This is a genomic window from Pedobacter nyackensis, from assembly GCF_900176505.1.
Taxonomy (GTDB): Bacteria; Bacteroidota; Bacteroidia; order Sphingobacteriales; family Sphingobacteriaceae; genus Pedobacter; species Pedobacter nyackensis.
The window spans coordinates 57,672-115,342 of sequence record NZ_FWYB01000007.1; the positions used below are offsets into that span (position 1 = coordinate 57,672).

Annotated in this window: 49 protein-coding genes (2 of these 49 cut by a window edge); 20 read left to right on the forward strand and 29 right to left on the reverse strand. The window is 40.0% G+C overall.

Going from position 1 to position 57,671, the window contains the following annotated elements:
* On the reverse strand, positions 1 to 517 hold the start of the coding sequence (locus B9A18_RS13870) for a DEAD/DEAH box helicase (protein ID WP_084289926.1). It extends 812 nt beyond the left edge of the window; only the first 517 of its 1,329 coding nucleotides appear in the window; it begins with the start codon at positions 515 to 517; its stop codon lies beyond the left edge, outside the window.
* Between the two features lie 250 nt (positions 518 to 767).
* On the opposite strand from B9A18_RS13870, the gene B9A18_RS13875 reads away from it, so the two are divergent.
* On the forward strand, positions 768 to 2,102 hold the full coding sequence (locus tag B9A18_RS13875) for a dihydroorotase (protein ID WP_084289927.1): 1,335 nt from the start codon (positions 768 to 770) through the stop codon (positions 2,100 to 2,102).
* Positions 2,102 to 3,175: a DUF3810 domain-containing protein gene (locus tag B9A18_RS13880; protein WP_084289928.1), complete on the forward strand. Its 1,074-nt coding sequence runs from the start codon at positions 2,102 to 2,104 to the stop codon at positions 3,173 to 3,175. The genes B9A18_RS13875 and B9A18_RS13880 overlap by 1 nt, the downstream gene beginning before the upstream one ends.
* Positions 3,176 to 3,184: 9 nt before the next feature.
* On the opposite strand, the gene B9A18_RS13885 is transcribed toward B9A18_RS13880, so the two are convergent.
* Together B9A18_RS13885 and B9A18_RS13890 are read right to left on the reverse strand one after the other, a co-directional pair.
* Positions 3,185 to 3,703 carry an RpnC/YadD family protein gene (locus B9A18_RS13885; RefSeq protein ID WP_144009503.1) on the reverse strand — a complete coding sequence of 173 codons (519 nt, stop codon included), beginning with the start codon at positions 3,701 to 3,703 and terminating at the stop codon, positions 3,185 to 3,187.
* 47 nt (positions 3,704 to 3,750) lie between these two features.
* Positions 3,751 to 4,128, reverse strand: coding sequence for a hypothetical protein (locus tag B9A18_RS13890; protein WP_084289930.1), 378 nt, complete (start codon positions 4,126 to 4,128; stop codon positions 3,751 to 3,753).
* Between the two features lie 281 nt (positions 4,129 to 4,409).
* Between B9A18_RS13890 and hscA the strand changes: the two genes are divergently transcribed.
* Both hscA and B9A18_RS13900 read left to right on the forward strand, forming a co-directional pair.
* On the forward strand, positions 4,410 to 6,266 hold the full coding sequence (hscA, locus tag B9A18_RS13895; protein WP_084289931.1) for a Fe-S protein assembly chaperone HscA: 1,857 nt from the start codon (positions 4,410 to 4,412) through the stop codon (positions 6,264 to 6,266).
* 39 nt (positions 6,267 to 6,305) lie between these two features.
* Positions 6,306 to 7,184, forward strand: coding sequence for a zinc dependent phospholipase C family protein (locus tag B9A18_RS13900; protein ID WP_084289932.1), 879 nt, complete (start codon positions 6,306 to 6,308; stop codon positions 7,182 to 7,184).
* Here B9A18_RS13900 and B9A18_RS13905 read toward each other — a convergent pair.
* The 7 genes from B9A18_RS13905 to B9A18_RS13935 all read right to left on the reverse strand — a co-directional run bounded on the left by B9A18_RS13905 (position 7,153) and on the right by B9A18_RS13935 (position 14,110).
* Positions 7,153 to 7,854 carry a DedA family protein gene (locus B9A18_RS13905; protein WP_084289933.1) on the reverse strand — a complete coding sequence of 234 codons (702 nt, stop codon included), beginning with the start codon at positions 7,852 to 7,854 and terminating at the stop codon, positions 7,153 to 7,155. The genes B9A18_RS13900 and B9A18_RS13905 overlap by 32 nt on opposite strands.
* A 103-nt stretch (positions 7,855 to 7,957) precedes the next feature.
* The gene (locus B9A18_RS13910) at positions 7,958 to 8,665 is read right to left on the reverse strand and encodes a DUF4397 domain-containing protein (protein ID WP_084289934.1); all 708 of its coding nucleotides are present in this window, start codon (positions 8,663 to 8,665) and stop codon (positions 7,958 to 7,960) included.
* Positions 8,666 to 8,745: 80 nt separating this feature from the next.
* Positions 8,746 to 9,870 carry a DNA polymerase III subunit beta gene (gene dnaN / locus B9A18_RS13915; RefSeq protein WP_084289935.1) on the reverse strand — a complete coding sequence of 375 codons (1,125 nt, stop codon included), beginning with the start codon at positions 9,868 to 9,870 and terminating at the stop codon, positions 8,746 to 8,748.
* Between the two features lie 35 nt (positions 9,871 to 9,905).
* Complete coding sequence (gldG, locus tag B9A18_RS13920; RefSeq protein WP_084289936.1) at positions 9,906 to 11,585, reverse strand: gliding motility-associated ABC transporter substrate-binding protein GldG; 1,680 nt, start codon at positions 11,583 to 11,585, stop codon at positions 9,906 to 9,908.
* Positions 11,579 to 12,307, reverse strand: a complete 729-nt coding sequence (gene gldF, locus B9A18_RS13925) for a gliding motility-associated ABC transporter permease subunit GldF (RefSeq protein ID WP_084289937.1) — start codon at positions 12,305 to 12,307, stop codon at positions 11,579 to 11,581. Before gldF ends, gldG begins: the two co-directional genes overlap by 7 nt.
* A 319-nt stretch (positions 12,308 to 12,626) precedes the next feature.
* Complete coding sequence (locus tag B9A18_RS13930; protein WP_084289938.1) at positions 12,627 to 13,145, reverse strand: outer membrane beta-barrel protein; 519 nt, start codon at positions 13,143 to 13,145, stop codon at positions 12,627 to 12,629.
* Between the two features lie 254 nt (positions 13,146 to 13,399).
* Positions 13,400 to 14,110, reverse strand: a complete 711-nt coding sequence (locus tag B9A18_RS13935) for an ATP-binding cassette domain-containing protein (RefSeq protein ID WP_084289939.1) — start codon at positions 14,108 to 14,110, stop codon at positions 13,400 to 13,402.
* Positions 14,111 to 14,271: 161 nt separating this feature from the next.
* Between B9A18_RS13935 and B9A18_RS13940 the strand changes: the two genes are divergently transcribed.
* A complete protein-coding gene (locus B9A18_RS13940) occupies positions 14,272 to 15,759 on the forward strand; it encodes a glycine--tRNA ligase (RefSeq protein ID WP_084289940.1) in 1,488 nt (495 codons plus the stop codon).
* 250 nt (positions 15,760 to 16,009) lie between these two features.
* On the opposite strand, the gene B9A18_RS13945 is transcribed toward B9A18_RS13940, so the two are convergent.
* The 10 genes from B9A18_RS13945 to B9A18_RS13990 form a co-directional block, all read right to left on the reverse strand.
* Entirely contained in the window at positions 16,010 to 17,557 is a 1,548-nt protein-coding gene (locus tag B9A18_RS13945) for a sulfatase family protein (protein WP_084289941.1), read from the reverse strand.
* 96 nt (positions 17,558 to 17,653) lie between these two features.
* Complete coding sequence (locus tag B9A18_RS13950; protein ID WP_084289942.1) at positions 17,654 to 19,609, reverse strand: beta-N-acetylhexosaminidase; 1,956 nt, start codon at positions 19,607 to 19,609, stop codon at positions 17,654 to 17,656.
* Between the two features lie 8 nt (positions 19,610 to 19,617).
* Positions 19,618 to 20,835 carry an AGE family epimerase/isomerase gene (locus B9A18_RS13955; protein ID WP_084289943.1) on the reverse strand — a complete coding sequence of 406 codons (1,218 nt, stop codon included), beginning with the start codon at positions 20,833 to 20,835 and terminating at the stop codon, positions 19,618 to 19,620.
* A gap of 16 nt (positions 20,836 to 20,851) precedes the next feature.
* On the reverse strand, positions 20,852 to 22,930 hold the full coding sequence (locus tag B9A18_RS13960) for a GDSL-type esterase/lipase family protein (RefSeq protein WP_084289944.1): 2,079 nt from the start codon (positions 22,928 to 22,930) through the stop codon (positions 20,852 to 20,854).
* Between the two features lie 21 nt (positions 22,931 to 22,951).
* Positions 22,952 to 24,523, reverse strand: coding sequence for a sialidase family protein (locus B9A18_RS13965; protein ID WP_084289945.1), 1,572 nt, complete (start codon positions 24,521 to 24,523; stop codon positions 22,952 to 22,954).
* A gap of 12 nt (positions 24,524 to 24,535) precedes the next feature.
* On the reverse strand, positions 24,536 to 25,789 hold the full coding sequence (locus B9A18_RS13970; RefSeq protein WP_084290105.1) for an MFS transporter: 1,254 nt from the start codon (positions 25,787 to 25,789) through the stop codon (positions 24,536 to 24,538).
* Positions 25,790 to 25,804: 15 nt separating this feature from the next.
* Positions 25,805 to 26,938, reverse strand: a complete 1,134-nt coding sequence (locus B9A18_RS13975) for a galactose oxidase (protein WP_235005326.1) — start codon at positions 26,936 to 26,938, stop codon at positions 25,805 to 25,807.
* 37 nt (positions 26,939 to 26,975) lie between these two features.
* Positions 26,976 to 27,914 (reverse strand): dihydrodipicolinate synthase family protein, encoded by a 939-nt coding sequence (locus tag B9A18_RS13980; RefSeq protein ID WP_084289947.1) that lies wholly within the window; start codon positions 27,912 to 27,914, stop codon positions 26,976 to 26,978.
* Positions 27,915 to 27,990: 76 nt separating this feature from the next.
* A complete protein-coding gene (locus B9A18_RS13985; protein WP_084289948.1) occupies positions 27,991 to 29,568 on the reverse strand; it encodes a RagB/SusD family nutrient uptake outer membrane protein in 1,578 nt (525 codons plus the stop codon).
* A gap of 23 nt (positions 29,569 to 29,591) precedes the next feature.
* Complete coding sequence (locus tag B9A18_RS13990) at positions 29,592 to 33,017, reverse strand: SusC/RagA family TonB-linked outer membrane protein (RefSeq protein ID WP_084289949.1); 3,426 nt, start codon at positions 33,015 to 33,017, stop codon at positions 29,592 to 29,594.
* Between the two features lie 184 nt (positions 33,018 to 33,201).
* Between B9A18_RS13990 and B9A18_RS13995 the strand changes: the two genes are divergently transcribed.
* Complete coding sequence (locus tag B9A18_RS13995; protein ID WP_235005327.1) at positions 33,202 to 33,903, forward strand: FadR/GntR family transcriptional regulator; 702 nt, start codon at positions 33,202 to 33,204, stop codon at positions 33,901 to 33,903.
* 76 nt (positions 33,904 to 33,979) lie between these two features.
* Here the strand turns inward: B9A18_RS13995 and B9A18_RS14000 are convergent, their stop codons facing one another.
* The 3 genes from B9A18_RS14000 to B9A18_RS14010 all read right to left on the reverse strand — a co-directional run bounded on the left by B9A18_RS14000 (position 33,980) and on the right by B9A18_RS14010 (position 36,460).
* Entirely contained in the window at positions 33,980 to 35,095 is a 1,116-nt protein-coding gene (locus tag B9A18_RS14000) for a porin (RefSeq protein ID WP_084289950.1), read from the reverse strand.
* A gap of 308 nt (positions 35,096 to 35,403) precedes the next feature.
* The gene (locus tag B9A18_RS14005; RefSeq protein WP_084289951.1) at positions 35,404 to 36,072 is read right to left on the reverse strand and encodes a ferredoxin reductase domain-containing protein; all 669 of its coding nucleotides are present in this window, start codon (positions 36,070 to 36,072) and stop codon (positions 35,404 to 35,406) included.
* Between the two features lie 4 nt (positions 36,073 to 36,076).
* A complete protein-coding gene (locus tag B9A18_RS14010; RefSeq protein WP_084289952.1) occupies positions 36,077 to 36,460 on the reverse strand; it encodes a hypothetical protein in 384 nt (127 codons plus the stop codon).
* 131 nt (positions 36,461 to 36,591) lie between these two features.
* Here B9A18_RS14010 and B9A18_RS14015 point away from each other — a divergent pair, with 131 nt between their 5' ends.
* From B9A18_RS14015 to B9A18_RS14050, 8 genes are all read left to right on the forward strand, one after another.
* Positions 36,592 to 37,212 carry a sigma-70 family RNA polymerase sigma factor gene (locus tag B9A18_RS14015; RefSeq protein ID WP_084289953.1) on the forward strand — a complete coding sequence of 207 codons (621 nt, stop codon included), beginning with the start codon at positions 36,592 to 36,594 and terminating at the stop codon, positions 37,210 to 37,212.
* A 23-nt stretch (positions 37,213 to 37,235) separates the two neighbouring features.
* Complete coding sequence (locus tag B9A18_RS14020; RefSeq protein WP_084289954.1) at positions 37,236 to 37,922, forward strand: CAP domain-containing protein; 687 nt, start codon at positions 37,236 to 37,238, stop codon at positions 37,920 to 37,922.
* 234 nt (positions 37,923 to 38,156) lie between these two features.
* Positions 38,157 to 39,710, forward strand: a complete 1,554-nt coding sequence (locus tag B9A18_RS14025; RefSeq protein ID WP_084289955.1) for an FMN-binding glutamate synthase family protein — start codon at positions 38,157 to 38,159, stop codon at positions 39,708 to 39,710.
* 54 nt (positions 39,711 to 39,764) lie between these two features.
* A complete protein-coding gene (locus B9A18_RS14030; RefSeq protein ID WP_084289956.1) occupies positions 39,765 to 41,693 on the forward strand; it encodes an LTA synthase family protein in 1,929 nt (642 codons plus the stop codon).
* 3 nt (positions 41,694 to 41,696) lie between these two features.
* Positions 41,697 to 42,182 carry a GtrA family protein gene (locus B9A18_RS14035; RefSeq protein WP_084289957.1) on the forward strand — a complete coding sequence of 162 codons (486 nt, stop codon included), beginning with the start codon at positions 41,697 to 41,699 and terminating at the stop codon, positions 42,180 to 42,182.
* An 84-nt stretch (positions 42,183 to 42,266) separates the two neighbouring features.
* Positions 42,267 to 44,051, forward strand: coding sequence for an aromatic amino acid hydroxylase (locus tag B9A18_RS14040; protein WP_084289958.1), 1,785 nt, complete (start codon positions 42,267 to 42,269; stop codon positions 44,049 to 44,051).
* 63 nt (positions 44,052 to 44,114) lie between these two features.
* Positions 44,115 to 44,816 carry an SDR family oxidoreductase gene (locus B9A18_RS14045; RefSeq protein ID WP_084289959.1) on the forward strand — a complete coding sequence of 234 codons (702 nt, stop codon included), beginning with the start codon at positions 44,115 to 44,117 and terminating at the stop codon, positions 44,814 to 44,816.
* Between the two features lie 3 nt (positions 44,817 to 44,819).
* Positions 44,820 to 45,356, forward strand: a complete 537-nt coding sequence (locus tag B9A18_RS14050) for a C40 family peptidase (protein ID WP_084289960.1) — start codon at positions 44,820 to 44,822, stop codon at positions 45,354 to 45,356.
* Positions 45,357 to 45,372: 16 nt separating this feature from the next.
* Here the strand turns inward: B9A18_RS14050 and B9A18_RS14055 are convergent, their stop codons facing one another.
* From B9A18_RS14055 to B9A18_RS14065, 3 genes are all read right to left on the reverse strand, one after another.
* A complete protein-coding gene (locus B9A18_RS14055) occupies positions 45,373 to 46,260 on the reverse strand; it encodes a flavin reductase family protein (protein ID WP_084289961.1) in 888 nt (295 codons plus the stop codon).
* 2 nt (positions 46,261 to 46,262) lie between these two features.
* Positions 46,263 to 47,258 carry a fumarylacetoacetate hydrolase family protein gene (locus tag B9A18_RS14060; RefSeq protein ID WP_084289962.1) on the reverse strand — a complete coding sequence of 332 codons (996 nt, stop codon included), beginning with the start codon at positions 47,256 to 47,258 and terminating at the stop codon, positions 46,263 to 46,265.
* Between the two features lie 78 nt (positions 47,259 to 47,336).
* The gene (locus tag B9A18_RS14065) at positions 47,337 to 48,671 is read right to left on the reverse strand and encodes an anaerobic C4-dicarboxylate transporter family protein (RefSeq protein WP_200816364.1); all 1,335 of its coding nucleotides are present in this window, start codon (positions 48,669 to 48,671) and stop codon (positions 47,337 to 47,339) included.
* A 381-nt stretch (positions 48,672 to 49,052) separates the two neighbouring features.
* On the opposite strand from B9A18_RS14065, the gene B9A18_RS14070 reads away from it, so the two are divergent.
* The 3 genes from B9A18_RS14070 (at position 49,053) to B9A18_RS14080 (ending at position 52,601) form a co-directional block, all read left to right on the forward strand.
* The gene (locus B9A18_RS14070; RefSeq protein WP_084289963.1) at positions 49,053 to 50,219 is read left to right on the forward strand and encodes a homogentisate 1,2-dioxygenase; all 1,167 of its coding nucleotides are present in this window, start codon (positions 49,053 to 49,055) and stop codon (positions 50,217 to 50,219) included.
* 207 nt (positions 50,220 to 50,426) lie between these two features.
* The gene (hppD, locus tag B9A18_RS14075) at positions 50,427 to 51,557 is read left to right on the forward strand and encodes a 4-hydroxyphenylpyruvate dioxygenase (protein ID WP_084289964.1); all 1,131 of its coding nucleotides are present in this window, start codon (positions 50,427 to 50,429) and stop codon (positions 51,555 to 51,557) included.
* 126 nt (positions 51,558 to 51,683) lie between these two features.
* Positions 51,684 to 52,601 (forward strand): YihY/virulence factor BrkB family protein, encoded by a 918-nt coding sequence (locus tag B9A18_RS14080; RefSeq protein ID WP_084289965.1) that lies wholly within the window; start codon positions 51,684 to 51,686, stop codon positions 52,599 to 52,601.
* A gap of 12 nt (positions 52,602 to 52,613) precedes the next feature.
* On the opposite strand, the gene B9A18_RS14085 is transcribed toward B9A18_RS14080, so the two are convergent.
* Complete coding sequence (locus tag B9A18_RS14085; protein WP_084289966.1) at positions 52,614 to 52,886, reverse strand: hypothetical protein; 273 nt, start codon at positions 52,884 to 52,886, stop codon at positions 52,614 to 52,616.
* A gap of 113 nt (positions 52,887 to 52,999) precedes the next feature.
* Positions 53,000 to 53,590, reverse strand: coding sequence for a porin family protein (locus tag B9A18_RS14090; protein ID WP_084289967.1), 591 nt, complete (start codon positions 53,588 to 53,590; stop codon positions 53,000 to 53,002).
* A 133-nt stretch (positions 53,591 to 53,723) separates the two neighbouring features.
* Between B9A18_RS14090 and B9A18_RS14095 the strand changes: the two genes are divergently transcribed.
* The 3 genes from B9A18_RS14095 (at position 53,724) to B9A18_RS14105 (ending at position 57,381) form a co-directional block, all read left to right on the forward strand.
* The gene (locus B9A18_RS14095; RefSeq protein WP_084289968.1) at positions 53,724 to 55,490 is read left to right on the forward strand and encodes a sensor histidine kinase; all 1,767 of its coding nucleotides are present in this window, start codon (positions 53,724 to 53,726) and stop codon (positions 55,488 to 55,490) included.
* A gap of 126 nt (positions 55,491 to 55,616) precedes the next feature.
* Complete coding sequence (locus tag B9A18_RS14100) at positions 55,617 to 56,390, forward strand: leucyl/phenylalanyl-tRNA--protein transferase (RefSeq protein ID WP_159452664.1); 774 nt, start codon at positions 55,617 to 55,619, stop codon at positions 56,388 to 56,390.
* Positions 56,391 to 56,436: 46 nt separating this feature from the next.
* On the forward strand, positions 56,437 to 57,381 hold the full coding sequence (locus B9A18_RS14105; RefSeq protein WP_084289970.1) for a tetratricopeptide repeat protein: 945 nt from the start codon (positions 56,437 to 56,439) through the stop codon (positions 57,379 to 57,381).
* Between the two features lie 10 nt (positions 57,382 to 57,391).
* Here B9A18_RS14105 and B9A18_RS14110 read toward each other — a convergent pair whose 3' ends face one another.
* Positions 57,392 to 57,671: the final stretch of a riboflavin synthase gene (locus tag B9A18_RS14110; protein ID WP_084289971.1), read on the reverse strand. The gene runs 308 nt beyond the window's last position; only the last 280 of its 588 coding nucleotides appear in the window; its start codon lies off the right edge, out of view; its stop codon occupies positions 57,392 to 57,394.

Consider the following 57,671-nt stretch of genomic DNA (forward strand, 5'->3'; position numbering starts at 1 on the left):
TTTCCAAAATTCTGTGTATAGAGCCAATAAAGCCCATATCCATCATTTTATCAGCCTCGTCAAGTACCAGAAACTTTATATATTGCGTATTGATATGTCCCGCTAAATAAATATCCAGGAACCTACCCGGTGTAGCGATGATGATATCTACCCCCGCCTTGATCTGCTCAATCTGAGTTTTGGGACCGATACCACCAAATACCACAACAGAACGTAAGTCGGTATAGGTGGAAAACATTTTCACATGCTCCTCAATTTGCATGGCCAATTCTCTTGTTGGCGCTAATATCAAAGCGCGTGGAGAATCTCCCTGGGCGTACTTTAATTGCATTAAAATAGGCAACACATAGGCTGCAGTTTTTCCCGTTCCCGTTTCAGCAATCCCAAAAATATCCTGACCGGATAAAACCGGTGCAATTGCCTTTTCCTGTATAGGGGTAGCAGTAGTAAATCCTGCATCCGCCACAGCATTTAATATTTGCCTGTTTAATTTAAAATCTTCAAAGCTTTTCGCCATTTTGCAAAAATAGACAAAATTTATTTAGTGTAACCGCCATGTAGTGATAGCCATGCTACAACCGCCACGTCATGCTGAATTTATTTTGCTTCGCAGCTACTTCGTGGCAGCGTCTCAAGAGCAATTGACCTTGCCAGTGCGAAATGCTAAAATAAACCGCGTAGCACTCTTGAAGACTAGTATAAATAAATACTACTGAAAAATTTAGGATGACCTAAATCGAAAAGAATATTTTATTTAAGTTTGAGCCATGAACACCATTCTGATAAAAGCAGCCTCAATAGTGAATGAGGGGCAAATTATTGTTGCCGACCTACTCATCAAAAACGGATTTATAGAAAAAATCGCCCCGAATATAGATGCTCCAGCCGATCAGGAGATCAATGCAGAAGGTTTACACCTTTTTCCGGGAATGATTGATGACCAGGTCCATTTCAGGGAGCCGGGATTAACTCATAAGGCTGATATTTTTTCAGAAAGCATGGCTGCCGTTGCAGGAGGTATCACCTCGTTCATGGAAATGCCTAACACTGTTCCCAATACCTTAACACAGGAATTACTGACCGATAAATATGCCATTGCTTCAGAAATGTCGCTGGCCAACTATTCCTTTTTCATGGGCGCATCCAACAGCAATCTGGATGAAGTACTTAAAACAGATCCTAAAAACGTTTGTGGTATTAAGGTATTCATGGGCTCATCGACCGGAAATATGCTGGTTGACAATGAAAAGGTTTTAGAGAACATCTTTAAAGAAGCACCAATGCTGGTAGCTACCCACTGCGAAGATGAGCAAACTATACAACGTAACCTTGCAGAATACAAAGAGAAATACGGTGAAAACATTACAATTGATATGCACCCGCTGATCCGTAGTGCCGAAGCATGCTATAAATCATCTTCAATGGCTGTAGAACTCGCAAAAAGATACCAGACACGTCTGCATATTTTACATATTTCTACTGCAAAAGAAGTTGCATTATTTGACAATGTGACTCCGCTTAAAGACAAAAGAATCACAGCTGAGGCCTGTGTGCATCACTTATGGTTCGATGACCGTGATTATGCTACCAAAGGAAACTGGATCAAATGGAACCCGGCTGTAAAAACTGAATCCGATAAAAATGGCATCCTTAAAGGCTTACTGGAAGGATATATCGACATCATCGCTACAGACCATGCACCACATACTATCGAGGAAAAAGAACAACCTTATTTACAGGCACCTTCGGGCGGACCACTGGTACAGCACGCCTTACCGGCCCTGTTCGAAATGTACCATCAGAACAAAATATCCTTGACCCAAATAGCTGAAAAGACTGCGCATAACGTAGCTACCTGTTTCGATATCGATAAAAGAGGTTTCGTAAGAGAAGGCTACTGGGCAGATCTGGTACTGGTAAATCTGAACGATCCTTTTAAAGTAACCCGAGCAAATGTACTTTACAAATGTGGCTGGTCGCCTTTCGAAGGACAAACATTCCAGGCCGAAGTAACCCATACTTTTGTATCAGGTAACCTTGCTTATCAAAAAGGAAGATTCACCACTCAGGAAACCGGAAAAAGATTATCCTTTAACCGCTAATGAATACCGCATACCCGCCAAAGTTGAGGCAGTTTACCCTGCTCTTTATCCTTTCGGCACTGGTGTATGCAATGGGTTTCAACAGCAAATGGGTTGAAGTTGTATATACTCAAGGTCTTTACCCGATAACATCGGTTGTACAACGGTTCATCAGTAGCCTTGTACCCTTTGCATTGGGCGATTTCCTTTACCTCCTGTTGATTCTTTATGTCATCAGGAGCTTGTACCTCTTCTATAAAAAACTAGTACAAAAAAGAATAAAGCGGAGCGACCTGCTTAACCTTACTTTGCAGGTCCTAAGCTTTTTCCTTATCCTTTATCTGGTTTTCAAATTACTTTGGGGACTAAATTATTCCCGTCGCCCTATAGCCATGCAACTGGGCATCAGCAATGAAAAATATACTACACCACAGCTGGTTTCGCTGGGTGAGTATTTTATTGGGCGACTGAACAACCTCCAACACGTTAAAAAGCATACTTATACCGTACCTCAATTGCAGGAAAAAGCCAAAGTGGCCTATGATGGTATGCAGCAGAAAAACACCTTCTTCACCTATAAAACGCCTGCAGTAAAATCCGTATTGAACAGTTGGGTCATCACTAAAATAGGCATTGAAGGATATTACAGCCCTCTTTCCGGTGAGGCTAATGTAAATATGCGCTTACCGCTTACTTCCCTCCCATTTGTAACCTGTCATGAAATTGCTCATCAGTTAGGCATTGCAAGAGAGGATGAAGCCAACCTTGTTGGTTATCTGGTAGCCAGCAACAGCAGCGATGCTTACTTCCAATATTCGGCAGTTTATGAAGTGTTTAAGAATATAATATTCGAAATCAGACTCAAATCACCAAATGATTACGAACGACTTTACAATACCATAAATGCGGTAACGATAAGTGATTTAAAGGCCGACAGAGACTTCTGGAAAAAGTACAACAGCAATATGTTTGCTTATATGGATGTGGCGTTCGACAGGTTCCTTAAACTCAACAGTCAGGCAAAAGGTACAGATAGCTATCAGGATATTGTGTTGTGGCTGTATAATATCCACAAAAAAGAACTCAATAATTAATACAGTAGGCTATAATGACTCGATTTCTTCTATAGAGAGGCCAGTGGCTTCAGCGATAATCTTAAGATCAACAGCTTTATTCTTGAAATTTAGGGCTATGGTCTTCTTTTCCTCCAAGGCTTTGGCGCGCTCTACTTGACGGCCTTTTTCAATTCCCTTTTCTATCCCCTCCCTTTCACGTCTTTCCAGTAATATCTCTTTGACTCCCATAGGTGTGGTCTTTCCTGTTAGTTTTCGAACTTCTTCTTCAAATTTAATCATCATTTCCGGTTTTTCAAAATTCACATAATACGCAAGAAAAGCCATAATTTTTTCATGCTTTACTCTATCCAGCTTTCTCTTGATTAGTTCACGTGTTAAATCAATCTTGACGCGTTTTAAATCTTCATCGTTAAGTTTCTTTGTTTTCAAAGCCATTAAAACCGTAAGCGCCACCACTGCAAACGGATTAGGATCTGCACGCAGCTTTTCTTCATCCTGATCCAAAAGCTTATAAGTATTAAATTCATAACTTAATCTCGTACCCAAATACTCCTCTTTGTATATTTTGGGATGATAAGTTTTAACATCATCTATTAAAATGGCGAACGCCGTAATGGAGACATTATGTTTATCCTTAGCTCTTCATGCCCTTTGCTGCCCTGTATTTCCACATGCACCAATATAAAGTTAGATCCGCCGCCTTTTAAGTGTACTTTCACTAGTTTATCAACAAATCGTACTCCAGCCGTATTCACTTCTGGCGGAAAGAGCCTGTTAAACTCCTTATCGAGAAAAACAAACTTCCTTTTAAGATTAAACACATCATCTGCATCTGGAAAAAAGAACCGCAAAAAATCATCAAAAACATCAGCTAAAATCCCCTTCCAGAGTTCATCATCCCTCCTTGCTGGTTTTTTCTTAGATTTCCGCTTTGGCTTTAGCGGTACCACCGCGATTGTCTCTTCTGTCATCTATTACTGATTTAGTTATCAAACCAAAAGTACAATGACCATCATCAACTAACCATACTCTACTGAAATTCAGCGTAATGCTCAGTATTCACCAGCGCAAACGGAACAAAATTTGGTTAAGCCTTCCCTAGCTATTTCCCTGACGAAATAGGATATGGTTACGCTTTCTTACGATTTTACATTAGTCCCATCAAATTTTTCTTCCCCATTACCTACAGAACAGCAAAACATTACAACCTTAAAACAAAATAAACCCGAAACATTCCTAAATTTGCCGGACTATGGCAAAGATATCCATTAACCTGGCTACAGGTTCATTACAAAAAGAAGAGATCATCGTTGGAATTGATTTAGGCACAACCAATAGTTTGGTAGCTTTCATCAATCCTGATAAAAACCCGCAGGTAATTAACGATACAGGAAAAGGCCTGCTTGTGCCTTCTGTAGTCCACTTTAACAAAATGGGCGATACCCTTGTAGGTAATGAAGCCAAAGAATTCTTGACTACAGACCCAGAAAACACTATATTTTCAGTAAAACGCTTATTGGGCCGCTCCTATAAAGATGTAGCCGGTCATCAGGATACGTTTTCTTATAAAATCATTGATGATGAGAATGACTCGCTGGTAAAGATCAAAGCTGGGGATAAGTTCTACACGCCAATTGAACTATCAGCTGAGATTTTAAAGGAATTGAAAGCCCGTGCGGAGCATGCCTTAAAAACACCGGTAAACAGAGCGGTAATTACTGTTCCTGCCTATTTTAACGATAGTCAGCGTCAGGCTACCAGAGATGCAGGTCGTTTAGCCGGATTAGATGTTTTAAGAATCGTTAACGAACCTACAGCTGCCAGTCTTGCTTACGGCTTGGGTCTTGACCCTACCCAGCAAAAAACAATCGCAGTATACGATTTAGGCGGTGGAACATTTGACGTATCTATCCTTTCTATTCAAAATGGCATATTCGAAGTGTTATCTACCAATGGAAATACCTTTTTAGGTGGTGATGATTTTGACCGTGCCATTGTACATTACTGGATAGAAAAAAACAACCTGAATAAAGCAGATCTGGATGCAAATCCAGGTTTAGTGCAGTCGATCAGGCTAAAAGCCGAAGAAGCGAAAAAAGCACTAACCTCTCAAAACCTGTTTAACGAACAGCTTGGTGAAATATGGTGTACTTTAGATAAACAAACATTTGAACAGCTGATTGCTGCTAAAGTTGAAGAAACCATTAATTCTTGTAAATCGGCATTGAACGATGCAAAATTAACGATTGCAGAAATTGATGAGGTGGTATTGGTTGGTGGATCTACCCGCACACCATATGTTAAAAAGCAGGTTGCCGATTTCTTTGGCCGCGTTCCTCACGATCAGATCAATCCGGATGAAGTGGTTGCCCTTGGTGCTGCCATCCAGGCTGATATCCTTGCGGGAAACCGTTCAGACATCCTGTTACTTGATGTAACACCACTTTCCCTGGGTATTGAAACTATGGGCGGATTAATGGATGTGATCATCCCTAGAAATGCCAAAGTGCCGACCAAAGCAGGTCGTCAGTATACCACTTCTATTGATGGACAGGTAAACATGAAGATCTCTGTTTTTCAGGGAGAGCGTGATCTGGTACAGGAAAACAGGAAACTTGCGGAATTTGATCTGAAAGGTATCCCAGCCATGCCGGCAGGCTTACCAAAGGTTGACATTAACTTTATCCTTAATGCAGATGGCATCCTTACTGTTCAGGCGGTTGAACTACGTTCAGGCGTAAAACAAGAAATCGACATTAAGCCTAGTTATGGTCTTACAGACGAAACCGTTGAGAAGATGTTGATAGATAGTATCACCCATGCTAAAAGCGACGTAGAACAGCGCATGCTGATTGAAGCCAGAAGTGAGGGTGAGCAATTGGTGTACACAGCCGAACGCTTTATTGAGAAACATGCAACATACCTGACACCAGAAGAAATTGCAGCAACAAAAACATACATCGAGGCGCTGAAAGCTGCTTTAGCTACAGCACAGAAAGATGAAATCCTTAAAAAGGCTGATGAATTAAACGAATTTACCCGTCCTTTTGCCGAAAGAGTAATGGATGTAGCTGTTTCTTCAGCTATGAAGGGAAAAAGTATCGAGTAATTTACCAGGCATTAGCCAAATCTACATAGACTTACAGTAATGAAACATCTGTTTATTACTGTAAGTCTGCTTACCATTACCTTGGTATGCAGTGCATGGGGCTTTTACGCCCATATGCGCATCAATCACCTGGCGGTATTTACGTTACCCGCAGGGATCAATCAATTTTATAAGAACAATATCAAATACATTTCCGATCATGCTGTGGATCCGGATAAGCGGAGGTATGCTGATACCACAGAAGCCGCAAGGCATTACCTGGATGTAGAAGTATACGAAGCCCATATTGACAGCATTCCCTTTAAATGGGATGATGCTGTAAAAAAATACGGAGCAGTTAAATTAAACAAGAATGGCATATTGCCCTGGCAAATTCAAAAGAGCTATTACAAGCTGGTAAATGCCTTTAAAGACAGAGATTCAGCTAAAATACTGATCTATTCGGCCTATTTAGGGCATTATATTGCTGATGCGCACGTACCACTCCATACTACCCAAAACCACAACGGACAACTAACCAATCAGCTTGGTATCCATGCCTTCTGGGAAAGCAGATTACCGGAGCTCTTTGCAAAACGTTATAATTACGTTGTAGGTACTGCTCGTTATATAGAAAATCCGCTAAGTGAAGCATGGAAAATAGTGAAGCACACGCACAAAATGGTAGATACGGTACTTAGTTTTGAAGCGAAGCTAAGCGCTCGATTTCCGGCTCATAAGAAGTATAGCTATTCGAAAAGAAACAACCAGGTTGGCCGGCAATATTCTCTGGCCTATTCAAAGGCCTATCATGACAAAATGGATAATATGGTAGAGCGCCAAATGCGCTCAGCCATATTAAGTATAGGATCGTTCTGGTATTCTGCGTGGATTGATGCCGGGCAGCCTAGCTCACCTTTTGCTCTTCCTCTTCAGTAAGGGCTTCATCAACTACCTCAACTACACTCTTCTTCTGAAATTTCGACTTTAAGGCCGCAAATACCGCAGGGAAGAAAGTAACAACAGCAATCACAACGATTACAATATCAAAGTTCTTTTTAACTATCGGAATTTGTCCCAATACATATCCGGCCAATAGTAAACTGGCAATCCATGCAACGCCACCAATGATGTTGAAGAAGGTAAACCTTCCGAAAGGCATTTTTGCCACACCGGCTACAAAGGGAGCGATTGTTCTAAAAATAGGCAGGAACCTACTGAATATGATTGCTTTACCGCCATGCTTCTCAAAAAACATGTGCGATTGATTATAGTATTCGAGTTTGAGTATTTTGTTTCCGGGTTTAAACACCTTGACGCCAAAATAGCTACCCAGTTTATAATTTAAAGAATTCCCTGCAATTGCCGCTACAATCAGCAATAGCATCATTACCCAAATGCTTAAGCCAGTGTTTCCACCTGCAATCAGGGCTCCCATTGCAAAAAGCAATGAATCTCCTGGTAGGAACGGTGTAACCACAAAGCCAGTTTCCGCAAAAATGATTAGAAAAAGGATGGCATAAGTCCAGGTACTATAATCTCTGATGATCTCTTCCAGGTGCTTATCTATGTGCAGGAGGAAGTCTATTAAAAAGCTGAAAAATTCCAAATCTTGTAAATTAAGCCCAAAAATAAAAATATCATGGCAATAACCATGATATTTTTAAGAATAGTAATGTCATAATATGTTTTTTTTACACAATCAGATTAAACTAATTTTGCAAAATAACGTGCCCTGTTAATTCCGCTGAAGAACCTCCATCAATCCAAATTGTATAATTTTTACCCGCAATAATACCTCCATCAAGTTGAGGAGCAGTAGTTACCCCAGCAGCAGTAAAAGTAAATTTAGCTCCCGGATCAACAGCATGGTAACTTGTGTTTAAGTCGCCATATACCAATGAAGGAATCAACGGTGTAGTTTGTCCTACCACAGTAATAGTTATCCCAGTAGTCGGCGTTAAAAAGCTATTTAAATTGTAAAACCGAACTTTTGCTTTACCTGCAGCTGGAGCTGACATATCATCTCCAATAGCAAAAGCTCCAAACAGGCCGTTTGAACCCTGGTAATAAAAAGTAGTAACGTTAAATCCAATTGGAACGTTATAAGCCTGAGACTCTGCCTTCACAGTGGTAGTCCCTGCATCATAAAACTTAAATGCATTACTTCCTGAGGTAATCTCTAAATAAGCAGACGCCTCACCATAAGCTGCAGGCACTGTACTCTTTTTTACCCCATTAACATAGAAATCCTGGGCTAAAGACCCTCGTACCGTATTTACGAATCGCACTTTAGCAGCACCAACCGGTTCAGGTTGAGGTTCATTTTTTTTACTACAGGAAGCCAATAGTAATATACTTGAGCAAGCTATCATAAAAGCCTTTCCGGCTCTTGATGATAATAATATTGGTAGTTTCATATTTGTATAAGTTTAAGTCACGTTAAAACAGAATGGCTCGGTCAAAAACCAAGCCATTCTGTATATATTTTATTATAAAATTAATTATAGTTATTTAGCATTACCGGCATTACAAGCATCAATACATCCTCATTTTCATCATTAGTTTGAGGGATCAATAAACCTGCTCTGTTTGGCGTAGAAAGTTCTAAAGTTACTTCTTCACCGTTCAGATTGCTTAACATTTCAATTAAAAACTTAGCGTTGAAACCAATTTCAAGATCTTCACCTTCATATTGGCAGCTTAATCGCTCATGAGCCTCATTTGCGAAATCAAGATCTTCAGAAGAGATATTTAATTCACTACCATTGATCTTTAATCTTACCTGGTGAGTGGTTTTATTAGCAAAAATCACTACCCTACGCAATGTGTTTAAGAACAAAGCCCTGTCGATAACCAATTTATTAGGATTGTTAGCAGGGATAACTGCCTCATAATCCGGATAGCGCTCATCGATTAAACGGCAAACAAGGTTGATATTTTCGAATTTAAAGAAAGCACTTGTTGCATTATAATCAACTGATACATTGATATCTGATGATGGTAAAGCAGCTTTTAACAAGGTTAAAGCTTTCTTAGGAAGGATAAAAGAAGAACTTTTATCTGCTTTGCTATCCATACGTCTGTATCTTACCAGTTTATGTGCATCAGTAGCTACAAAGGTGATGTATTGCTCAGAAAGCTGACAATAAACGCCAGTCATAGCCGGACGAAGTTCGTCGTTACTTACTGCAAAAATAGTTTTTGTAATGGCTTCAGTTAAAACAGAAGCAGGTAAATTTACCGAAGAAGCGTTTTCAACAACCGGAATTTTCGGGAAGTCGTCGCCGTTTTCACCGCTTAATTTATATTTACCGTCGCCCGCGCTAATCTCGATAGAGAAAGTAGCATCATCAATATTAAAAGAGATCGGTTGATCTGGTAATGTTTTTAACGTGTCTAATAATATTTTTGCCGGCACTGCAACTTTACCACCTTCTTTAGATTCAACAGCTAAAGATGTAGTCATGCTTGTCTGTAAATCCGTAGCAGATATCGTTAAATTTCCGTCTTTAATCTCAAACAGGAAATTTTCCAGTATAGGCAAAACTGTGCTGCTGCTTGATGCACCATTAACAGTTTGCAAATGTTTTAAAAGCGTTGATGTGGATACAATAAATCTCATAGTAATGATCTAGTCAGTTCTCAAAAATATAAAAATTACCTTGCATACTTGTGTTTACGGTAATAATGTTGAAAAATCGCAAATGATATTAACAATAGCAAAGGACCAAGCACATTTACCAGTTGCCATTGTAGTTTTTCGGCACGCACTTTAGCCTTATCCAATAACCTGATCTTAACCTCTTTATTGCGAAGCGTTATCAAATTATCGTCATTAGCCAGGTAATCGGCGATATTTAGCAGCAAGGCCTTATTCCCAAAATTTCTTTGTGTGTATCTGTCAAAACCCAATGGAAAAGCCGATTGATCTCTGCTGCTCACCTGATTTTTAAAAATATCACCGTCACCAATGACAATCATTTTGGTAGGCTTGCTTATTGCCGACACAGTGTAAGGCTCTTCAATTCCGGCGGGTACTGCACGGTTCAAAAACACAGAGGAGAAATTACCTTCAAGCAATACACCTACCGGCTGTGGCACACTGGCATATTCCCTTGGATTAGGCTGTTCGGCAACCATTTGTAAAGAAAGCATCTTAGGTGTACTAAAAACCTTATTAAAAGCCGATGTATGTAAAATAACCTTTTTGCTCAGGCCTTTAACACCAATAGTATCTACTGTACTTACAAACTCACTTTTAATGTTGTCGATATTCTTTACCAGGTAACTGGCAGTATCCGGCATCAGCAAGGGATAATATACCCAAGGTGCCATCTGAATTTGTCCCTGTTCCCCTCCCATTGCTAATGGTATCTCTGCACAGTTGGCATCTGCCACCAGGTTGTAGTTTACCCTTGCGCCGTAAATAAACAGCATATCATCAAGGTTCAGCTTCCGGTTAAACACCATTTGCTCTGAACTGCCTTTCAGACTATCCAAATCGGCTCCTACCTGATCAATACACCATACTACCCGGCCCCCATTCATTACAAAGTAATTGAGTTTGTATTTCTCAGCTTCTGTAAATTCTTTTTGCGGCTTGGCTACCACCAATAATTTTAGTTTATCCAGTCCGCTCTTATCAATCAGGTTCAGGTTTACCCTCCCCACTTCGTAACTCTCAGAAAGACTTTTTATAGCATCATTTAAAAACAAATCCGAGAGTTCTCCATTGCCTTCCGTAAAACCGATACGCGGATGTTCACCTGTCAGCACTTTTTGAATGCCTGAAGTAAATACATATTCCAGGTTCTGTATAGAGTTATTGATGTTTTCTTCGTAATTTCCTGTGGCATCCAGGTTCTGCAACAGCTTTACAGGAAAGTTTTTGCCGTCGGCAGAAATCATAGCCATTGGAAAAATGGTCTTTTGCGCAAAGCCATTGTCGTTTTTAATGTTCAGTGTTGTAGCCTCAATTCCTGCCTGATACAGGTTATTGATAGCCGTATCCTGTTCAGCCGCCGATAAACCCGCAATAGGATCAGCAAATATTACTTTAACATCTGTTCTGGCGTAAGCCTTGTAATCTGTCAACAGATCTTTTGTAGCATTTCTTAATCTTTTAAATGCTGAAGGAAGATCTCCGTCCAGAAAAACAGTGATGGTTATGGGCTTCCTGGCATCCTTTAAAATCGTTTTCGATTTAGAACTCAAAGTAAAGCGCTTCTCTTTTGTAAAATCAATCCTTGTGTAAACGTATTGTGCAGCAATATTTAGCAACACTACAGCCAGTAAAAAAGAACCTGCTTTAAGCCATTTTTTTCTGTTATTTACCATTTCCTACCTCCTATCACTAATCGGGTTAGTCCTAAAAACAGCACGACAAAACTGACAAAATATACAAGATCCCGGGTATCTAATACGCCGCGACTTATAGACTGGTAATGTTCATTTACACTCAAGGCTAAAAAAGCCGCTTCAAAATATTGCAGCGCAAAAATCTGACTCATGGCATCAAAGCCCCGATAAGTAATAAAGCAAAGGAACACCGCGACAGCAAAAGCAATAACCTGATTCTTTGTAACTGATGATGCAAAAATACCAATCGCAGTAAATGCTGCACCGAGTAAAAGTAAACCGATGTAGGAGCCTGTTACCGCACCACCGTCTATATTACCTTGCGGCAAGCCCAGTTGCGAAACTGAATAATAATAAATCAGTGTAGGGATAAGTGCACAAAGCACCAATACAAAGCAGGCCCAGTATTTAGCCAGAATGATCTGCCAGTCGGTAAGTGGCCTTGTGGCCAGCAATATGTAAGTCCCTTCTCTCCGCTCTTCGGCAAAAGAGCGCATGGTGATGGCAGGGATTAAAAACATAAATAAAAATGGGGCTAAACTAAAAAAAACAGTCAGTTCGGCATAGCCGTAATCCAGGATAGCGGTATCAGGAAAGAACCAAAGCAACAAACCCATGGCGAGCAAAAAAATTCCGATGGTGATATATGCCATCATTGAATTCAACAAACTAAATAATTCCCGTTTAAAAACTGCGTACATGCATTCAGATTAATGACGCCGAAGTTAAAAAAATATCCGCTAAAAGTAGTATTCAGGGTTTATTCCTTGATTTCAAAAAAACAGGCCTTTTGATAATATCATATGACACTATTACGGAACAAAAACAGGTGGTTACAGGAGCACAGTTTCCTACACCAGAAAAACAACACTGGTAAGTGATGACGCAGGATTTTACATTGATTAGGGTGAATTATCATTATGACCTCAAATAAGTTACGAATTCAGGATTTCATTTCACAAAAAAAAAGGGCTGTCCGATAATATCGAACAGCCCTTTTGATTCTTTAAAAGATTTAGACTACAAACCGAAGTTATAAGCTAATCTTAATCCGATGAAACCATTTGTTGTTGAATTAGCTGACCAAGCTTCGTAACGGGCACCTAGTTCAACTGAACCTTTATCAGATACAGGGTAATCAATTCCAATTCCTGGAGCATATACAAATGCAGTAGAATTTCCTTCACCTGATTCAGTAGAGAATGCTGCGCCTAGCTCAGCACCAGCAAAAAAGTTCTCACCGAAATAATATCTTGCACCAGCTTTAACTGGGATTGAGCCAGTACTATATGAAAGGCCCGCCACTTTTTTTGTTGTAAACTCAGTATAACCTGCACTACCTGTTAACAATAAGCTTGGTGCAACAGGATGCTGATACTGTAATGAACCTCCGTAACCAAAATTAAAAACGTCACCAAAGTCTCCCATAGGGAAACCAAACTCAGCGCCAATACTTAATTTAGGAGTTTTAGTCTGTGCATTAACACTAGAAAACGCGAACAAACCTGCAACTGCTGTTAGTAGTAATAATTTTTTCATGTCTTTTCTATTTAATTATTTTAATTTGATTTACTGTTTAGATGCAAAAACTTTGCCACAGTTACATAGTGGAGAAAAAATCAAATTCAAAAACGCAAAAAAGCACCTACCAATCGGCAGATGCTTTTTTACTAAATTAGTTTGATTTACCTACAGAAAGCACTCTGTTTTTAGCTTTGAATCTGAATGATTGCTAATGTTGCTCAATCCTAATCCATAGCCAGCATGGATATTAAAACCATTCAAACAATACCCTACTTTGTTGTTAACTTTCTAAAAATCTCTTCTAATCCAATCCCGTCATATTTCTCTTTTAAATCAACAATAGAATCGTTTGCCACAATATTCCCCATATTAATGATAATTACATCATCACATATGGCTTCAACTTCCTGCATGATATGCGTAGAAAGGATTACCGTTTTATCTTTCCCCAAACTTTTGATCAGATCTCGGATCTCCGAAAGTTGGTTTGGATCAAGCCCTGAAGTAGGCTCATCAAGTATTAATACCTCAGGATTATGAATAATGGCCTGCGCTAATCCTACCCGCTGCTTATATCCTTTAGATAGCATAGCAATCTTTTTATGCTGCTCAGCAGTCAACCCTACCCTTTTAATCGTTTCTTCGACTTTTAAAGCTGCATCCTTTAAATTATAGGTATTGGCCACAAACAACAAAAACTCCTTTACATACATATCCATATACAGAGGTGTATTTTCGGGAAGATAGCCCATAATCTTTCGCATCTCCAGATTTTGCGTCTGCGAATCATAACCACATAAACTGGCCGATCCCGATGTTGGCGCAAGATAACCCGTAAGCATACGCATGGTGGTAGATTTCCCTGCACCGTTCGGTCCCAGAAACCCTAATATCCGACCCGGTTTAGCTTCAAAACTAATTCCATCTACTGCCTTTTGTTTATCAAAATGCTTAGCTAATGCGGTTACCTTAATGCTCAATTTGTTCTATTTTTACTGTTAATATCCTGATCTTTTATACCTCATGTCACCCCGAAACAAAATCAATATCCGATTTTAGATGACGCACATTTTTCAAACAACCCGATCATCTTCAAAAGTAACAAAAAGTTATTGCCCAAATCTTATATATTTGCATCATTATGGCAAAGAATACTAACGACGAACAATTTAAAAATGTTATATCACACGCGAAGGAATACGGTTTTGTATTTCAATCCAGCGAAATCTATGACGGACTAAGTGCCGTTTATGATTACGGACAATTGGGCGCAGAATTAAAAAATAACATCAAAACTTATTGGTGGAAAGCAATGGTGCAAATGCACGAAAACATTGTTGGGATAGATTCTGCCATTTTCATGCACCCGAAAGTGTGGAAAGCAAGTGGACACGTTGATGGCTTTAACGATCCGATGATCGACAATAAGGATTCAAAAAAACGTTACCGCGCTGACCAGTTATTAGAAGATAAAATTACCCGTTACGAAAAAGACGGTAAAACAGATAAAGCAGCTAAGTTACAGGCTGATATGGATGATGCTTTAAAAGCTGAGAACCTACCACTTTTAAAAACCTTAATTGAGGAACATGAGATCGCATGTCCTGTAAGTGGTACAAAAAACTGGACAGAGGTTCGTCAGTTCAACCTGATGTTTAGTACACAGTTTGGAGCGATGGCAGAAGGTTCTGAAGAGGTTTACCTACGTCCGGAAACGGCCCAGGGTATTTTCGTCAACTTCCTGAATGTACAAAAATCAGGACGTATGAAGATCCCTTTCGGAATTGCACAAATCGGTAAAGCTTTTAGAAATGAAGTAATTGCCCGCCAGTTCATCATGCGTATGCGCGAGTTCGAACAAATGGAAATGCAATTCTTCGTTCGCCCGGGTGAGGATGAAAAATGGTTTGCTTACTGGAAAGAAGCCCGTCTGAGATGGCATGCTGCATTAGGCACTCCTGCAGAGAAATACCGTTTCCATGACCACGTTAAATTAGCGCACTATGCTAATGCTGCAACGGATATTGAATTCGAATTCCCATTCGGATTTAAAGAAGTTGAAGGTATCCATAGCCGCACAGATTTCGATTTAAAGCAACACCAGGAATTCTCTGGCAAGAAAATGCAATACTTCGACAACGACTTAAACGAAGAAGGCAAGCCTTATGGAAACTATGTTCCTTACGTAATTGAGACTTCAATTGGTTTAGATCGTATGTTCCTTTTAACTATGATCAACGCTTTTGAAGAGCAGGATCTAAGCGAAGGCGAAAAACAAGATAGCAGAACGTTGTTGCGTCTACACCCTTGTCTAGCTCCATACAAAGTAGCGATCTTCCCTTTAACTAAGAAAGACGGTCTGCCTGAAAAAGCCAGAGAAATCATGAATAATCTGAAGCTTGACTTCAACTGTATTTATGAAGAAAAAGATGCGATAGGTAAACGTTACCGTCGTCAGGATGCCATTGGTACGCCTTTCTGCGTAACTGTAGATCATCAGACATTAGAAGATAACACAGTTACCATCCGTCACCGTGATACGATGGAGCAGCAACGTATTGAGATCGCACATCTGGATGAGTTGATCGCTAGCAAAACAAGCTGGAAAACATTACTACGCAAAGATTAAAAAATAACCGTTCTCTTCGGAATCTGGCATCTGTTGGTGAAGAACCAACAGCGCCTAAGGCTTCCTCGGAGAAGGTAATTTTTTAGTAAAGCAGGATGCAGAATAGATAATGTAGAAAAATCGCTAGATTCATAATAGCATAGTGTAGAAAATAGCAGGATGTAGAATAGCATAATGCAGAATAAAACAACAAGCCCCGTTCGCCAATGGCAAACGGGGCTTGTTGTTGAAGGAGATTTTTTATTTAAGATCAGTTATTCTGAGTTAAGACTTTCCTTGCATCATCATCTTCATACTTGTTGATTTGTTGTTTTAGTGCTTTCAACATATCAGTGGTAATTTTTTCATATCCCTTTTGTCCGTATTTGTTATCCATTTCATGGGGATCCTTTTGCAGATCGTACAATTCCCAACCGTTAACACGCTTATAAAAACGGATCAGTTTATATCTTTCGGTACGGACTCCAAAATGAGGAGATACCGCATGCTCACCATTTTCATAATAATGATAATAGAGTGCATTTCTACCCTTTCCATTTTTTAAACCGGGTAATATAGATGCGCCTTGTATTGCTTTTGGGATAGCTATACCCGCAGCATCGAGTATAGTTGGCGCAATATCCAGGTTCATAACCATATTATTAGATACGGTTCCTGCTTTTACGGCATTTGGATAACGCATCACCATTGGTGTTCTGAAAGATTCCTCATAGATCCAGCGTTTATCAAACCAGCCATGTTCTCCCATATAAAAGCCCTGATCGGAAAGGTAGATAACAATGGTATTCTTCGCCAGGTCATGTTTATCCAGGTAATCCAACGTACGACCAATATTACGATCTAATGAGCTTGCTGTACTTAAATAATCCCGCATATAACGCTGATATTTCCATTCTGTTAGTGAATTACCGCTAAGCTTCTGCTGATTAAATTCTGCTTCGATAGGTTTGTAATAGGCGTCTATTTTAGCACGTTGTGCTGCATTCATCCGGCGAAAATTACCATCTGCACTTTTCTTATCATCAGAGCCAAACATTTTCAAATCGTAGCCCATTAACATGGATTTAGAAATAGACATATCCTGGATAGCGGCTGCTTCCCTATTTTTGTAAGTGTCGTAAAAATTAGGAGGCAAAGGGAACTTAACATCATCGAACTTACCCAGATCACTAGTATCAGGTATCCAGGTGCGGTGTGTAGCCTTATGTCCGATCACAATGCAAAAGGGTTTGGTCTGATCTCTTTTATCCAGCCAGTCCTCAGCAACGTCTTCTACAATATTGGACACATAACCATCATAACGTTTTTTTGAACCATCCATCATGTCAAAATCAGGATTATAGTATTGCCCCTGACCAGGCAATATCTGCCAGAAATCAAATCCCTGAGGCTTGCTCTCCAAATGCCATTTGCCTATCCACGCAGTTTCGTAGCCGCCACCTTGCAATTGTTTTACAAAGGAATCCTGACTTCCATCAAACACCGAACTTTCATTATCCTTAAAACCATTTTTGTGGCTGTACTTTCCTGTTAGAATTACCGCCCTGCTTGGTCCGCATATAGAATTTGTTACATAAGCTTTATCAAAACGCACCCCTTCTTTAGCAATGCGATCTATATTGGGAGTTTGCATCAATTTACTGCCATAAGCACTGATGGTCTGATACGCATGATCATCAGAAACAATAATCACCACATTTGGCTGTTTACGGATACTTGTTCCGGTTTGAGCATTTACAGACAGGAAGATTCCGCAATTTGCTACCGCAAGTAACAATAGGTTTTTAAACGCTTTCATTGTATTATAATTCTAACCAGGTTGTAGATAAAACTTGAATTGTAAATATATAGATTTTAACAAGAAGCCCCGTCTACCAATGGCAAACAATTACGCTTAAATCCCTGCCCTCACAAAAGTAAACATCCATTTCTCGGGGTTTTTCCAGTCGGCCCCCTTAAAAGATTTGATGGGTAACCTAACCAAAACATTATTCCATCCTTTCTTAAGGGGGATATTTACTGGCGACCGGTATTCATATCCTTCATCTACCAAAGGCAATTCCATATCACCTTTAACTCCTGCTTGCTTCCATAATGGAGGTTCAACAATCTGGTCGTTAACCCAAACTGCACTAGCCCGGTTATCCCAGGTTCCTGCCTTTGGCGAATCTGAGGCATATGAACGTGAAATATTATTAAAACCGATCCAAAACCCCTGAATCCTATCTTCATCACTCCAGATTCTGGTTGTTGCATACCAGGTCGTATTTTCCTTTGGATCATCCAGTAATCCCTTAACCACAGGTGTCCACCAATGCCTTAAAATCTGCGTTGCTCCCACTGCAGTAAAGGTAGCTGGCTCTTTTTGCGCATCAAACCTTTTGTCTTGAGGTGCAAATTTTCTCGTCAACTCCCCTTCATTTTTAAAAGGGCCATAAAATTGCCAGCATACATCCGATTGCCTTACATAAGGAAAAGGAAGTTGGTTGAAATACCTGGTTTTATGTGCCATCAACCTATCCTCAAATTCAGCAAAATCAATGGCCTGTTTGCTTTCTGGGGCACCAATATTAGCCAGCCAACCGCTTGCTCCCCCACCTCTCCAGCTTCTTTCGCCAAAAGCCACTATCGTTGGATAAACAGGATTCTGAATCAGCACATCTTCCGGTTTATTTACTCTTCTATCGGGCCAGGCACAGATGATACCGCCTAGCGCTGCTTCATTCCCCTGATCAAGATTACAAATCCGACGATTAAATATCGTAACCACACTCTCCAGCGGGTCCATGTGATTGATATAAAGATGCCTCGAATCAATGTATTTAATATTTTTATTGGAGCTTACTTTTGTCGCACCTTCCATCCATAACTGTCGGATAGTACTTTCCGTAAAATTGCCCCCCGGCTCCCAGCCTATTACTTTTTTACCCAGTTTTTCTATGAGCGCTGTTACCTCCGGTAAAAAATTCTTATTGGTAATTTTCACTTCATCAGCCCCTATATGCAGATAAGGCACATCATAGGTATTGCAAAATTCTTTAATGATATTTTTAACAATGGCCAAACCACTATCGCTTTGCATATCCGTTTTCATGGCCCTTTTAAAGGCTGCACTATGTCCGGGCATGTCTATTTCAGGCACAAGCGTAATGTGTCTCTCCTTACAATAGCTAATCAGTTCCTTTAAATCTTTCTCGGTATAAAACTCCCCCTTATTGCGCAGCATGGTTTCCGGATCAGTAAGTTGCGGATACAATTTACTTTCGAGTCTCCAGGCAATATCTTCCGTAAAATGAAAATGAAAGATATTGAGCTTGTACCTTGCCATCGCGTCGATTTGCTGTTTCAACAACTTCATCGGCATAAAGTTCCTGCCCCCATCGATCATATAACCCCTCCAGGCAAAAGCTGGCCAATCTGTAATATTACAGGCTTTTACAGTGCTGGCCTGAGTAAGCTGCATGAGCGACTGCAAGCCGTAATATATACCTGCAGCACTTCCACCAGCAATCACTATCCTGTGAGGATCAACCGCCAAATGATAAGCTTCGTTAGCATTAACGGCAGCCTTAACCTCAGCCAATTGCAAGACTATCGCAGGTCCATTTTTTAAAACGCCTTTTATAGGAATATTTAAACCCAGTCTTTTTAAATAGGATTGCAACTGTTTTGCTTCTTTATGCAAGGTTTTACCTGCAACAATAGCTTTGCAGTTTTTAAGCTCAAAAACCCCCGAATTAAGCTGCATTATTTGCGGCAGAGGAATGAGATTTACACCCGATTTTACAGGTAGTTGTGCCCGTACAGCAGATATAAAAATCAACAGAAAAAACAAAATCTTATTAACCATGTCGGATTTTAATGATGTACAATATCAGCTACCTTTTCATCTGCAGTTTTCAGGTATTCGTTTAACAAGGTCATGCAATACCACTCTTGCCTTGGTAAATGGAATGGACCTTTAAACAAATTACCTTTTGCAGTTTGGGCCAGACTACCATCTTTGTGCAGGTAGCCAAACCATTCGCCATTATCTTTATCGTGGAAATGTTGGTAAGCATAATCGTGTACCATTTTATGCCATTCCGCATACTTTTCATCGCCTGTCATGGTATACGCCAATAAAGTGGCGATGATTACTTCGTTATGTGGCCACCAGAATTTCATGTCCTGCCAATACTCCTGTACAGGTTTGTTGTACACATCCCTGAAATACAGGATACCGCCATGCTCTTTATCCCAACCACGTTCCCACATATAATCCAGCATTTTACAACCCAGCTTAATTAACCTTGGATCATTATTCCTGTATTTAGCTTCATGAAGGATAAACCATGCACCTTCTATAGCGTGTCCGGGATTTAATGTACGACCATCAATATGATCAATGATACTTCCATCCGGAGCAACCTGCTCCATTACACAGCGGATATCGTCTTTTACAAAATAGGTTTCAATTTCATTGATCCATGTATCAATCCACTCATCGCAACGCGGATCACCAATATTTTCTCTTAGCTGCTGCGCGGTGTTCATCATGATCATAGGCACGCCGATTCCTTTTGCAGGTCGGGTTCCTGTAAATTTAGCAGGCAGTATACCCGGTGTGGTGGCGTAGTCAATGCACTTACCAAACAGGTAACGCGCTTGTTCAGCTGCCGCCTCATCGCCACTCGCTTTAGCATAAGCAGCATTGGCAATTACCGCGAAAGTTTCTGAGAAGTAATAGCGACGTTTACGGATAGGCTGTCCATCACGGGTAACATGGAAAAACATTTGTCCGTCGGTATCAAAGCAGTATTTATTTAAGAAATCAATACCCGATTTGGCGCCATCCAGCCATTCCTGTTTTTTCTCCACCGTGTTACACAAGGTTGACAACAACCATGCTGCACGCCCCTGAATCCAGACAGCCTTATCGTCATCGATCAGACTTCCATCCTGATCGCGCATGAGCAAATAACCACCATATTCCTGATCTATTGATCTTGGAAACCAAAATGGAACGGTATCATTTAACAGCTGATTCGTGTAGAATTGCTGAAGTTCTTGTAGATTTTCTTTTGAGTAACTCATAGGGTATCTAATGTTTTCATTGTATAAGCATAGAAAAAGTGGAAGCAGGCAGAGCTGCTTCATTCACCAAATTCGCCTTGCTAAAGGGCTGCCAGCTATAGCATACAGTTTTAACTTTTTGTGCGGCTGGTATCACCAGCTGAACTTTATTTTTCACGATGATTCCAGGAACCATCAGTCGATTGCCTTTTTCTGTAATCACTTCAAAACCTATTAATTTTGCTTTGTCTTTTGTAGAAAGGATGGTTCCCGGAGCAAAATCAACCACCACCCTATTGCCAACTTTCCGGGCATCGACTGCAACCGGGCCATTTGAAACGACAGAACGTTTGTAGGTATGGTTTAATGCCTGTAAGGCCAAGCGTTCTCCTACCTCTTTTTTTCTTGTGGGATGAACATCCAAGGAGTCGCCAAGATCTGAACTAACGGCCATATAGCTATTCGGAACGGTCTTTTCCAGCTTACGCTGAACATCCCTGAAGTATGGCCATGAGGGACGATCGATCCCCGATAACTGAACATAGTAGAAAGGAAATTGATATCCCCATTTCTCGCGCCAGCTGTTAACCAACACCTCGAAACTATGGGCATACAGTTCCGGATTTTGTGCATTGCTCTCGCCCTGATACCAGATTACTCCTTTTATAGGAAAATCTACCAACTTGTCAATACCTGATTCGTAGTTATATGCAGGTTCGTAAGGGTGACGCTGCTTTACCTTGGTTGCATTTTTAAGGTTTACATCGGCTCTGCCTCTAGCCCATTCCTGTATAAAGTCCGACTTACGCCACTTGGTCATCACATCTACCAGTAGCGGATCATGCGCTAAAGTCAACCTATCGATCCAGGACTCAATCGTTGAACCACCCACAGCAACCTGAATAAGCCCTACCGGAACCTTTTCCGCAGCTGCGATTTTCTTTCCAAAATAATAAGCTACAGCACTAAACTCTGCCGCTGTAGTCGCCGAATAGGGTTGCCAGCTTCCAGAGAAAAACTCAAGCTTATTGATTTTATCCAGTGTAGCTTCATCCCAGGTTTCATTATTCGTTTCAGCAGTAGGATTAAACAGCATAAACCGCAATAAAGGATTTGAAGAAACCTGCGCTTCGGCTTTACCGGTAGCTGATTTTTTTAAAGGGAAAGCCATATTCGACTGCCCCGAGGAAAGCCATACATCCCCCAATAAAATATCTTTCAATAGGATGTTTTTGCTTTTTGTCTGCACACTTAACTCATACGGACCGCCATGAGGCATAGCGGGGAGCATTACTTTCCAACCACCATCCTTACCGGCTGTTGTGCTTATTTTTTTACGGTTAAAAGTTACTTCAACCTGCTCATTTGCATTTGCTGTTCCATAAACCGGAATAGGCTGATTCCGTTGCATCACCATATGATCTGAAAAAACCATTGGAAGTTTCAATCCACCAAAATCACCTGTCAGATTTTGAAAAACCGTTTTGGCAATAATAGCCGCACCTTCCTGATCGGGATGCAGGTTATCGGCAAATAAATCAGGGCGATTATGCAAGGGCGTATTCAAATCGATCAGCTGTGCCTGATTTGCTTTGGCAATCGCAGGAATCAACTCCTGAATCTGCCAGTACCAATCTCTGGTGCCCGACTTAAACCTGGGGTGTTCACTAAATATAGGTGTTAGCCTACATACATATAATTTAACCTTTGGATTTTGCTTTTTAAGGGTATCCAGCAGCCAGGAATAATCTGCTTCAAAATCACTTCTATACTCCGGCCAGTTTCTTGGATCAGTATCATTTAATCCAAGATGAACAATGGCAACATCTGCTTTAAAAGACATAGCCTTGTTAAAAACATCCGTTTTGTAATAGGGTTTATGGCCCTTTTTCAATAACGTAGCCCCGCTAAAACCGAAGTTCCTAACTTCATAGGAAGTGCCAAGCAGATTTTGCAATATTGTAGGATAAGACGCTGTTTCGGGTGATTTTAAACCAGCCCCATAGGTAACAGAATTGCCAATGCAAGCAACCTTTACTTTCTCATTTTGTGCTGATGCCCCATAATTCATCAGCACTAATAAGCACAATAACAGTAAAATGCGATTTCCAGACATTACCCTACAATATTGAACACCTTATTTAACCACATCCTTTACAGGTATACGGATAAAATATAAACTCCTTATTCCTTCATATAAAAGGCCTACTGTTTCATTATCAATTTTGCTGAGTGCCGAGTAACCATAAGTTTTACGTTCGTCTAACAGTAGCTTGTCGGCCGTTGGCCAGGATTCTCCTAAATCCAGACTTGCTTTAATCGTTAAATGTGTCCTTGGCGCTTTAGGTATATCCAGATTGCTGAAGAAAAGCACATCCTTCTTAGCGCCTTTAACATTCACGTTAGCTTTAATTAAACTACCCATACAAACCGGATCAGGCAGCGCACTGTAGGAAGTAGCGTGCGCTGTCCAGGTTTGCCCCATATCTTTAGTTGTTGCCACACTTCTAAACTTACCCCTGTTATCTCTCATGTTCAACATGATGGTTCCCGGTGTAGTTTCTACCAGCTGACTTTCTGTTGTATTTGATTTTGCACCTATTGCACCTTTCCAGGTTTTACCATGATCTTCGCTATATATTAAAGTTGAATGTGGCATTTTAGCAGCATCCCAGTATTGAGCCGGGAAAACGATTTTTCCATCTGCCATTGCAATACCATTGCCCGGGCCTGGGAAAAATAAGCGCCATTCAGGATTCTTAACCTGATTGGTGATGCTATAAGGTTTGCTCCAGGTTAAGCCATCGTCAGTACTACTGGTGATAAGGAATTGTCCGGTTTCATCAGGACTTAATCCGGGACCAGAACCTCTAATCGAACGATTTCCTTTACTCCACAGCGCCGAAACCCATATGGTTTTAGTAACGGGATCAAACAATATCGAAGGATCACCGGAGCCGCTATTGTCGGCAGGGCCACCCATATCCATGATATTCTTCATCGCATCCCAGTTTTTCCCTCCATCAGTACTTCTGCTCATACCTACATCAATATTACCAGGTAAATCCACATCATTGTCGTAGCGGATATCGTAAACAGATATTAACGTTCCTTTGTCGGTGGTAATCATCCCCGGTATACGGTAAGTATGCACTTGCTCATCCATTGGTTTACGCAAAGCGACACCCAGGTATCTTGAACCTACTTTACTTTGTGCAACTTTATAAATCAAGCCTGTTGCATCAATAAACTGATCTGCTTTTATGGTTAACTGATGATCAATATCTGCCTCATCTTTTAAAGTAACACTAAGCCATAGTGAATGCTTTCCAGCAGTTAATGGAGTTGTAAAAGAAATACTGAATTTATTTCCTGAAGGCACTACACTACCCAACAATTTACTTGCTGAAAGTTCCTGCTGGTCATCGCCCAGATAAAGTTCCAGCTTTGCAATGTCTTTTAATCCTGCAGTTTCGATGGTTCCTTTAAATTGTTGGTATGCTACCTCTTTGTTACCTTCCGGTATATTTATCGCGATGCGCAGATACGGATTGGTTTCCATTCTTTTAAAGATTGGATTGATGGTTGGTTCAGCAGTAACAGTAATCGCAGTAGCACCCGTACCCTTATAAATTTTGCTTGAGCAGGCCATGATACATAATGCACTTATAAGCAATATGAAGCCCTTAAATATCTTTTTTATATTCATTTTGTTGTGTGTTTAGATTGATGGTGAATTGGCATCCGCGAAGTCGTTAACCTTAGGTCGCAGGAAGTATAATTGTATAACCAGTGCAACCAGTACAATACCGGCCAGCATAGCGAAATCCTGACCAAGATGCCCTGCATCCGATGATTTACCCAGCCAATCGGTGATGAAAGCACCAAAGAAAACTCCGGTCATGTTCATTAATCCATAGGCTGTAGCCCTGTATTTAGCAGAAACAAACTGGCATAGGATGGGCATATTGTTGGCATCGAACATTCCGAAACCAATTCCGAAACATACCGCAGCCCCCACAACATGGAAAAGCGTGTGGCCAAACCCTAGCAGCAGCAAAGAAGGAATGGTTAATGCCAAACCAATGGCACTGGTATATATTCTACCTTTTAGGTTCTTTTGCACCCAACGATCAGACAAAATTCCTCCGGTTATAACCCCCAGAAATGAAGAGAATGCGATCGTAATGGTTGATAAAGGCCCTGCAGTAGCCATTGGGATATTTAAGTTTTGTGCAAAAAGTGTTGGTAACCAATTTTTCGCCGCCCATCCCGGTAAACTTGGTACCGCGAAATAAAATAGAATGATCCAGAAGGATATATTGGTAAGCAGCAGGCCGAGCCCTTTAAAAAGAGAAGTTTTAACATGCAAGCTGTCGCTCATCGCAATAGGATCATCTGATGCTTTTTTCTCTCTCAGGAAAAAGATCAATATAACCGAATAAATAACGCCTGCTATTCCGAAGTAATGAAAGGTGGCTTGCCAGGAGAATTTATCGGCAACAGTGGCGCCAAAACCGCCCAGGGCCTGGCCCATATAAAGACCCGTCATGTGTATACCAATAGCCAGCGACCTGGTTTTTGGCGAGTGAAAATCGGCAATCAAAGATAATCCTGCCGGAATATATAGTGCTTCGCTAACACCCATCAACGCTCTTAGCCAATAGAGCTGGTTAAACGTTGTTGCGTAGCCCATCAGGAAGGTAACTACAGACCAAACGAAAAGACTGCCTACGATAAGCCACTTTCTATTGAATTTATCTGCAATAATCCCTGATACAGGACTCATAAAGCCATATATCCATAGAAAAATAGCCATCAGATAACCAAAATTAGTGGCCGATTGTAATTCGGCAATATCTATTTGCATGGCTGGCTTCATGGTCGACAGCATTTGTCTATCCATGTAGTTTAGTAAGGCAACTACCCATAGCAGGCCTACCACTACCCAGGCATATCTTTTTGTATCTTTCATCTTCCTTATAATCATTTATTTAATCAGCCCCAACATTACATTTGGTGTTCGGATTCCGGGTTTCACCTCTCCGTTTGACAGCACGATATTTCCATTCCACATGGTAGCAGTTGTGGTAACCTGCGCCGAAAAAGGTAATTCACCAATTTTGCTCCACTTGTTGGTCATGGTATTATACAACAACATCCCCCTATAAAAACCTCTATGATGGATGCTTAATTCGTTTTTTTCTTTAACCAGCCTGGCTTTAACCTCAACGTCTTCCGTCTGGGCAATTTGGGCCAGATAATTTTCTATTTTATGGAACGTTTTTCCATTATCTCCCCCCGTAATCAATATCCAGCGATCGCCAATACCTACCCCTGCTCCTGCAGAAAAGTTGGTTACATTTTTCCCATCACTTATCGGCGCAACTTCTTGCCAGTTCTCCCTGTTAACATCATATACATAAGTTGTGGAATGTAAGTCGCTGATTCCTGATGCAGTTTTTGTTCGTCCTCCTATTACAAAGATATTTGTACCCGCTTTATCCTTTTGAACCACTGCGACCGAATTGCCCATTGCAACAGGCAGGTTTGGTAACACTTTCCATACTGGATTTTGCTCGTTAAGATCCAGGCTAAAAAAAGCATCGGTTGACCGCTTTGGAAGATCTCCCCCAATAGCATACACCACATTCCCGATACTAGTTAACGCAATATTAGTCACAGCAATAGGTAAATCAGGTAGTTGAATTACCGTCACCTTATGTTTATGGTTATCCCAGTTTATTCTATAAGCCTTCTTAGATAAGCCTTTATCATTTTCTCCGCCGACATATACTACCCCGGCAGGAGTTGAGGTGTTTCCACAATAAGCAATAGGCTCTGGTAACGGCTCCTTCATTCGCTTATTCCAATGAAATCCATCAGCTGATTTCTGCAACACATGAATTTCATTGGAATAATACTTCTTCCCTCCATCCCAGGGCATTTTATCGGGGAAATTTGCTCCACCGGCTACAATTAGCACATTATTATGAACAGCATTAATGGCACCTGCAAAACCTAAAGAGATATTCCCTTCAACATCCTGCAGACTTGCTGCTACAATCCACTCCACATTGGGTTCTTTTGTTTTTTGAGAAAAAACAGGTTCTGTAATTAGCATAATATAAAAGAATAAGAAGATGTATTTATACATTTTTTTAGGCGTTAACCCCGACTGCAACTGATTTAAAAGTATGAAAACCTACTGTCTCCACATCTTTCTTAAACAATTCAAACTGCGATCCGTTCATATTTTTTACTGGTAATCTAAATTCACCACAATTTAAATTAATCAACTTCATATATGCCTTACCTACAGATATACCACCGTACTTCCCTAAAAGCCTGATCATGTCAATTGATTTTTGCTGCAACTCACGTGCTTTTACCAGATCATTGGCATTAAATGCATCAATTAAATCGTAATAAAGTGGTGCTGCATAGTTAAAAGTACTACCCACAGCGCCTTTAGCACCCAGTACCAGGGCCGACAACATATTCTCATCACGTCCCCACAGCATGTCGTATTTACCACCTTTAAAGCTCATACAGCTTTGAAAGTCCATAAAGTCTTCATGCGTATATTTGATACCGGCAAAGTTTTTTATTTTATCATCAACAGCATGCAGAAGGTCGATCATCGCGTAGTTACCACCCGTTAAAACAGGAATGTGGTAATAATAAAATGGCATATCTGGCACCACGTTAGCTATCTCAGCACAAATTTGTCCCAGTACCTCCGCATTTGCGGGTTTAAAATAAAATGGAGACGTAAAGGAAATTGCGTATAGTCCAATCTCACGTGCGTACAAAGCCAGTTCTTTACAATCGGCAATACTGGTACCGCCTAAAAGTATCATAACTTTAAAATCATTGTCACCATCGGTACACTCTGCCCATTTAGCGGCCACTTTCTTCTTCTCATCAGCAGTCATAGAAACCCCTTCGCCCGTAGAGCCGCAAATAAATGCGCCTGTAACACGGTTTGATTTTAAGAATTGATAATAAGCTGGTATTAAGGATAGGTTTAATTCACCATTTTCGCCCATGGGTGTAAATGGAGCGGCAATTAAGCCTTCTAATTTTTCGAAATTCATAAGGTTAGTTTAAAAGAGGTTGTACCAAAAATGCTATATGATGAGTATTTATGACACAACCTCTATTGATATTAAATTATTTATTAGGGTTTGTTGTTGCATAACCCGGCGTTTGCTTTACCAATGGATCGTTGGTCCATATAGCGGGTTCAATTGGCCAAAGAACTTTATAGGCCTGAGTCGCTTTATCTAAAACTCCATATCTATGACTTAAGCTTTTAAAGACTAATGGATCAGCACCAAATTTCATTCTTCTTATGTCATACCAGCGTTTACCTTCATAAACAAACTCTTTACTACGTTCAGCAAAAATGGCCAACTCATTTGCATCCTTACTTCCATTTACAAAAGGAGTCGGATCTGCATTATTAAAGGCGCGGTCGCGGATAGTTTTGATAAAAGAAGCGGGACTTGCACCTTCAGCGTTTGCAATCTCAGCAAGCATCAGCAACCTATCTGCCTCTCTGTAAACCACCCAGTCATCAGAAAAATACCTTTTGTTTGCATCGATTACTCCTAAGAACTTAACCAATGCTGTATTTCTGATGGTTACAACAAAAGGCGTAACATTTGTATTTACTCTATAATAATCATAAAACGTGGCATTTCTTCTTGTATCAGCAACGCCATACGATTGGAAAAGTTCAAAAGTATATCCATAACGTTGAATTACCTGCTGGGAATTTGGTGCAGCCAACTGTAATGGATCGCCAAGGAAATTACCAACACCAGCGGTAACAGTAGAATCTTTGTAGTGAATTCCGCTAAAATTAGGGATTGAATAAGTAAAGCTAGCCACATTTCCCATTTCAGCCTCACCTACACGATAGCGGATTGCCAGGATTACCTCACTATTGTTTTTGTTTGTAGAATTAAAAACGTTGGCAAAGTTTGGCATTAAGCTGTATCCTGTTACTGCATTTAGCGCATTTTTGGCTTCTGTTAAGTCAGCTGTCGCGCCATACACTTTTGCCGACCATAGGTAAACTTCTCCTTTAAGCATTAAAGCGGCTTTTGGCGACCATAAACTTTTATCACCTTGATTTCCAGCAGTTCCAAAAAGACTGATAGATTTATCTAAATCAGCCTTTATAGCAGCAAGCACTTCAGCTTCAGTTGATCTGGCTTTACGAAGAGATACTGCATCAGGATTAGGATTTGTTACATCCGGTTCTAACCTTAAAGGCACCCCACCATAGGTACGTAATAAATGAAAGTAGTAATACGCACGCATAGCATAGGCTTGTCCAAGGAAATAATTCTTTTGAGTAGCCGATAAAAACCCTAATTCTTCTGTTTTTTTAATAAAAAGGTTTAATTGAAAGATTGGCCCATAAAATCCGGCCCAGTTACTTACTCCGGAAGAGTTTTCATTAATATCCTGTTGTATAATTTGCAGTTCATTTAATGATGTGTTTTGTCTGTCTACATTACTAAAACCACCCCCTCTCATCTCACCGAGGCGAACAAACTGGAACTGATTATCTCTAAATTGCTTATGCAAGCCAACCATAAAGTTGGTTACCTGTGACTCATTTTGCCAGAACGTTCCGTCTCCAAAACTATCCTCAGCCTTAAGGTCCAGCGTTTTTTTGCATGACATAGTGGCTATACCTAAGAAGACCACTAAGATTAAATATTTATATGTTTTCATAACAAATTTCTTTATAGTCTATATTAAAAGGTTAGGTTCATTCCAAAAATTAATGATGTTGGAATAGTATAAGCAGCATTGGTCTGATTTCCAGAACGCTCTGGTAAATTCAACTGCTTATTAGTAATATACCCTAAATTTTGTCCGGTTGCGGTTAAAGTAAGGCCTGCTATTTTAGCCTTATCTAATATCTTTTTAGGAATAGCATAACTTAAAGAAACCTCTCTAAACGCTAAATAGCCAGAGTTTACAAAGAACATGCTGCTAGGTCTGTCAAAGTTCTTAGCATTTAGCTGATCCGCCCAGGTATATCTTGGATACAATGCACCAGGATTTTCCGGTGTCCAGGTATCTTTGATTACCTGCGTACCATTAAACTCTCCCTGCATGGCTCCCAAAGTCCACATTTGTTGAAAATCCTGTTGAATATGACCAAAAGCGAAATCGACACGAGCATATAGAGAAAGACCTTTCCAGCTCACCTGTGTATTAAATCCACCGGTCCAACGTGGAAGAGATCTGCCAAGGAAGACCATATCTCTGGTATCAATGGTATCATTCTGATCAACATCCTTCCATTTCATATCGCCCATCTGAGTAGCAATAAAAGTCGAAGAACCTACATTCAAACCTCTTGAGGTGATTAATGCCTGACTAGCAACTTTTTTACCTGCAGAAGCACCATACCAAACCTGACCGGCAGCTAAATCTACTTTATTATAACCTGCAAGGTCTTCTGCATTTCTGATGATTCCCTCACTTACAAAACCATATTGTTCACCTGGTTCCTGACCTTCCTGTAAACCAGCTACCCAGATTAACTTTCCAGACCTAGGATCATAGATTTGTTGACCACCCTGACGGTTACGATCATTTCCATTAAATGGAAGTTTAAGTATTTTGTTTTTATTCCATGAAGCATTTATACCAAATTGAACTTTTAAATCTTCTTTCTGTACAGCTTTAACTGTCGCTTCCAACTCAACCCCGGTATTTCGCATTGACCCATTATTTGTACGAATGCTGCCTATCCCGGAAGAACTTGGTAAAAGGATATTAGTGATTTTATCTTTTGTAATTCTGTTGTAAACCGCAACTGAAGTAGTTATTCTGTTGTTAAAGAACCCTAACTCAAGTCCTCCCTCTACAGTATTGGACTTTTCCCATTTAAGATTGGGATTAGCTAATCCACTCTGCAAGAAACCAACTACACCATTATAAGGTGTTTGAGCACCATATTGACCTTGTAATTCATACAAGTTAACTGAACCATCAGCTTGCCTGCCTACCTCACCAATATTACCATTCAACCCATAACTAGCTCTTAATTTCATCATAGAAAGCCAGTTTTCAGTAGATTTCATAAAACCTTCTTTATGAACAAGCCATCCTGCAGATACAGCTGGAAAAGTACCAAACTGATTGTCGCCAATTAATCTTGAATAACCATCCCTTCTTACTGTAAATGAAGCCAGGTATTTTTCGTTCCAGTCGTAATTAACCCTGGCAAAAGTGGAAAGAATACGTTCTCTATTGTGATAAGAATCAATATCTCTTGCGCCTACACCAGAAACATCTCTTACGGTTAAACCCAGATCCTGAAAATCATCAGTTGGCGCCAACCTGCCTCCGGCACTAAAGCCCTTATTATAGGAATCGAAATATTCAAAACCTGCGGTTACATCTATATTATTCGCACCCAGAAACTGAGTTTTGTAATTAGCAACGGCATTGTACGTTTGTCTAATTGTACGATCTGTATTTGCCGAGCTAGCCCTATCCCTGTTCCAACCGGTATTAGGATTGGTCGTACTTAACAACCCTGATCTAAAATCTTTATTAAAAGCTTCGGCATCACTTTGATCATACATAACGATACCGCTCACCCTAACATACAGGTTTTTCAAAATATCTACTTTGAAAGCCTGTCCAAGTGTGAATTTATCACTTTGGTTACTTCTTTTATATTTGTCAATATTGAGGATTGGATTACCATCTGAAGCATCACGACCCAAAATCAGTTCTCCTTTAGCATTTGTACCTCTCAAAGTTGGTGGTGCAAAAAGCATACGACCCCAGTAGTTTCCTTCACCATTTTGCAAAGACTGATCTCTCCAGTTTGCACGGGCAAATTGAAAACTACTTTCAGATTTTAACCATTCTTTTATTTTATAGTCACCGTTTAAAGTGAAATTATAACGTTTGTAAAATGTGGCCAACGACAAACCATCTTCATTGTAGTAACCCAGATTTGCATAATAGCTTCCTTTGTCATTACCACCGTTCATCCCTACGTTATAATCCTGTGAAATTGCCGGAGATTTAAAAGCATAATCACCATAATTAAAATCTTTATAAATTAAATCTGCAAATGTTCCGTTTGGATCATAGTTTCCTGCAGCATTGGTTCTAACCGCATCTTTCATCGTTTTCCAACCATCATTTGCCGACAATAGATCTCTATTGGCATCTGTCAGGCGCATTGGGCTCCAAACTGCGCTATTAGCGTAATTACCATCCAGAATATTTCCGGCAGCATCTTTATATAGGTTTCCTGTACCTCTTGGTCCGACCGCCGATAGTGCTGAATTTGAAGCAAAAGTACCCAACGTACCATTTCTCATTGCTTCAACAACACCTAAACGTGTCCAATGGAGATAATCTCCTCCGCTTAAAACATCATAAGGTGTATTTAAGTAGTTGATTCCGGTTTTAGCTTTTAATGAAATTGATGAAACCCCCGCTTTACCTCTTTTGGTTGTAATTAAAATTACACCATTACTAGCCCTTGCACCGTAAATAGCAGTTGCAGAAGCATCTTTTAAGACCTCCATACTTTCAATATCCTCAGGATTAATATCACTGAAAGATGCACGAACCTGCCCATCCATAACAATTAGTGGACTACCACTTCCATCGAAGTTCGTTCCTCCCCTAAGGGTAATACTAGCCACCGAACCCGGCCTGCCAGTAGTAGTTGCCACCCGAACCCCCGGAATTGTTCCGGCTAAGGCTTGTGCAGGATTAGAACGCATACCCGTTTCCAGTACCTTCGAATCCAACTTAGCAATTGATGAAGTGATTTTTGACCGACTAGCAGTACCGTAACCAACTACCACTACCTCTTCGAGATTCTGCTTGTCCTCTATTAGTGTTATATTAATGTTACTGCGGCCGCCAACGCTTACTTCCTGCTTAACATACCCTGTGTAACTGAATACAAGAATATCGCTGCTTTTTGCAGAAATAGAATAATTACCACCAGCACCGGTAGATGTACCGGTTTTTGTGTTTTTAATGAGAACGCTAACACTAGGAATCGCGGCACCGGAAGCGTCGGTTACCCGCCCTGTAACTTGAATGGTTTGGCCTAAAGCATTGAGTACCCCCATGCTCAATACAAATATCAACAAGAATCTGCTGATATAGGTTGTGTAGATCTTTTTCATACTTATTATAAAGGTTAGGTTGAGCATTATGTATAACATAATAACTCTAAGGTAGTAACTTTTATTTTTATAATCCAAGAAATATTTTCATATTTATATTAACATATAGATGATTACGCTATATTTGAGCTTAGAAAGCAGAATTAGACCTATAAAAATATTATCATACATAATCATGAAAAGCATGACTGAGACATTTCAACCATTAGACACCAGTTCTCTGGTTGATAAAGTGGAAGCAAATCTTGTCCAACTACTGAAAGACAGAAAGTTAAAAGTGGGTGACACAATCCCTACTGAATTAGACTTATCCAAAACATTAGGTGTAAGCAGAACTGTTACGCGGGAGGCCATCCTACGTTTACGAATGATGGGCTTAATAGAAACTAAAAAGAAAAAGGGATCCGTAATTACCAGTCCGGATATTTTTGGCATCATGAGTAAAACCATGAATCCTCATGTATTAGATCAGGAAACTTTAAAAGGAATATTTGAAATCAGACTTGCACTGGAAATCGGAATGGCCGATTTTCTATTCCAGCGCGTTACTCCTGAAGACATTGCAGAATTAAGACAGATCGTTGAAAACGAACCTGATACCGCGCAGAATTACCTATTCCAGATCGAACACGAGATTGTCTTTCATGGAAAGTTATATGAAATCACAGGAAATGAAACCCTGATCACATTCCAAAGAATGCTGCTACCGGTGTTTGATTATGTTCACAATAGTGGTTTGCTGAAAAAACAAGGTCAGATACACAAGTTCGTTTCGCATAAAGGTTTAGTGGACATCCTGGAAAATGGCTCTCCGGAACTGTTTAGAAATGCCATGCGGAATCACCTGGAAAACCATTTTGTTAGATTATTTGATCATTCAGAATAACATTCAGTATAGTTATTTGAGTGCTTTCAGCGAATCATGCCGGCTTTGAAGAAAACGGTTATTTTGTAATATTGACTTAAAAGCGCGCTTGTACCTGACAAATAACCCTGTTGTTATTGTATTGTACAGAATTAGGAATATTATGTTGATACCTATCCATAAGCACACCTAATTGCGCCCTAATTGCGTAATTTTCCGCAAAAGAGGCACTGAACATAGGAATATAGCTTTGTCTGGCATTGCCTGCCTGCTTAAAATCTGAATCCAGATATTCATAGCGGAAAGAGAATTCAAGCTTTTTAAGTCGTAGGTTTTTGAAGCTATAACCGATGTTGGGCAGAATGTATACACCACGCATTCCATACCTGTGGATGGGAATGACTGGATCTGTCTGACTAAAATATTCAACACTATTGATTCCCTGTCTGTACTCCGAAACCAACTCAAAACCCCAGCGATCATCAATCTTGTGTTTATAATCTACATCTGCTCCATACGCCCATATTTTCTGCCCCATGTTTTGACCTGCTCCTCCGCTCAGCCCCAGCAAGGTGTTCTTCCCCAGTCCAAATACCAAACGGGCAGGGAAAATTTTACCATCATCATTATCACCAACCTGATTTCTGTTGTTACCGTTAAAAACTCCGACATAATATTTGATGGGAATCGCACTGTTCTTTATTTCTCCATAGTAGCTAGCGCCAATTTGAAAACTTTGCCAGCTGTTTGAAGCAAAAAGGTAATAGGAGTTTGAATAATCTATAGACCGCACAAAATCGACAGGATAATTATCTTCCTGACCAAACTGAGGGCGGAACTGACCGAACTGAAAATTCACATAATCGCTCACACCATACTTGATGTAAGCATTTTCAAGCACCTTATTCTGGGGATCTCCTGTAAATTCACCAGAATTAACCAGAATAACAGCATTTATACGATCGCTAATAGTTGCATTAGCCTGTAAACGCGCGCGTTTTACAGAAAAAGAATTACGAGAGAATTGTTCATTTGAAGCATGATGTTTCCCATTAACATCAATATCCTTCTCAAGCGAATAACTAAAACGGGTCTGCAACATCCCCGATAAATTCACTTTTGCCTTTTCAGAAACAGGGACGTCAATTCCCTGGGCATTTAGCAGTACAGGAAATAACAAAAAGAATAATAAAAACAGGTATATGTGCTTCATTCAGCGATTTAGAGTAAAACAAAGCTTTATCCGCTTTGTTTTACTCTAAGTCTTCAAATACACGCCAACTACCTGCTAACCCTCCTACTATAACCACCTTGCTATAACCTCCCTAATATAACCTCCCTAATATAATCACCCTACTATAACCTCCCTAATATAATCACCCTACTATAACCTCTCTGCTATAACCACGTCGCTATAGCCCCCCTGCTCAGAAAAAAATTACCTTCTCTGAACAGGCATAGGAACAATTTGCGCTTTTTCAGCGCAACTTTTTCCAGCCTGAGAAGAGAACGGTTATTTTTTTATTCTTCAATGACGATATGCGCTTTCTCCATTCCTAATTTTTCCAGATTTTCGACCATTGCCGCAGTAAACGCATCCGGTCCACATACATAACAATAACCCTCCTTATCATTCACATATTCCTTTAACAAATCATAATCCATAGTCCTGTCCGGTGTTTCCGGATCCAAAGGTGCTTTCAAAACATCAATATGACGCTCGCCCAGCATCTCATCTAATTCAGCTTTATGAATGATATCATTTTCATTATGGTTCGCAAAAAGCAACGTATTCCCTGCTAATAAACCATCCTTATTAAGCTGACGAAGAATCGCAATAAAGGGTGTTATCCCTGCTCCACCGGCAATAAACACCCCCGGACCTTTGTAATGGATCGTTCCAAACACTTCGTGGAGGATCAATTCATCACCGGCTTTTAGCTTGCCCAGCCTTTCGGTAAAACCATGATGATCGTTGTAGATTTTGATCGTAAACTCCAGATAATGCCATTCATTGAGCGAAGTAAATGTAAATGGCTTCAGCACCTCTTCGAGTCCTGATTGGTTAATGGACACATCAGTAGCTTGTCCGGGCACAAAGGTATATCCATCTGGTTTTTCAAGCACAAAACGCTTAACATTATGCGTTTCATCTGCTACATTCAAAATTCTAACAACGTGTTTTATCATATGATTAGGTTCTAACGTTTGTAATTCCCGAAATTTTAGCCAGGGTAAAAGCGCCGATCGCCATGGCCAGATCACGTACTGCAACGTCCAGATAATTCCCGCTTGTCAATAAAGTTAAAGCAATCAATACTAACCAGGCACTTACTACATAAGCACCCTTTTGTGGATTCAAAAAAACCAGCACCCCAGCTATTATTTCAATTACTCCTACTACCATCATAAATACATGAGCACTGAGTGGCAGCATCGGTATCAAGCCAGGATTAAGGTATTTCGACCAATCGGTTAAAAGATTAGTAAACTTATCAGCACCGGCAACTACTGGTATTAAACAATAAGTAAACGTTAAAAGCGTTTGAATGTTTTTGATTTTCATTGAGTCTTCCATGATTTTGTTTTTTATAGGTTAGAGGCTTCAAATAAAAAAAGGGTTACAAAAAACGTTTCAAATTAATATTGTAACCCTTTGATGGTCGAATACTCTATTTTTATATAAATATTTATGAAGCCAGAATAGCTATGACAGAGACCTTAACTGATGAAGCAATCGTATCGAGAGTACTCCAAGGAGAAAAACACTTGTATGAACTGCTGATGCGAAAATTCAACCAGCAGTTATATAGGATCAGTATGTCCATTATTAACGACGATAAGGAGGCTGAAGATATTATGCAGATCACTTATCTGAATGCATACCGTCAGCTGGCAAGCTTTAAACATCAGTCGAGTTTTGGGACCTGGATCACCAGAATATTGATCAATGAAAGCTTATTGCACAAAAAAAGGAAATTGAAACAGGAGAAAATACTGATGGAAAATAAATACGATGACCACTACCCTGAAACGCCCTTAACAAACTTAATGAACAAAGAGTTAAAAGAAGCTCTTGAAAAAGCATTTGCAGCGTTGCCCGAAAAATATCGTATCGTATTCATGATGCGCGAAGTACAGGGAATGAGTACTGCTGAAACTATGGAAGCACTTGATTTAGGTGAATCAAATGTTAAAATTCGTTTAAACAGAGCCAAAGAAATGCTTCGTTCGGAACTTAACCAATACCAGCATACGAGTCAGCTGTTTGAATTTAATCTTGTACGTTGCGATGCCGTGGTAAACCACGTGATGAAAGCCATCAATTAATTACCTTGTTTTAATATCTATAAATGAAGTTTGCCCAAATAATCATCCCCCTCCTTTTTTCAATATTTTCGATACAGTCCCTAAAAGCACAAAGTAGCAGTGGTTGGACGAAAGATGAATTAAGAGCTGCCAATACTGCCGGCAATGCAGATTATCTTACTGGTGAGGAAAAGGACATAGTGATGTACATAAACCTGGCCCGAATGGATGGAGAACGCTTTTTCAATACATTTTTGCAGGATTTCATTGATGACCATAATCAGAGGATGCAAAAATACAGTAACTACGAAAGACTAAAAATCAGCAGAACAAGCAGCTATTACCGTAGTTTAAAGAATGACCTTAAAAACATAAGACTTTTACCTGTTTTTTATCCTGATGAAGCGCTAAGCCAGGTAGCCTGGCAACATGCAAAAGAGCTAAACAAAAAAAATTACGCATCACACAGCTCAATGGATGGAAGAAGCCCGAAAGACAGAATCGGGAAGATATACCCAAAAAAATCAAGCGGTGAGAACCTTGCTTTTGGCTTTTCTACCGGTCTTGGAAATGTTTGCATGCTTTTACTCGATAAAGGAGTGCCGGATTTAGGTCACAGAAAATTACTTCTAAATACATCATATCAACTAAATACAGTCGGCGTAAGCATCCAGCCCCACAAAACATACCAGCATTGTGCTGTTATGGATTTCGTATCCCTGCCGAATTAATAATAATATAATTTATATGGTCTTTTTTTTTGATTTTATCAAAAAGGTAACGAAATTTGCACCATGAATTCCAATTCCTTCAAAGACTTTATGATCTTAACCCCGAATCCCTCATAATACTGAAACGGTTCGGGGGAACATTCTATCTATTGTAAATTAAAAATTGCATCTGGCTGCTTTGCCTTCAACACTATTATATTCCAGACCATTTTGTGTCTGTCTATCATCAAAATCATGGAAAATCGTAAATTTAGTTCAATCATTGGAAAAACACTGCTTTGGTTAGCTTTATCAGGAACAGTAGCTTTAATTATAGCTGCCTTCTATCAGGCTTCTTCGTTTTACCTCCTTATTGCGCTGCCTTTAATTCTTATTACCGCGATTGGATACGATCGTTTTCAATCCAAACACGCAGTATTGCGTAATTATCCTATTGTAGGTCGTTTGCGCTACTTCTTTGAAGCCATCAGACCGGAAATGAGACAATACTTCTTTGAATCGGATCTGGACGGAAAGCCGTTTAACAGACGCCAAAGGTCTATCGTTTACCAAAGAGCTAAGAATGAGCGTGAAACTGTTGCTTTTGGTATGCAGGTGGATCCTTATCAACAAGGTTACGAATGGGTATCACATAGTATCTACCCTAAAAAAATAGTGAACACAGATTTACGTGTAGCAGTGGGTAACAAACATTGCGCACAGCCATATAGCTTAAGTATTTTAAACATCGGCGCCATGAGTTTTGGTGCATTAAGTAAAACAGCCATCACTTCATTAAGTAATGGAGCAAAATTAAACGGCTTTGCGCATAATACCGGTGAAGGTGGTATTAGTCCGTACCACGTAAAAGGAGGTGGCGACCTGATCTGGCAAATCGGTACAGGATACTTTGGCTGTAGAGATAATGATGGTCATTTTGATGCCGCTCTATTCCAAAAAAACTCCAGACGTACCTATGTAAAGATGATTGAAATCAAATTGTCTCAAGGTGCTAAGCCTGGCCATGGAGGTATTTTACCTGCGGCTAAAAACACGCCGGAGATTGCTGAAATCAGGAATGTAAAGGCAGGTACAACAGTAATTTCTCCACCTGCGCACAGTACATTTAACAACGCTAACGGATTGATGGGCTTTGTAAAACAACTGCGCGACCTTTCAGAAGGTAAGCCGGTTGGTTTTAAATTATGTATTGGTAGCAAACAGGAGTTTATCGACATCTGTACAGCTATGCAAACCACAGGTGTTACACCAGATTTCATTACGATAGATGGTGCTGAAGGTGGTACCGGTGCAGCCCCACTGGAATATACAGATTATGTCGGTATGCCTTTAATGGATGCTTTGGCCTTTGTCAATTCAACACTAATCGACTTTGATTTAAGAGACAGCATTAAAATATTAGCCTCAGGAAAAATCATTACCGGTTTTGACATTATGAAAGCACTTTCACTGGGCGCTGATGCCTGCTACAGTGCAAGAGGAATGATGATGGCCTTAGGGTGCATACAAGCTTTAAAATGTGATAGCGGAAAATGCCCTGTAGGTATTGCTACTCAGGATAAGAGTTTATACAAAGGTATCGACGTAACAGACAAGAAACACAGGGTAGCTAATTTCCATAAAAACACCATTCATGCAACAGTAGAGCTGATGGAAGCCTGTGGTTTCGACACCCCGGATCACATCAAACCTGAGTGTTTCCACAGAAGGATCGACAATACCAGGACTATGAACTTCAGGGATATCTATTTCGCTAAACAGTCACAAGAGCGTCCTGTAACCGTTTAAAATCAGACGCATTCAATAAAAATTCGTTAAATTTACGGCCACAAATTATTTCAATTGAAAAAAGAGAATACTGTAGCCGTAAATTTATATCTGGCCCTGGCCTATCGCTTCCTGATCCTATTGGTTTTATATGCCTTATGTCGACTAGGATTTTATTTTTTTAACTACAGCTTATTTCCCAATATTAGCTTTCCCAAGTATTTATACATCCTTTGGGGCGGATTAAAATTTGATACTGCAGCACTGATCTATATCAATGCTATATTTATTTTGTTAGCCATCATCCCATTTCCTTTTAAATACAACAATGGGTACCAACGCTTTTGCAAATGGCTTTTTATCGTCACCAATAGCTTAGGCCTTATGGCAAACTTTGCCGATTTTGCCTATTATAAATACACGCTCAAAAGAACAACAGCAACAGTTTACAGTCAATTTAGTCACGAGCAGAACAAGTTTAAACTATTCGTAGATTTCTTAACGGACTATTGGTACCTCGTCCTGCTATTTGCAGTTTTCATCTGGCTATTCATAAAGCTGTATGACCTGATCCAGGTTAAAAAACCAAATCAGTTCAAATGGCCTGCTTATGCCATACAAACAGCACTAATTCCGCTTATAGCCTTTCTTTGTATTACAGGTGTGCGCGGCGGAATAGGCTCTTCTACCAGACCAATTACCCTAAGTAATGCTGGTGAATATGTCGACACCCCCGACCAGATGAGTTTAGTACTCAACACCCCTTTCAGCATCATCAGAACCCTGAAATCTTCAAAACTGAAGCCGGTTAACTTCTATGATGAAGAAACCTTAAATTCTATCTACAACCCTATCCACCAGCCTGCAAATACCGGAGCGTTTAAAAAACTCAACGTGGTATTCTTAATCATCGAAAGTCTGGGAAAAGAAAGCATTGGCAGTTTAAACAAAGATCTTTTAGATGGAAAATACAAAGGCTATACGCCCTTTATTGATTCACTGGTTTCAGAGAGTTTTACATTCACAAATACTTACGCCAACGGCCGTAAATCAATAGACGCCTTACCATCCGTAATTTCAGGCATTCCATCCATAAGAGAGCCCTATGTGCTGTCCGTATATTCCGGCAACAAAACAACCAGTATAGCTAAATTATTGGGCGACAAAGGTTATGAAACTGCTTTTTTCCATGGTGCTCCAAATGGTTCAATGGGTTTTTCTTCCTATACAAACCTGGCGGGTGTTAAGCGGTATTTCGGAAAGAACGAGTATAATAACGATGCCGATTTTGATGGTACCTGGGGAATCTGGGACGACAAGTTTATGCAATACATGGCTAATACCATGAACACGTTTAAACAGCCTTTCTTCTCGGCCTTTTTCTCCTTATCCTCTCATCATCCCTTCAAAATGCCGGAAGAATATGTAGGTAAATTCCCTAAAGGACCACTGCCGGTTCAGGAGGTTTTTGGTTATACCGATATGGCTTTGCGTAATTTCTTCAAAACTGCATCTACCATGCCCTGGTACAAAAACACACTATTTGTATTGTGTGCAGACCACGCTACAGTAACCCATTTACCTGAATACCAAACCACTCCAGGCTCCTTCTCTATTCCAATCGTATTTTATTACCCGGGTGGAGATTTAAAAGGTAAAACCGATAAAATTGTACAACAAATAGACATCATGCCTACTGTTTTAAATTACCTGAATTATGATAAACCTTATTTCGCAATGGGCTTCGATGCTTTTGCGAATAAACAGGATAATTTTGCAGTGAACAACAATGATGGTACTTTTAGTTTTTTCCAGGGCGATTACCTACTGATCAATGATGGAAAAGTTAACCTGTCCCTGTTCAATTTAAAAACCGACAGATTAACCAAAAACAACATCCTGGATAAAGAACCCCTGATTGTTGAAAAAATGGCTAAGTATTTAAAAGCTTTCATACAGCAATATAATAACCGAATGATAGAGAATAAACTGACAGCGAAATAAGACATGCGTAAATTCCTGTTAAAAATAATAGACTTCTTCTACGCTCCTTTTTCCCGCGTGTTGTCACTTCATACCTTCAGGTACCTTGTGTCCGGCGGAACAACTGCGGCCAGCGGTATCATTATTTATTATATCGTTTACAACTGGATACTCCATCAAAAGGATGTACATCTGGATTACCCACCTCTTCCCGGCCTGATAACTGCCCCAATTGCAGCCTTTATTATAGAATCTGTGATTACCTTTTTCATCGGCTTTATGCTGAATAAATACCTGATTTTCACAAAATCCAATTTAAAGGGAAGGATCCAGTTATTCCGGTATGGATCGGTAGTCGTCACCAATATTCTACTCAATTATGCCATGCTTAAAGTATTGGTAGAAGCCTTTGGTTTTTATCCTACTGTCTCTAAAATTATCATCACCACAATCCTTGCCGTTTTTAGCTATTTTTCTCAAAAACATTTTTCTTTTAAAGTAAGAAAATAGATCATTTTATAGCCATTATCCTCATTTTATTTGCTAAAAGCTAACTATTACGCTATCTTGGTCAAATCAAAATATAGGTTAAAAATGAGTGATTTTAATGACTTCAACAACCCTCAGGTAGCTAAACTACCCAAGCATTTAAGGCAGTTTATTGTTGAACAGCACTATGAAAAATACACGCCCATAGATCAGGCGGTATGGCGCTATGTGATGCGTCAGAATTATAGTTATTTAAAACATGTAGCCTATTATCCTTATATCAAAGGCTTGCAGCGCGCAGGCTTAAGCATTGAGTACATTCCTCATTTGCAGACGATGAACGATAACCTTGGCAAAATTGGCTGGGGCGCAGTTACGGTGGATGGTTTCATCCCGCCTTCTGCATTCATGGAGTATCAGGCTTACCGCGTATTGGTAATTGCAGCCGACATCCGACAAATCAATCATATTGAATATACCCCAGCTCCTGATATCATTCATGAATCAGCAGGACATGCGCCTATCATTGCCGATGCAGATTACAACAGTTATCTGAGCTATTTTGGTTCTATTGGTGCCAAGGCCATGTTCTCTTCAAAAGATTTTGAATTGTATGAGGCTATCCGCAGTCTTTCTATTTTAAAAGAAGCCGTAGACGCACCAAAAGAAGATATTGAAAAAGCAGAAAAACAACTGCAGGAAATTTCTGAAAACATGGGAGAACCATCAGAGATGGCCTTATTGAGCAGACTCCATTGGTGGACTGTTGAATATGGTCTGATTGGCACCCTTGAGGATCCAAAAATTTATGGTGCAGGATTGCTTTCTTCTATCGGAGAAAGTTCAAGTTGCATGCGCGAGGATGTGAAAAAATTATGGTACAATATCGATACGATTAACTATAGCTACGACATCACCAAACCTCAGCCTCAGCTGTTTGTAACAGAGACTTTCCAGAACCTGATTGACGTTTTAGAAACCTTTGCCAATACAATGGCCTTCAGAAAAGGAGGAACTGAAAGCATCGGGAAAGCTATTGAATGTAAAAACCCGGCAACAGCAGTGTATAGCTCAGGCTTGCAGGTAACCGGAGTATTTACTGATTTGGGTGTTGACGAGCACAATAACCTCACTTTTATAAAAACTACGGGACCATCAGCCATTGCTGTAAATAATGTGCAGCTTGAAGGACATGGGAAATTTTACCATAAAGATGGATTCTCTTCACCTGTGGGTAAATTAAAAGGCCTGGCCAGGCCTCTTGAAGCACTTAACGCAGCAGAATTATTGGATTGCGGCATTCAGCCCGATGCTGAAGCAAACCTCGAATTTGCGAGTGGCATTACCGTAAAAGGTATCGTTAAAAACATCCATCAGCATGATGGCAAAACGGTTATGATTTCATTTGAGGACTGCACAGTGAAGGAAAGCAATGGCAACATTCTTTTCCAGCCGGAATGGGGAACATATGACATGGCTGTGGGCGAAACCATCATATCCGTATTTAACGGGGCTGCTGATAAAGAAGCGTATGAAGAAATCACCCACATCAGTGATAAACAAACGCATAAATTGGTTTATGATGAGCAAACCCAAAAGCTGCATGCGATCTATAAAACTGTACGTTTGATCAGAGAAAATGGAACAGACTATGAGCAACTGCCGACTTTGTTTGAAACCTTAAAAAAGGAACACCAGCAGGATTGGCTTTCCGTGATGGAAATTCTGGAAATATTATACCACAAACAGCTTTACCCTGAGCTGGAAAAAGAAGTCCGCGCTTACCTGGAACTCAAAGCAGTTAATGAGCCGGATCATACCAAATTAATCACCGACGGCTTACATGTGATTGAAAACCCGGTAACGCAACTAATCAACGAAGAAGACTAAGGTGTTAGCCATCCTCGATTAAACTTCAGGATGGCTAAAATTATTTAACATAAAGAAGCATTAATGAATATAGTATTAACAGGTGGCAGCAGTGGAATTGGTTTTGAAACTGCCTTAGAATTCACATTGAATACTGAAAATAAGGTCGTAGTTATTGCCAGATCGGCAGACAAGTTGCGTAAGCTCCTTGAAATAGCAAAAGGAATTAATCCCGATTGCACATTGTTACCGGTTGAATTCGATATTGTAAATAATGACTACGCTGTATTGGTTCCCTTTCTTAAAGAAAAGCTTGGCAACATCGATATACTGATCAATAATGCCGGAGCGCTAGTCAACAAACCCTTTTTGGAAACGAGTGCCGAAGACATGTACAACATGTTTGATTCCAATGTGATAGGGCATTTTAACATGATTAAAAACCTGCTTCCTCTAATGGGAACCGGCAGTCACATTGTAAACATAGGCAGTATGGGTGGTTTTCAGGGGAGTGTGAAATTCCCGGGACTTTCAGCCTATTCTGCCAGTAAATCGGCCTTGCATACCTTAACCGAATGCCTGGCTTTTGAGCTCCAGGAAACGGGAATTAAGATCAACTGCCTTGCGCTCGGTTCTGCGCAAACAGAGATGCTGGAACAGGCATTCCCAGGCTACCAATCTCCTGTATTGGCCTTTGAAATGGGCAAGTACATTGCTGATTTTGCACGTACAGGTCACAAATTTTTTAATGGAAAGGTATTACCGGTAGCTGTAACAACACCTTAGTCAATGAAGAGAATCCCTATTCTATTTTATTTTCTATTCCTAACTGTGCTTGCGGCCAAGTCGCAAACCACAGTTCCTGTCCAATACCAACAACTGGTAAGTAAACTAACGGAACAGAATCCGGTTAATAAACCGCAAAAGATTGAATCTCCGAACCGCTTATTGGAATTTGCAAAATCCATGCTTGGTATACGGTACAGAACAGCATCAAGCAGTCCAAGCAGAGGATTTGATTGCTCAGGTTTTGTAAATTATGTATTTAGTAATTTTGGGTTTAAAGTACCCCGTTCATCCCGGGAATTTGCGACAAGCGGAGAACCTAAAAAACTGGAAGACGCAAAAATTGGTGATGTTATTCTGTTTACCGGAACAAACAGCAGGTCCCGCACACCAGGACATGTAGGTATTATCTACTCGATTCATGGTGATGAAGTGAAATTCATACACTCCTCATCAGGTAACGCTAAAGGAGTTACCATTTCAAGCTTAAATGAAGGTTTTTATAAAAAACGTTTTTTAAAAGTGGTAAGCATTTTATAGCCATACCACTTTTAAATTATAGTAACACTACTTTTAAAGCGTCTTCAACATTTCCTTTACTTAGCCATTGTTTAGCCAGTTCATGCAACTCACGTTCGCGGTTATTTGCATCCCCTATTGTTGCATCAAGTACTTCTTTTACTTCAGCATCAGTTCTAATGGCATCGATTTCCTCATCTGCAGGCAATTTTTCGATATTACCAAGCATTCCCAGGTCATTCCCTGTAAGCACTTTTGAGTATCGTACGGCCTTAGGTAAGGCATCTACTCCTATTCCCAGTCGACTTAAAGGTTTGGCTACTTTAAACAGGTTTTCTGCAGTAACGCGACAGTACCAATCACCACCTAAACGGGCGACAAGGTCTATCTTTGCCTGATCAATTTTACCATCCTCATCTAAGATCTCTTCATTAATATGGATGAGTTTTACCTCAGCCAGAATCAGGTTACCGGCACCCGGATTTTCCCCCAAATGAATCACTTCTCTGATGGTACACTCCATCTGTACAGGTGCTTCCGCTACCCTGGGTGGTTTTACAAGCTTTGATGGGAGCATCGTAAATCCTGCCTTTTCAAATTCATTAACACCTTTGGCATATTCCGTACTGGCCAGACTCATTTGCTGTACCATCGGGTAATTCACAATGTTAATCACGCATTCTTTAACCTCCAGTACATTCTCTAAAGTATGCTTGGTGGTATTATCACGCACCCGCCTTGCCGGTGAAAACACACATAATGGCGGATTGGTGCTAAACATATTAAAAAAACTGAATGGGCTCAGATTGATATTTCCGGCCTTATCAATTGTAGTCGCAAAGCAAATTGGCCTCGGTGCAACCGCATACTGCATATAATTTTGCAATTGCACCGGAGTCAATTCTGATGTATCAATAGTCAGCATCCCTATTTTTTTAATGCCAGAATAGAGAAATCTGTATCTGCCTTACGAATGGTATTGCTTAAATGGCCAAGACCAGTGATTTCCATTTCCACCACATCGCCATCCTGTAACCATTGTGGTTTGAAATTCGGGTCATTTAACAAGCCTGTACCGTTTAATTCAAGGAAACAACCGGTACCCACAGTACCCGAACCGATCACATCACCTGGAAGTACGTCAACACCATAAGCACAACGCTCGATGATTTCAGCAAAAGTCCAGTCCATATCTGCTGTACTTCCTGAAGACACCTGTACACCATTAACGATGCAGCTCATTTTCAGATCGTAAACATTTCCGGTATGACCAGGTTTAGCGCTAGCTTTATATGGCTCCAGTTCATCAGGCGTAACCAACCATGGGCCGATTACTGTAGAGAAATCCTTTCCTTTAGCCGGGCCAAGGTTTAAAAGCATCTCTTCCATTTGAAGTGTTCTGGCACTCATATCATTCATAATCATATAGCCAGCTATATAATCATCAGCCTCAGCGGCTTTAATATTGCGTCCTTTTTTACCAATTACAATAGCCACTTCCAATTCAAAATCAAGCTTTTGAAAATGATCCGGCATGCATTCAATTTCACCAGGTCCCTGAATAGCATTATGGTTTGTAAAATAGAAAATAGGATATTGATCAAACTCAGCGATCATATCTACCTTACGGTTTCTACGTGCAGCAGCTACGTGCTGACGGAAAGCGTATCCATCTCTGCATGAGGTAGGATGAGGAACCGGGGCCAATAATTCAAAAAAGGCTTCCTGCTTTGGTTCCAATGCTCCGGCTTTGATTTGTGCATCTACTTTTTTAGCACGCACCATTAAATCCTCGCCTCCCTGTAAGAAAGCATTCATCTCATCCGGCAATTGTTTATCGCAGGAATTCAGGTTATAAATATGTCCGTCTACAAAAACACCAAGGTGTTCTCTGTCTTCTGTTTTATAGGATACCAGCTTCATATTTTCAGTATTTTTTATTTTTAAGTAGTGCTCAAAGCTAGATAAAATTAAACAAATGACCGATAAGAATCATTCAAGTTACAGTACAATCGTCGCAATAAGAAAGCCAACGGCAACAGTAACGATTACTGTTGTCAAACCGGGAGGCGTAAAGGAATGGTTCACTAAAAACCTTCCAATCCTCGTTGTGCCGGTCCGGTCGAAGCCCATTGCAGCTACTAATGTAGGGTAACTAGGTATGATAAAATCACCGTTCACAGCCGGGAACATCGCAATAAGCGCTGGTCCGGGAATGCCTAAAGCTATTCCCAATGGCATTAAAGCACGCACGGTTGCAGCCTGACTAAATAAAAGAATAGACATCACAAAAAGGGCGATGGCGAAAGTCCATGGATGGTCCGTAACAAATGCACTCAAATGCGTTTCGAAGACAGGCATATGCGCCTGCAGGTAGGTATCACTCATCCAGGCTACACCAAAGATACAGATCACCGCTTCACTACCCGATCTGAAAATAGTGGATTGAGATACTTTCGTAGCAGGAGTTTTAGAAACAAAAACGATCGCTGCCGCCGCAGTAAGCATTAACAATTCAATCATTTCCACCATTCTCAATGGCTGCATTTTACCATCCGTAAGGAAAGAAGGACGAAGTGAAGGAATGGCAGCGAACAATACCACACTTAAAATGGCTAAAAGAAACACATACACCGCTCTTTTAGATTCAGCACTAAAAACCCGGTCCCCTTCGTGCTCACCTGCAGGCTCACCATCCAATAACTTTACAAATTCAGGATCTTTTAAACGCTCCAGAAATCCCGGGTCTTTCATCAGGTCTTTTCCTTGTCTGCTCGCTACCAAGGCCCCTGCAAGCACCCCAATAATCGTTGCCGGTATGGCAACAATAAGGATGTGTGTCAGCTCATAGCCTTTAGGCGCTAGTAAAGCTGTCAGCGCCACTGTCGCCGCAGAAATAGGACTGGCAGTAATGGCCATATGGGCAGCAATTACCGAGATACTAAGCGGACGTTCAGGTCTTACCCGTTTTTTAGTAGCCACTTCTGCGATAATTGGCAACAAAGAATATATAATATGTGCGGTTCCTGCTACCAATGTAAATGTATAAGTGACTAAAGGACCAAGCCAGGTAATGTGGTTGGGGTTTTTACGGAGTATTTTTTCGGCGATACTTACCATATACTCCATTCCGCCCGAAGCCTGCAAGGCCGCAGCGGCAGTAACCACAGCTAAAATGATCAACATTACATCAATTGGCGGCGTAGTTGGTTTTAAACCAAAGCCCAGTGCAAAAATCAGTAAGCCTACGGCCCCCATCACCCCTAAGCCTATCCCCTTCATTCTTGCACCAACCAAAATCAGTACGATTAATATTATCAGTTGTATCCAAATCATAGTCGATTATTTTTATTTATTTTTTTAAATGGGAGTTTAAATATATAAAAATAATTTACGCTAAAACAGAAAGATTCTGCTTTAAGTAACATTTATAGCTAAACAAAAAGTTTTCAACTAATATCTGTTTTAATAGTTTGGTTATTACTGGATTTAATACCTAATTTAGCAGGCATAAACGAAAATGGTAAATAGCAGTTTCATATATCAAAATCAAGTAGCCTCGCAAGCCCTGGCAGCGTTTAGATATGCTATGCTCTCTAAAATCATTTTTGCGCAATACTCCAACTAGCATTAACTCTTTTAGTGCCTTTGATAAAACGTTTTCACGGTTTTATCGTTATAATCATATTATTCTAACCAATTAACTGACATTTTGTTATGCCTATCTATCATACATTAGGTTCCATTCCTGCTAAACGTCATACGGTTTTTCGTAAACCCGATGGGAAGTTATATGCTGAAGAACTCGTTTCTACGGAAGGTTTCTCAAGCCTGTACTCCCTGGTCTACCATTGCCATCCTCCAACCATGGTAAAATCGCTGGGAGAACCTTATTCTGTTGAACCCAAAATCGCAAGAGAAAAGCATTTAAGACATACCAGTCTGATCGGATTCAACATTAAGCCGGAGGATGATTATTTAAAAAGTCGTAAGCCTGTACTTGTGAACAGCGACTTACACATTTCACTGGCTGCACCAAGAAAGTCGATGACTGATTATTTCTATAAAAACAGTCAGGCTGATGAAGTGATCTTCATCCATGAAGGTACAGGAACATTAAAAACAGGCTTTGGAAAAATACCTTTCAAATACGGTGATTATCTTGTAATTCCTCGTGGAACGATCTATCAGATGGAGTTTGATCAGGAAAAGAACAGATTATTTATCGTAGAAAGCTTTAGCCCGATACGTACACCAAAACGCTACAGAAATGCTTTTGGGCAACTGGAAGAACATTCTCCTTTCTGTGAAAGGGACATCAGGCGACCGCAAGACCTGGAAACTATTGATGAATATGGAGATTTTGAGGTGCTGATCAAAAAACAAGGCATCATGTATCCTTATACTTATGGCACCCACCCTTTTGATTTTGTTGGCTGGGATGGTTTCCATTACCCTTGGGCATTTTCTATCCACGACTTCGAGCCGATCACAGGCAGGTTACACCAACCGCCTCCTGTACACCAGACGTTTGAAGGACATAACTTCGTTATTTGCTCATTTGTACCCCGTAAATACGATTACCATCCTTTATCTATTCCTGCGCCATACAACCATAGCAATGTAGATAGTGATGAGGTATTGTACTATGTAGATGGCGATTTTATGAGCAGAAAAAGCGTAGTAAAAGGACAGATCACGCTGCACCCGGGGGGTATTCCACACGGACCGCATCCGGGAACAGTGGAAAAATCAATCGGCAAGGAAAGCACAGAAGAACTGGCTGTAATGATTGACCCATTCCGTCCGCTCATGTTAACAGAAGATGCCATCAATATTGAAGACGAAAGCTATCATAAAAGCTGGCAAGAGAATGTCGAGTAATAGAAAAAAATACAGCTGCTAGTCGCTTCCTCAAATCTTTTGCGGAAGGGCAAAATCTTTGCATGTCAGCTCGTAGCACTGAATTTTTTTGACAAGCAGGGTGGAAATAGCAGGGTGCAAATAGCAGGGAGGATATAGCAGAGCGAATATAGCGGGCTGGGAAAAGCAAAGAGAAAAAACTAACTTATTATCATAAAATAAACTAAAATGTCAACACAAACATTTGCAGAAAAAATTGCCAAAGCGCAGGATTTTCTTCCAATAAATGGAACAGATTATATAGAATTTTATGTGGGCAATGCTAAACAGGCAGCTCATTATTACAAAACAGCATTTGGTTTTCAGTCACTTGCGTATGCAGGTCCGGAAACGGGCGTGCGCGATCGTGCCTCTTATGTTTTAAAGCAAGGAAAGATCAGATTGGTATTAACTACCGCTTTAAAATCTGAAAGTCCGATCGCTGAGCATGTAAAACTACATGGCGATGGGGTTAAGATCCTCGCACTTTGGGTAGATGATGCTTACAGCGCATTTGAAGAAACTACAAAACGCGGTGGTAAACCTTATATGGAGCCGGTAACGCTTACAGATGAGCATGGCGAAGTACGCATGTCGGGTATTTATACCTATGGCGAAACGGTACACATGTTTATTGAACGCAAAAATTATAAGGGTACATTCTTACCAGGTTACCGCGACTGGACCAGCGACTACAACCCGGCAGATGCTGGCTTATTGTACATCGATCATTGCGTAGGTAACGTAGGATGGAACAGAATGAACGAAACCGTGAAATGGTACGAAGATGTAATGGGTTTTGTGAACATCCTTTCATTTGATGACAAACAAATCAACACCGAATACTCTGCGTTGATGAGTAAAGTAATGAGTAACGGTAATGGTTTCTCAAAATTCCCTATTAACGAACCTGCCGAAGGAAAGAAAAAATCACAGATTGAAGAATATTTAGAATTTTACGAAGGCGAAGGGGTGCAACACATTGCAGTAGCTACAAAAGATATTTTGACTACAGTAAAGGAATTAAAAGCTCGAGGGGTTGAGTTTTTAAGTGCACCCCCTGAAGCCTATTACAATATGATGCCGGATCGCGTTGGCGAAATCGACGAAGAAATAGCGCAGCTTAAGGAATTAGGTATCCTTGTTGATTGTGACGAAGAAGGTTATTTGTTGCAGATTTTCACCAAACCGGTAGAAGATCGCCCAACATTATTCTTCGAAATCATTCAGCGTAAAGGTGCTCAATCATTTGGTGCGGGTAATTTTAAAGCCTTATTTGAGTCTTTAGAACGTGAACAAGAGCTAAGAGGAAATTTATAAGACCTCTTTATTCATTTAAAAACGGAGAGGGCATTCCAGTATGGGATGTCCTCTTTTTTTATTCACACTGCTATGTCCGGATTAAAAAAAATAGTTACTTTCGGGACTTAAGGCAACAGATGGGGAATGGAAATCAACATACTTAGCACAATACAGCTATTTTTTATCAGGTTTGGCGCTGCTTTTAAGCTATTCCAAAAAAATGACCCCTTGCGTTTAGCAGGCGCTACAGCATTTTTTGCCAATTTTGCACTCCCTCCTATCTTATTAATTCTGATCAGGTTGTTCGGTTTTTTTATCGACAGAAAGATATTAGCCAGACGTATTTTCGAGCGATTGGCAAACATGCTCGATGACAGCAGCACTTTACAAATCCGACAAACACTAAGAAACATCAGAGGCATTGATCAGCATTGGTATGCTACCCTGATTAGTTTTACCTTTTTTCTGTTTGTCGCCACCACCCTATTCAATGTCATTAAAAACTCCATGGATCAGATCTGGTCAATTGGAATTAAAGAACACTCAGGTTTTATGTTTAAAGTAAAACTACGGGCCCGTTCCATGGTCATTATATTACTCGCAGGGATTCTTTTTATCGTGGGTGTGCTAACAGACAGCATGCAGGGTTTTATTGGCCCTTATATCAACACCGCCTCTCCCAACTTTGGAAGAGTATTCCTGATTATTCTTAACCAACTGCTATTTGTAGCCATTGTTACCACCTGGTTTTCGGTACTATTCAAGTACCTTACCAATGGCCGACCCACCTGGAAAGCTGCCATCCAGGGCGGTATACTCACAGGTATACTATTTACCATAGGAAAATACCTGTTGCGTACGCTGCTTCCATTGAGTGGCATCGGCAACATTTACGGTACTTCCGGATCGATTGTGCTGATTATGCTGTTTGTCTTCTATTCGTCCTTTATATTTTACTTTGGGGCCTGCTACGTAAAGGTCTTAAGCGACCATAGCGACACCCCGATACGCCCCATAAAAGGCGCATTTAACTACGAAATTAAAGAAGTAATCAAAAGCTAAGCGAGCTGCGCATTACCTTAAGGAAACCTGTTCAAAACCCTGCATTTCAAACACTGCTAATTTATTAAGCAGGTTGTAATGTAATGTTCCAAAAAAATTGATAATACCCTCCTTATTCTTTCCTTCGATACAAATACTTTCTTTTACGATTTCTTTATGTCTTAAAAACTGTTCAGAGAGAATCATGCCTTCGTCCTGAATTGTGACATCAGCGGCATCAATTGAAAACTGTTTAAGGAGCTCAGAAAAGCTCTTTCCATTTAGAAGCAACTCTTTAATTTCCATAACCTTATCGTTTTAAATTAGGGAGGAATAAAAGGACAATAATAGCGCCAAAAAAAGCCTGATCAAGTTCATGATCAGGCTTTTCCACATTTTGTTGAAAACTAATGTTTTAACTAGAATATTCTATAAGCCAATCCTAAAGTAAACAACCTTAATTTCGTATCATCGTAACCGTTTTCTCCGATTTTAGAAAGTCCGGTTTCGTACCTTAAATCAACGCCTATATTACCCACGTCCAAACCGGCGCCAAACTGCCATGCAAAATTCTGACCTTTAAAATCGCCGCTAAATGCACTTCCTGCAGCATCTTTTAAAGATTGATCATCACTTAAAACAAATGATATTACCGGACCAGTATTTAAACGTAAGCCAATTCCTGCAGCGCCAATCTTGGTACCCACAAGAACCGGTACATCCATACTGGTAAATTTCACTTTATTCAATTGTCCGGTATTATTATCTTTCAGCGTTGAGTTTTTACCACTTAGATACAACTCTGGCTGCAAATGAATACCTGCCGCACCGATACGTGTCCAAAGACCCAGATAATAACCAGCTCTATTATCACTGTCAAACGTATTCTCTGTACTGAATTTCGAAAGGTTCACACCAGCTTTCGCTCCGAGCTGGAAACTAGGTAAAACCTGACTAAATGCCGCCAAATTCAAGGAGACAAACAATGCTGATAAGATTATTTTTTTCATGGGGGAGTAGTTTAAATTATGTATGTAAAATTAAGATTATTTTCAATTGAAAAGTAAATTACGTAGTTTTATATTCACGCTCATTAATAATGCAACAAAAACTTTCTGCGCGGTTAACATCATCTGAAATTGAATGGATTTTACTTTTAATTCGTACGCCATTACACTAATTTTTTGCGGCATTATTACACTTTTATTTTCTTACCATTTATTTGAAAGAAAAGGGGAGGCCGTTCGCTTATTTAGTTACATGATGCTGTCTAACGCCATCTGGTCGCTAGCCTATGGCCTTGAATTAGCCAGCCCTACATTAAGTCAAATGCGCTTTTTCCTCAACATTGAATACCTCGGAATCAGCACCCTTCCCGTAAACTGGTTTTTGTTTTGTCTGCAACTATCCGGTAAAGATTACTGGTACAAAAAACGGCTAAATCTTGTTTTAATGTTTAGCGTATCCATCATCACTATACTGTTAGTCTGGACAAACAATTACCATCACTTACATTACAACAGTATCAAACTTGATGCCAGTGATCCTTTCCCCAGGGCAATCATAGAACCCGGCATCTGGTATCGATTTTTCACTGTATATTTCTATCTACTCTTAGGCTTAGGCACTTACCTGGTATTTGTCACCTTTCGGAAAGCAGACGCCATATACAGAAGGCAGAACTACACCATATTTTTAGCTGCCCTGGTTCCATGGATGGTGAATCTTGCCTACCTCCTGGGTTTACGCCCACTCGGAAATATCGACCTTACCCCCTTTGCATTTATCGTGGCGGTATTGCTCATTTCTATGGCGATTTACAGATTTCAACTGTTCGATATCCTTCCCGTAGCCAGAGAGAAAGTACTGGACCTTATTCAGGACGGCTACCTGGTTTTAGATGGGAAAAACAGAATTATCGACTATAACGAAGCTTTCAAAACGTATTTTCCTGCTGATAAAAAAAGGAAAATTATCGGAATGCAGATTGAATCGTTATTCCCCGGCCAGGATAAATTACTCGACTTCTTAAAAAATCATCGTTGCGGTAAAATAGAACTAAAACTGGATACCGGTAAAGCTTCATTTGATCTCGAAGCCAACATTATGCACCTGAACGAAAGTCAGCTCAGTAATGAAGCTACGATTATAAAACTTCAGGATTTAACGGCAATAAAAGAAGAAGCCTTAAAATCTAAACTCCAAACCGAGGAGCTTAAAAAACTAAATCAATTAAAGGATAAGATATTTTCCATTATCGCCCATGATCTTCGTGGCCCTCTGGTTAACCTCTCTGAGGTACTAAAAATGCTGAATACAAATATGATTACCATAGAAGAATTCAAAGCATTATCTCCCAAGCTCAGCAGAGATATCCTATACACAACCGACCTTTTAGAAAATATTTTACATTGGTCAAGGAGCCAGTTAAAGGGCTATGGCATCAATAAAGTAGAATTTGATTTAAGAAACATGATCATCAACGAGGTGAATTACCATTTACCTTCCGCAGCGATCAAAAAAATCAACATCATACATGATGTATTTCCAGGACACCTCGTGTATGCCGATATGCTGATGATACAAATTGTAGTGCGAAACATTTTAAACAATTCCATTAAATTCTGTCACGATGCATGCGAGATCAACATCAGCGCGGTTTACAAAGCAAACCACATGATGCTGTTAACTATTGAAGACAATGGGCGTGGCATGACTAAAGAAGCGCTCGACATGCTATTTAACGGCGCCAGCGTTTCTACAAGAGGCACAATGAATGAAAAAGGCACTGGACTTGGCCTGGTAATCTGCAAAGATTTTATGGAACGGAACAACGGACAAATAGAAGTAACCAGCGAATTGGATAAAGGAACACGCTTTAAACTTTACCTTCCCATTAGCGAAAACTAATTTTCTAAACTTTTCGTAAATCTTATTTTACTTTTACCTATTTTATTGAATTTATTCCTTAAATTTAGTAGAGAATCATCTGCCCTGTTTTATTAAAAAACCTTTTAATCTAACCAAATGGGAATTTTGTCAAAACAAGTATCATCTATCATTCCGAAAAATGTAAGGAAAACTACAAAAGGATTCCTCCAGCAAGTATTTCATACGGCTTTAACAAAGGTATCAGGGGGCAAAGACAAGGCAATATCGTGGTCCTACTCGCAATATGAATTATCGCCCTATGTTATATTACAAGGGTATCTGATGGGCGCATACCCCATGCCTGATATGAATGGCAGTAAAACATTGAACTGGTATGACCCTGAAATACGAGGAATCATACCGGTTGATAATTTTAAAATGGGAAAAGATTTATTGAGCTGTTTAAAAAAAGACAAGCTTAAAGATGCAGGCAAGCGATTTGAAGTCAAAGTAAATGCTAATTTTCATGAAACACTGCTCGCTTGCTCCAGACCACGAGGAGAGAAAACAAAAACATGGATCACTCCTGAATATATTAAAGTTGCCTTAGAACTTCATCAAATAGGCATTGCACATAGTATTGAGACCTATCAGAATGGGAGACTTGTTGGTGGTGGTTTCGGAATTGCAATAAATGGATACTACGCGAGTTTAAGTATGTTCAACACGGTTGACAATGCAGGTAAGGTTGCCTTCTATTATTTATTATTAAAACTCAAAGCCGATGGATTTAAACTGCATGTTAGTGGAGATGCAAATTCCTGGTTTACCCAATATGGAGCTATCAACATGGAGAAGCAGGAATTTCGGGACTCTCTCGTAAAAGCAATTGCAAGCCCAGTTGTATTTTCCAATAAAGTACCGGAGCTGTCATTTTAACTCAACTTCTTGGTAGTACACCTAGTTTTTACTATTTTTCCGGAGTATGAAAAAGTTACTCCTTTTATTTTTTGCCTGTACAGTTTATCATCTGGGACACGCACAAACAACAGATAGCTTAGATCGCGAAAAACTATTGCAATATTACCAGGCACAACAATATGCCGAAGCAGCTCAATACCTGCAAAACTTCAGTAAAGATAGCAGTGATGTAAACAAAGTAAAACAACTTGCTTATGCCAACCTGATGGCCGGTAAATTACCTGAGGCTAAGGGCTTTTACCTGCAGCTTATAAAAATCGACAGCAATAACTTCAATGCCTATAAACAATTGGCAAAATTGGAGAGCGATCCTCAAAGTCAGTCAAAAAAGGCATACCTGGTAAAAGCAAACCAGCTAAACGCGACAGATGCCGAGGTTGCAGCGCAACTCGCTGATCTCTATTTCAAAAACAACCTCTTTAGCAAGGCGGATGAAATATTGAAACCGGCATTAAACGCCGATAACAATAATTTACTGCTGTTAAATGTGAAAATGCCACTGGATATGATTCTGAAAAGAAATACAGAGGCTATAAAAACAGGAAAAATTCTAATCGAGGCAAATAAGAACCCATCAGCGCATTTGCTACTCCAGATGGCCAGCAGTTACAGAGAAATCAGAGATTATAAAACGGCCATCAGTTACTTAGAACAAGCTATAAAAGAAGGCATTTCACCTAAAATCGCTTCCTATTATGGATTGCTTGGCGATTCATACGAAAGCATGAACCAAAATAAAGAAGCGATTGAAATCTATAAAAAAGGATTGCAGTTTGAGAACAATGGAAGTCTGTATTACAACATTGCCCTGGCTTATGAGAATAAGCTGAACGACAAGAAAAATGCAATCAACTATTATACACAATACCTAAACAGCATCAAAGATCCGCAAAAACAAAGGCGTCATATCGCCTTCATCAAAAACAAGATCGAGGAACTGAAAAGGTAATTGAGAACGTTTAAGCGCGTCCTACCAAACGTGCCACATATTTACCGATGATGTCGAATTCTATATTCACAGTATCACCTACATTTACCTCGTGTAAATTAGTATGTTCGAAAGTATATGGGATAATGAAAACAGAAAACTCATTATCCTCCGACCCTACAACAGTTAAACTGATTCCGTTAATGCAAACTGAACCTTTCTCTACCGTAACATTGCCTTTCGTTGCGTCGTACTGAAAACGATATTCCCAGCTACCATCCAGTTCAGCACGTTTAATACAAACCGCCGTC

What these genes read in the sequence shown, in the direction of transcription:
- B9A18_RS13875 (WP_084289927.1), top strand. Translation starts at nt 768, where the DNA reads ATGAACACCATTCTGATAAAAGCAGCCTCAATAGTGAATGAGGGGCAA.
- B9A18_RS13880 (WP_084289928.1), top strand. Translation starts at nt 2,102, where the DNA reads ATGAATACCGCATACCCGCCAAAGTTGAGGCAGTTTACCCTGCTCTTT.
- B9A18_RS13890 (WP_084289930.1), bottom strand. Translation starts at nt 4,128, where the DNA reads ATGACAGAAGAGACAATCGCGGTGGTACCGCTAAAGCCAAAGCGGAAA.
- hscA (WP_084289931.1), top strand. Translation starts at nt 4,410, where the DNA reads ATGGCAAAGATATCCATTAACCTGGCTACAGGTTCATTACAAAAAGAA.
- B9A18_RS13900 (WP_084289932.1), top strand. Translation starts at nt 6,306, where the DNA reads ATGAAACATCTGTTTATTACTGTAAGTCTGCTTACCATTACCTTGGTA.
- B9A18_RS13910 (WP_084289934.1), bottom strand. Translation starts at nt 8,665, where the DNA reads ATGAAACTACCAATATTATTATCATCAAGAGCCGGAAAGGCTTTTATG.
- dnaN (WP_084289935.1), bottom strand. Translation starts at nt 9,870, where the DNA reads ATGAGATTTATTGTATCCACATCAACGCTTTTAAAACATTTGCAAACT.
- gldG (WP_084289936.1), bottom strand. Translation starts at nt 11,585, where the DNA reads ATGGTAAATAACAGAAAAAAATGGCTTAAAGCAGGTTCTTTTTTACTG.
- gldF (WP_084289937.1), bottom strand. Translation starts at nt 12,307, where the DNA reads ATGTACGCAGTTTTTAAACGGGAATTATTTAGTTTGTTGAATTCAATG.
- B9A18_RS13930 (WP_084289938.1), bottom strand. Translation starts at nt 13,145, where the DNA reads ATGAAAAAATTATTACTACTAACAGCAGTTGCAGGTTTGTTCGCGTTT.
- B9A18_RS13940 (WP_084289940.1), top strand. Translation starts at nt 14,272, where the DNA reads ATGGCAAAGAATACTAACGACGAACAATTTAAAAATGTTATATCACAC.
- B9A18_RS13945 (WP_084289941.1), bottom strand. Translation starts at nt 17,557, where the DNA reads ATGAAAGCGTTTAAAAACCTATTGTTACTTGCGGTAGCAAATTGCGGA.
- B9A18_RS13950 (WP_084289942.1), bottom strand. Translation starts at nt 19,609, where the DNA reads ATGGTTAATAAGATTTTGTTTTTTCTGTTGATTTTTATATCTGCTGTA.
- B9A18_RS13955 (WP_084289943.1), bottom strand. Translation starts at nt 20,835, where the DNA reads ATGAGTTACTCAAAAGAAAATCTACAAGAACTTCAGCAATTCTACACG.
- B9A18_RS13960 (WP_084289944.1), bottom strand. Translation starts at nt 22,930, where the DNA reads ATGTCTGGAAATCGCATTTTACTGTTATTGTGCTTATTAGTGCTGATG.
- B9A18_RS13965 (WP_084289945.1), bottom strand. Translation starts at nt 24,523, where the DNA reads ATGAATATAAAAAAGATATTTAAGGGCTTCATATTGCTTATAAGTGCA.
- B9A18_RS13970 (WP_084290105.1), bottom strand. Translation starts at nt 25,789, where the DNA reads ATGAAAGATACAAAAAGATATGCCTGGGTAGTGGTAGGCCTGCTATGG.
- B9A18_RS13975 (WP_235005326.1), bottom strand. Translation starts at nt 26,938, where the DNA reads ATGCTAATTACAGAACCTGTTTTTTCTCAAAAAACAAAAGAACCCAAT.
- B9A18_RS13980 (WP_084289947.1), bottom strand. Translation starts at nt 27,914, where the DNA reads ATGAATTTCGAAAAATTAGAAGGCTTAATTGCCGCTCCATTTACACCC.
- B9A18_RS13985 (WP_084289948.1), bottom strand. Translation starts at nt 29,568, where the DNA reads ATGAAAACATATAAATATTTAATCTTAGTGGTCTTCTTAGGTATAGCC.
- B9A18_RS13990 (WP_084289949.1), bottom strand. Translation starts at nt 33,017, where the DNA reads ATGAAAAAGATCTACACAACCTATATCAGCAGATTCTTGTTGATATTT.
- B9A18_RS13995 (WP_235005327.1), top strand. Translation starts at nt 33,202, where the DNA reads ATGACTGAGACATTTCAACCATTAGACACCAGTTCTCTGGTTGATAAA.
- B9A18_RS14000 (WP_084289950.1), bottom strand. Translation starts at nt 35,095, where the DNA reads ATGAAGCACATATACCTGTTTTTATTATTCTTTTTGTTATTTCCTGTA.
- B9A18_RS14005 (WP_084289951.1), bottom strand. Translation starts at nt 36,072, where the DNA reads ATGATAAAACACGTTGTTAGAATTTTGAATGTAGCAGATGAAACGCAT.
- B9A18_RS14010 (WP_084289952.1), bottom strand. Translation starts at nt 36,460, where the DNA reads ATGGAAGACTCAATGAAAATCAAAAACATTCAAACGCTTTTAACGTTT.
- B9A18_RS14015 (WP_084289953.1), top strand. Translation starts at nt 36,592, where the DNA reads ATGACAGAGACCTTAACTGATGAAGCAATCGTATCGAGAGTACTCCAA.
- B9A18_RS14020 (WP_084289954.1), top strand. Translation starts at nt 37,236, where the DNA reads ATGAAGTTTGCCCAAATAATCATCCCCCTCCTTTTTTCAATATTTTCG.
- B9A18_RS14025 (WP_084289955.1), top strand. Translation starts at nt 38,157, where the DNA reads ATGGAAAATCGTAAATTTAGTTCAATCATTGGAAAAACACTGCTTTGG.
- B9A18_RS14035 (WP_084289957.1), top strand. Translation starts at nt 41,697, where the DNA reads ATGCGTAAATTCCTGTTAAAAATAATAGACTTCTTCTACGCTCCTTTT.
- B9A18_RS14040 (WP_084289958.1), top strand. Translation starts at nt 42,267, where the DNA reads ATGAGTGATTTTAATGACTTCAACAACCCTCAGGTAGCTAAACTACCC.
- B9A18_RS14045 (WP_084289959.1), top strand. Translation starts at nt 44,115, where the DNA reads ATGAATATAGTATTAACAGGTGGCAGCAGTGGAATTGGTTTTGAAACT.
- B9A18_RS14050 (WP_084289960.1), top strand. Translation starts at nt 44,820, where the DNA reads ATGAAGAGAATCCCTATTCTATTTTATTTTCTATTCCTAACTGTGCTT.
- B9A18_RS14055 (WP_084289961.1), bottom strand. Translation starts at nt 46,260, where the DNA reads ATGCTGACTATTGATACATCAGAATTGACTCCGGTGCAATTGCAAAAT.
- B9A18_RS14060 (WP_084289962.1), bottom strand. Translation starts at nt 47,258, where the DNA reads ATGAAGCTGGTATCCTATAAAACAGAAGACAGAGAACACCTTGGTGTT.
- B9A18_RS14065 (WP_200816364.1), bottom strand. Translation starts at nt 48,671, where the DNA reads ATGATTTGGATACAACTGATAATATTAATCGTACTGATTTTGGTTGGT.
- B9A18_RS14070 (WP_084289963.1), top strand. Translation starts at nt 49,053, where the DNA reads ATGCCTATCTATCATACATTAGGTTCCATTCCTGCTAAACGTCATACG.
- hppD (WP_084289964.1), top strand. Translation starts at nt 50,427, where the DNA reads ATGTCAACACAAACATTTGCAGAAAAAATTGCCAAAGCGCAGGATTTT.
- B9A18_RS14080 (WP_084289965.1), top strand. Translation starts at nt 51,684, where the DNA reads ATGGAAATCAACATACTTAGCACAATACAGCTATTTTTTATCAGGTTT.
- B9A18_RS14085 (WP_084289966.1), bottom strand. Translation starts at nt 52,886, where the DNA reads ATGGAAATTAAAGAGTTGCTTCTAAATGGAAAGAGCTTTTCTGAGCTC.
- B9A18_RS14090 (WP_084289967.1), bottom strand. Translation starts at nt 53,590, where the DNA reads ATGAAAAAAATAATCTTATCAGCATTGTTTGTCTCCTTGAATTTGGCG.
- B9A18_RS14095 (WP_084289968.1), top strand. Translation starts at nt 53,724, where the DNA reads ATGGATTTTACTTTTAATTCGTACGCCATTACACTAATTTTTTGCGGC.
- B9A18_RS14105 (WP_084289970.1), top strand. Translation starts at nt 56,437, where the DNA reads ATGAAAAAGTTACTCCTTTTATTTTTTGCCTGTACAGTTTATCATCTG.